The organism is Nocardioides sp. J9 (assembly GCF_007829375.1).
Taxonomy (GTDB): Bacteria; Actinomycetota; Actinomycetes; order Propionibacteriales; family Nocardioidaceae; genus Nocardioides.
In genome coordinates, this window is sequence record NZ_VLJQ01000055.1 from 57,672 (window position 1) to 114,093 (window position 56,422).

Genomic DNA, 56,422 nt, shown 5'->3' on the forward strand with positions numbered 1-56,422 from the left:
TCGCCGCCGACGTCTCCACCCTGGCCACCATGCTGCGCGAGGACGTGCGCTGCTCGATGCCACCCACGCCGGGCCTGTACGTCGGGCGCGACGCCGTGGTGCGCAACTGGGTCGAGGACGGCTTCGAGTCGATGACCGGGCTGCGGGCCGTCCCGACGGCCGCCAACCGCCAGCCCGCGATCGCCTTCTACGAGTGGCAGGAGGACGAGGGCGCCTGGCTGCCGCTCACCATCGACACGCTGCGCATCAGCGGCGGGATGGTCACGGAGATCTTCACCTTCCACGCCGACCAGTTCCCGCGGCTCGGGCTCCCCGAGCGGCTGACGGCAGACGACACCGAGGGGCGGTGACGACGATGGTCCCCACGACCGCCTCCACGGGCACCCCTGCCCCCACGACCGGGCGCCGCGACGCCCCCGGACCCCGCGGCCTGCGCCGGGTCCTCGGCACCGCCGCCCTCGCCGTGCCGGCCGCGACGGCGGCCACCACCCTGGCCGGCGCCGCCGCCCGGGCCCTCGGCGTCGAGCTCGAGGTGCCGGACGACGGCGAGCGGGTCCCGCTCGGCGGCATCGCCGTGCTGACCGGCTTCTTCTCCACCGTCGGGCTCGTCATCGCCGTCGTCCTGCACCGCTGGAGCACCCGGCCGGCCGCGCGGTTCGTGCAGGTGAGCGTCGCGCTGACCGCCGCGTCGCTGGCGCCGCCCTTCCTCGTCGGCGCCAGCATCCCGACCGCCTGCACCCTCGCCGTGCTCCACCTCGTGGCCGCCGCGATCGTCGTACCGGCCCTGGCCCGCGCGCTGCGGCCCGCGACTCGCCGGCAGCAGTAGGTGCGAGGAGAGTCGCCGGGCGTACCGCTGGACGGAACTCGGCCTTCAGCACCACGCCCGGCACCCGGAGGGTGGAGCCCATGAGCGACACCCTCCTCGAGTCCGACACCGCCGTGGCCCAGGCCGCGGAGCGCCTGCGCTCCGCGGCTGCCAGCGGTGTCGCCTGCGCTCCGGTCCGTGACCTGATCGGCGCCGCCGACATCGCCCGTGCCTACGCGGTCCAGCAGCAGGTCAACGGCGCCCGGGTCGCGGCCGGGGCCCGGGTGGTCGGCCGCAAGATCGGCCTGACCTCCTCGGCGGTGCAGCAGCAGCTGGGCGTCGACCGTCCGGACCTGGGCGTGCTCTTCACCGACATGGAGCACGACGCGGCCAGACCGGTGCCCGTGGACCGCTACCTCCAGCCGAAGGTGGAGGCCGAGATCGCCTTCGTCCTGGGCACCGACCTCGTCGACGGCGAGCTCGACCTGGACCAGGTGCGCGACGCCGTGCACCACGCCGTGGCCGCGATCGAGATCTGCGACAGCCGCGTCGCCGGGTGGGACATCACGTTCGGCGACACGGTCGCGGACAACGCATCCGCCGGCGGCTTCGTGCTCGGGACCGTGCCGCGGGCGCTGGCTGACTTCTCGCCCGTCGACGCGGTGATGTCGATGACGGTGACCGGTCAGGAGGACTCGACCGGCACCGGCGCCGACTGCCTCGGCGACCCCCTGCTCGCGCTGCAGTGGCTGGCCCGGACGGCCCGCGACCTCGGCGACCCGCTGCGGGCCGGCCAGGTCGTCCTCTCCGGTGCGCTCGGCCCGATGCGCCCCGCCACCCCTGGCGCCCAGGTGGAGGTGTCGATCAGCGGCCTGGGCTCGCTGTCCATCACCTTCGCAGAGGAGGCGTGATGTCGGACCGCACGAAGGTCGCGATCATCGGGTCGGGCAACATCGGCACGGACCTGATGATCAAGGTCATGACGACCGCGAAGCACCTCGAGATGGGTGCGATGGTCGGCATCGATCCCGCCTCCGACGGCCTGGCCAGGGCCCGCGACCTGGGGGTCGCGACCACGCACGAGGGCGTCGAGGGCCTGGTCGCCCTGCCCGGCTTCGACGACATCGACATCGTCTTCGACGCCACGTCGGCGAAGGCACACGTGCACAACGACGCGCTGCTGCGCCCCCTCGGCAAGCGCCTGATCGACCTGACCCCGGCCGCTGTCGGCCCGTACGTCATCCCGGCGGTCAACATCGACGAGCACCTCGACGCACCGAACGTGAACATGGTGACCTGCGGTGGACAGGCCACCATCCCCGTGGTCGCCGCGATCTCACGCGTCGTGCCGGTCGAGTACGCCGAGATCGTCGCCTCGATCGCGTCGAGGTCCGCCGGTCCGGGCACCCGCGCCAACATCGACGAGTTCACCGAGACCACCTCCGCCGCCATCACCGCGGTCGGCGGGGCGCGGCGGGGCAAGGCGATCATCATCCTCAACCCCGCCGAGCCGCCGCTGATGATGCGCGGCACCGTCCTGGCCCTGGTCCACGCGCCCGATCCGGCCACCCACGACGAGGTCCGCGCCAGCATAGAGAAGATGGTCGCCGACGTCGCGGCCTACGTCCCCGGCTACCGGCTCGTGCAGGACGTCCAGGTCACCCCGGTCCCCGAGGACCAGCCGGTGCACACCCTGCTCGCGGAGGACGCCGACAGCAGCACGCGGCCGACCCACCAGGTCTCGGTGTTCCTGGAGGTCACCGGCGCGGGGCACTACCTGCCGGCGTACGCCGGCAACCTCGACATCATGACGTCGGCCGGCCTGCAGGTCGCCGAGCGGATCGCGGCGGCAGGGACAAGCGCATGAGCACCCCCATCTTCGTCCAGGACGTGACCCTGCGCGACGGCATGCACGCCGTGCGGCACCGGATCGACACCGAGGACGTCAAGCGGATCGTCGTCGCCCTCGACGAGGCGGGCGTCGACGCCATCGAGGTCGCCCACGGCGACGGGCTGGCCGGCGGGTCGCTCAACTACGGGCCCGGCTCGCACACCGACTGGGCATGGATCGAGGCTGCCGCCTCGGTCCTGGAGCGCGCCCGGTTGACGACCCTGCTGCTGCCCGGCGTCGGCACCGTGCACGAGCTGAAGCACGCCTACGACCTCGGGGTCCGCTCGGTGCGGGTCGCGACCCACTGCACCGAGGCCGACGTCGCGGCCCAGCACATCGAGGCGGCGCGCGAGCTCGGCATGGACGTGTCGGGCTTCCTCATGCTGTCCCACATGGCCTCGCCGGAGGACCTGGCGCAGCAAGCGAGGCTGATGGAGTCCTACGGCGCACACTGCGTCTACGTCACCGACTCCGGCGGCCGGCTGACCATGGACGACGTCGCCGCCCGGGTCCGTGCCTACCGCGACGTCCTCGATCCCGCCACGGAGATCGGCATCCACGCCCACGAGAACCTCTCGCTGTCCGTGGCGAACTCCGTGGTCGCGGTCCAGAACGGCGTGCGCCGCGTCGACGCCTCGCTTGCCGGGCACGGCGCTGGCGCCGGGAACTGTCCGCTCGAGGCGTTCGTCGCCGTGGCCGACCTCTCCGGGTTCGAGCACCGCTGCGACCTGTTCAAGCTGCAGGACGCGGCCGACGACATCGTCCGCCCCCTGCAGGACCGCCCGGTCCGGGTCGACCGTGAGACCCTCACCCTCGGCTACGCCGGCGTCTACTCCTCCTTCCTCCGCCACGCCGAGCGCGCAGCCGAGCAGTACGACGTCGACGTCCGCGACATCCTCATGGAGTGCGGCCGCCGCGGCCTCGTCGGCGGCCAGGAGGACATGATCGTCGACATCGCCCTCACCATCGTCTCGGCGCGGACGACCGTCCCCGCCTGAGGTGCCCACCGTCCCGGGCCGCGGCAGCGTCGCAGCCACGACCAGAGCCGCGGTCCGGGACGACCGGGGGTGGTGGCCGGTGGCCCCTGCCCTCTTCGCCCTGGCGTGGGGCGGCAACCAGTTCACGCCCCTCCTGGCGATGTACCGCGACCTCGAGGGGTACGGCGCGGCGACGGTCAACCTCCTGCTGGCGATGTACGTCGTCGGGCTGGTTCCGGGCTTCCAGCTCGTCGGGCCGTTGTGTGACCGGTTCGGCCGGTCCACCTGCGTCCGGGCAGGCCTCGTCGTCTCGGCCCTGTCCAGCGTGCTGCTGGCACTCGCCCCCGGGCAGCCTGCCGTCCTGGCGCTGGGACGGCTGCTGGCCGGGTTCGCCGTGGCTGTCGCCATGGTGGTCGGCACGACCTGGGTGGACGAGCTCACCGACGACGCCGCTCCCACCGGCACCGCGGCCCGGCGGGCCCGGCATCGGGGCGGGCGTCGCCGGCTGCCTCTCCCAGTGGGCACCGTGGCCGCGCGTGCTGCCGTACCTCGGGCACGTGCTGCTCGTCGTGGCGGCCGCCGTCGTGCTGCGGGGTGCGCGGGAGACGGCGCCGCCCGGCCCGGGGCCGGGCAGGTGGGTCGACCTGCGCCTGCCGCGGTGCCACCGGCGCCGGTTCCTGTGGCTTGTGCTGCCGACGGCACCGTGGGTGTTCGCGTCGGCGGGCCTCGCCTACGCGATCGTCCCCGAGCTGGTGCGCGAGGAGACGGGCGGGCTGCGCGTCGCGTTCGCGACCCTGCTCACCGTGCTCACCCTGGGCTCGGGTGCAGTGGTCCAGCGCTGGGTGCCTGCACTCGGCCGGGTGACCGGGCACCGGGAGGCCCTGGTCGGGATCAGCACGATGGCGGTCGGTGTCGTCCTCGTGGCCGTCGAGGTGCACGTCCGCTCCGTGCCGCTCGCGGTCGTCGCGGCCCTCGTCCTCGGCAGTGCCTACGGCATCACGATCGTCGCCGGCCTGGTCGAGGTGCGCCGGATCGCCGCCGAGGAGGAGCTCCCGGGCCTGACCGGTGTCTTCTACGCGCTGACCTACGTCGGCTTCGCGCTCCCGGCCGTGCTCGCGGCGCTGCTCCCCCTCGTCGGCTACGGCACCTCGACCGCCGTGCTGGCAGCCTGCTGCGTGGCGAGCGCGCTGGCCACCGCCCGCGGCCTGGCCGCGGGCGGTGGTGTCAGCTCGCGCGCGACTCGCCCTTGAGCGACGGGAAGTCGTCGTCGCGGTACTCCCCCGCCGGCCGCTGTCCCTCCACCTCGACCTCACGGTGGCGCAGCTCGACCCGACGGATCTTCCCGGAGATCGTCTTCGGCAGCTCGAAGAACTCCAGCCGACGCACCCGCAGGTACGGCGCCAGGTGCTCCCGCGCGTAGCGCAGGATCGACTCCGCCGTCTCCGGACCCGGCTCGTGCCCGTCCACCAGCGCGACGTACGCCTTCGGCACCGCCAGCCGCACCGGGTCCGGCGCCGGCACCACCGCGGCCTCCGCCACCGCCGGGTGCTCGATCAGCACCGACTCCAGCTCGAACGGGCTCACCTTGTAGTCCGACGCCTTGAACACGTCGTCGGTGCGCCCCACGTAGGTGATGTAGCCGTCCTCGTCGCGTGCCGCCACGTCGCCGGTGTGGTAATAGCCGCCCGCCATCGCATCCGCGTTCTTCTCCGGGTCACCCTGGTAGCCGGTCATCAGCGCGACCGGGGACGCCGAGAGGTCCAGGCAGATCTCGCCCTCGCCCACGCCGTGGACCATCTCGCCGCTGACCGGGTCGACCAGCACGCTCGGGACCCCCGGCAGCGGACGGCCCATCGAGCCGGGCTTCACCGGGGACCCGGGCGTGTTGCCGATCTGCGCCGTGGTCTCGGTCTGGCCGAACCCGTCGCGAATGGTCAGGCCCCAGTGCTGCTCGACCTGGCTGATCACCTCGGGGTTCAGCGGCTCGCCGGCGCCGACGAGCTCGCGCAGCGGCGCGGGCTTGGTCCCGAGGTCGGCGTTGATGAGCATCCGCCACACCGTCGGCGGCGCGCAGAACGAGGTGACCCGCTCGGTGTGCAGCCGGTCGAGCAGCGTGGAGGCCTCGAAGCGCTGGTAGTCGTGGACGAGGATCGTCGCCTCGGCGTTCCACGGCGCGAACAGCGACGACCACGCGTGCTTCGCCCAGCCGGGGCTGGAGATGTTGAGGTGCACGTCGCCGGGACGCAGGCCGATCCAGTACATCGTCGACAGGTGGCCGACGGGGTAGGACGCCTGGGTGTGCTGCACGAGCTTCGGCCGCGACGTCGTGCCGCTCGTGAAGTACAGCAGCAGCGGGTCCTCCGGACGCGTCCCCGGGTGCGGGAGGTCGACACCGGCGTGCTGGGCGGTGTCGGCGAGCGGGGTCCAGCCGGCACGGTGGCCGACGACGACGCGGAGGTAGTCACCGGGCACCTCGTCGAACTTGCCTGCGTCGCCCTTGCCGCACACCACCGCCCGGGCGGAGGTGCGCTCCAGCCGGTCACGCAGGTCGGCGGGGCCGGCGGCCTGCGCAGTCGGCACGATGACCGCACCGAGCTTCATCACGCCGAGGACGACCTCCCAGAGCTCGACCTGGTTGCCGAGCATCACCACGACGGGGTCGCCCCTGCCGACGCCGAGATTTGCGAGCAGGTGGGCGACCCGGTTGGAGCGCACGACCATCTCGTCGAAGGTCACCGCGGTGCGCGAGCCGTCCTCGGAGAGGACGACCAGCGCCTCCCGCTGGTCGTCCAGCGCGAAGGCGTCGAACCAGTCGTGCGCCCAGCACCACCTGTCCCCCACGTCGGGGAAGGAGAAGCCCGCGACAGCGGCCTCGTGGTCGCCACGCCAGGCGAGCAGCTGGTCGCGCGCCGCACGGAAGGAGGTGGTCGCGTCGGTCACCGGACTCACCCCGCCAGGCCCAGGTACTGGACGATCACGTCGTTGAAGTCGCCCGCGCGCTCGATCTGCGTCCAGTGGCCGCAGCCGGCGAACACGTGGAGGTCGGCGTTCGGGAGCAGGCGCAGCATGGTCAGCGCGACGTCGACGGGGACGATGTTGTCCTCGCGACCGTGGACCAGCAGCGTCGGGCGGGTCACGGCGCGCACCTGCTCCTCGGTGATCGCGAGCTGCCCTCCGGCATGGTCGGGGTGGAAGAACATCAGGCGGTAGGCCTCGTGGGCTCCGGGAGCCGCACTCGCCTCGTACCGGATCTGCACCAGCTCGTCGGTGATCAGGTCCGGGTCGACCGCGAAGTGCCCGCGCAGCAGGTCCCGCATCGCCTCCGGCGACGGCTCGTAGGCCCGCAGCGCCTCGAGGCCCTTGGTCATCGTCATGCCCACCCCCGGGGCACCCATCAGCACCAGCCGGTCGAGGCGGTCCTGGTCGTCCTCCGCCATCTGCAGCGCGATCCGGCCGCCGAGCGAGTTGCCGACGATGGACACCTTCTCCAGGCCGAGGGCGTCCAGGAAGCCCCACACGTGGTCGGTCCAGGTGCGCAGGCTGTAGCGCACGTCAGCAGGACGCTCGGTGTGCCCGAAGCCTACGATGTCCAGGGCGAGCGCCCGGGCGTGCCTGGCCACGGCGGGTAGGGCGTGCTGCCAGTTGGCGTAGGCGGAGACGCCGGGTCCGGAGCCGTGCAGGAACAGCACCGGCGTGCCGGAGCCGACGTCGTGGTAGTGCGTGGACGTGCCGCGGACGTCGATGAAGGCGCCGTCGACGAGGTCCGTCGGCGAGTGGGAGGCAGTTGAGGTGGTCACACCGCGACGCTAGGAACCGCCGATGCCCCGGACAACGCGTGGTTCCAGCCGTTAGAAAGCGCTGGGGGGCGGCCCTCAGAGGGGCGGCAGGGACGAGCGGTCCCCGGCCACGGCGTCGTGCTCCGCCCGCAGCAGCTCGCGGCGCAGCTGTGGGTCGGCCGAGGCCCGGCGGAACGCGTCGAGCTCGACGGCGAGGCGCTCCGGGTCGTCGATCTGGGCGATCAGGTTGCGCCGGGCCAGGCTCATCGGCGCGGCCTCGTCCAGGAACACCCGGCGTCGGCCGTCCGCCCAGGCGGTCACGCGATCGTCGACGCCGTCGCGCAGTGCGTCGTGGAGCACGGGGACCAGGGTCGCGCCGTCGTGCCAGCCCGTCAGCGAGGTGTGCCCGGCCAGGGGGTGGGTGACGTGCGCTGCGGCGGCGACGAGCACGACCCGCCCCGACCGGTACGACGTGGCGCTGCGCTGGTGCATCCGCGCTGTCGCGAGGCCGAGCACCTCGGGGTCACCGCCAGTCACCCGGCGCAGGACTCGGCGCAGCCTGGGGGCGACGCTGGCCTCGTCGAGGGCGAGCGACTCCTGGCACACGTATCGCCACGTCGACGGCCCGACCCGCTCGACGACCGCACCGGCGCGGCCGTCGACCTGGAGGGTGGTGTCGGCGTAGCCCTGGCGGGCGAAGTCGTGGCCCACCACCGCGACCACCCCGCGCTCGGTCCAGGTCGTCCCCTCGAACCCGAGGCCCGTGGCCCGGCGGACGCCGCTCGCAGGGCCGTCAGCGCCGACCACCCAGTCCGCGGCGATCCCCCGCCCGTCGGGGAGGGTCAGCACCGCTCCGTCCACGTACTGCCGCAGGCCGCTGACGCCGGGCGCGTCGACGACCGAGACCCGGTGGTCGAGCAGTGCGTCACGCAGGATCGTCCGCAGCCGCGCCGGCTCCAGCCGGAGGTTGAACGGGTACGGCGCATCCGGGCCCAGCTCGCGCAGGTCGAAGGCGAGCCGCTCACCCGTGGCCAGCACCGAGATGCCCCACGACGCGGTCGCCTCACCGGCGACGAGCGCGGCGTCGAGCACGCCGAGCCGGTCCAGGATCGGCAGCACGGACCAGTGGTGGACGCCCGACCAGGTGGGCCCCGGTCGCGTGGACGAGCCCGTGGAGGTGTCGACCAGGGTGACCGCGACCCCTCTTCGGGCGAGCCCCAGCGCAGTCGCGAGCCCGGCCGTGCCGGCACCCACGACCGCGACGTCCGTCACCCGCGCGGTCACGAGGGCACCCGGCTGCCCAGCAGCTGGAGGCCGTTGTCGCGGAACACTTGCTGCGCCCCGCCGGGGGGCAGGGCACCGCGCGCCTCGGCGTCGACGAGGAACGACCGGACGTCACCGGTGAGGTCGGGGAAGAAGGGGTGGTCGGTGCCAACCACGACGCGGTCCGCACCGAACCTGTGCACCAGCAGCCGCAGGTGCTCCGGGTCGAGCACCAGGGTGTCGACGTACAGGGACCGGACGCGCTCGTCGATGGCCTCGACGGGTGCGCCGTCGAACAAACCCGCCCCGAGCCGGAGCCGCGGGTAGGACCAGGCGAAGCCACCGCAGCCGTGGGCCAGCACGACGCGCAGGCAGGGGAAGCGCTCCAGGACGCCGCCGAAGACGAGCGCGCCGGCGGCCAGGGCGGTGTCGGCGTGCATGCCGAGCCCGAAGTCGTAGGGCTGCCCCGAACGGCGCACCGTCCCGGAACCGCCGTCGGCGGGGTGGACGAAGACGAGGGCGCCCAACGCCTCGGCCGCCTCGAAGAACGGCTGCAGCGCGGGCGAGTCGAGCTCGTGGCCCCCGGGGCGGGCGCCGATCTCGACGCCCAGGAGGGGCGTCGTCCCGCCCATCAGCTCGCGGAGCACCTCGGTCGAGTCCGCGGCGTGTGGCAGCGGGACGGTGCCCAGGCCGTGCAGCCGGCCGTCGCCCCGGCTCACCGCCGCGGCGATCGACCGGTTCATGGCCACCGCGTACGCCCGTGCCGCCCCCCGGTCCCCGGTGTAGGGGAAGGTCACCGGGACCGGCGAGAGCACCTGCTGCTCGATGCCGGCGGCGTCGAGGTCGCGCAGGCGCGCTCCGACGTCCCACAGCGGAGCGCGCACCTCGCGGAAGACCTGCCCGGCGCGCACGACCTGTCCCCGCTCCTCGTCGAGCACGACGAGGTGCGGCAGGTCGGCGGGGAGGACGCCGTCGGTGAAGACGTCGGTGCCCAGCCAGTGCGCGTGCAGGTCCACCCCGCCGCGCAGATCAGGGACCGTCATCGGCTGGATCTCCTCCACGGTGCGCTCCGGCGGCTGGTGCAGGCCGCCACGGTGCCGGAGCACCCCGGGTCCCCGCACCGGGGCATTCCGGCCGCCGGAACGGGGGACTTTCGCGCACGCCGCCCTCGACGTACAGTGACGGGCATCACGCAAATGGTCAGACCAAGGAGTCGCGATGAGCGTCACCCAGGAGCCGCCCACGCGCTCGCGGACCCCCGACACGGAGCCGCCGAGCATCCTCACCAAGGCCTTCGACCTGCTCCGGGCGTTCAACCCGCACCAGCGGGTGATGACCCTCAGCGAGCTGGCTCGCGCCTCGGGGCTCCCGAAGTCGACCGTGCACCGGCTGCTCGCCCGGCTGGTCGAGCTCGGCGCGGTCGAGCACCATCGCTCGGGCTACAAGATCGGCCTCGGCCTGCTGCAGCTCGGCGCCGGCACGCCGGCGGGCTACATGCGCGACCTGGGCATGCCCCACCTCAGCCAGCTGCACCGGTGGAGCGGCGCGACGGTGCACTTCGCGGTGCTGCGGCAGTTCGACGTGGTCTACCTCGAGAAGCTCAATGCTCCCGGCTCCCCCGCCGGCATCACGAGCGTCGGCGGGCGCCTTCCCGCGAATTGCACCGCGATCGGCAAGGCGCTGCTCGCGCACGAGAATTTCGACGACCTGGGGGCGTTCCTGCCGCAGCCGCTGCCCCGGATGACCGCCCGGTCCGTGACCGACGTGGACGAGCTCATCGACGAGCTGCGTCGCGTGCGCGTCACGGGGATCGCTCGTGAGGAGGGCGAGGCCCAGCCCGGCCTGTCCTGCGTCGCGGCGCCCGTCGTCCTCAACGGCTTCGCCATCGGAGCGGTGTCGTTGGGCTTCCCCACTGGTAGCGAGCTGCCGGCCCGCGCCGAGCAGGCGCTGTCGATCACCGCCCGGCGCATCGCCGAGGACGTGGACACCGGCCTGGCCGGCCGGGAGCACTGGTTCCCCCGCGAGGTCTGACGCGCGGGCCCTGGGACCGGGGGCGGTGGGACGCGCATCCCGCTGCCCCCGTTGGCCGTCCGCCGGACGGCGCCGCCGGGTGACGGCCGTCGTGGCCGTCACCCGGTCCGTCGTCACCGGAAGATCGCGAAGGCCTTGTTGGAGTTGAAGATCTCGGTGACCACCCAGTCGGACCACTCGAGCTCCATGTCTAGCTCTGACATCGCGCCGAGCAGGCAGAACCAGTTCAGCATCTCGTGCTGGCCCGAGTCGACGATCTCCCTGCTGGTTCGGGCGTTCCAGGTGTCGTAGTCGCCGGCGAGCATCGCGTCGTAGAGGCGCTGGTCGGACTCCGTGTCAGGCCGCATGTGCCACCCGGCGTCGTACAGGAAGGCGTGCGACCAGCTCGAGGAGGCGACGAGCGCGACCCGCTTGCCGCTCCGGGCGACGGAGCGCGCCACGGCGCGTCCGAACTCGAAGCAGCGCCGGGGGCTGGGGCCGGGCGGGTCGAGGTCCTCGCCGGCCCTGATGTCGGCGAACCGCGCGATCCCGCCCTGGCGGGCGATCACGTGCTCGCCGTAGCAGTTCACGGCGAGCGGGACGATCGGGTACGGGAACTCCTGCCCGACATTGTCGTAGTCGAGGAAGAGCTGTGTGTTGCCGAAGGCGTGGGGGAAGTAGATCCCCTCGCGCGGTTCGTACGAGTAGGCCACGTCGACGCCCTCGTTGAGGACGTCGCTCGTGAGCTGCTTGGCGAACTGCGGGTCACCCTTCATGGTGAAGGTGGTGTCGCTGGGAAGCCCCCAGACGTTCGGGACCTTCAGCTTCTGGGTGAGCACGCCGAAGGGCTCGACGACGGTGTCGTCGTAGGCGAGCACGCAGAACGACGGGATGACCTCCTCGCGGAAGTTCTCGTACTGGTCGTCGCCCCACACCAGGAGCACGTCCGGTTGGAACTCGTCGATCGCCTCGCGGCAGCGGCGCATGTCGTCGAGGAGCCGGCGGCGGTGCGCGGCAGCAGCGGTGGTGCCGCCGTCCTCGCCCCACTCCTGCCGGGCGAGGTCGCTCCAGCTCCCCGGGTCCTTGACCTCGTCCGGGATGTCCGGGTCCTTCATGGCGCTCTTGAGCAGGTTCGCCATGTGCTCGTCCGATCCGGCGAGCGGCGGGTAGTGGGTGAGCCCCACGCCGAGTACGTCGGTCACGGTGTCCTCCTGGGGTGACGGGGTCGGTTCGGGTTCAGGTCCTGACGGTCAGGACGCCGGGGTCAGCAGGGCGCGCTCCACCTCTCCGGCGGGTGTGCCCGCGGTCGCGGCCTTGCGCAGCCGCATGAGCAGGCGCGGGKCGKCGACGACCACGGCGCCGACGAGACGTCCGTCCGGGCCGGCGTACAGGGCGGCGAGGTCGCCGCCGGCGACGCTGCCGTGCACCGCGACCGCGACGCCGTCCGCCGGGCGGCCGACGATCTGGATCCGGTGGCCGTACTGGTCCGACCACACGTACGGCAGGGGGACGTTCGGGCGGTCACGGCCGACGACGTGCGCCGCCACGACCTCGGCCTGGTCCCCGGCGTTGGTCCAGTGCTCGATGCGTAGCGGACGCCCGTAGGCGGGGTGGGGCCAGCGGGCGACGTCGCCCACGGCGTAGATGCCGGGGTGGCCGACGACCTGGAGGTCGACGTCGCACTCGACTCCGTCGTCGACCGGGAGGCCCGACCCGACGAGCCAGTCGGTCGCCGGGGTCGCGCCGATGCCCACCACGACCAGGTCCGCCGGCAGCTCCGTGCCGTCGTCGAGCCGCACCGCACGGACCTGGCCCTGGTCGGTGACGACCTCAGCCACCGAGCGGCCCGCCATCAGGCGGGCGCCCTGCGCCTCGTGGACGGAGGCCACCTCCGCGGCGACCTCCCGGCCCAGGACGTGGGCGAGCGGGACCTCCTGGGTCTCGACGAGGGTGACCTCGACCCCGCGTGCACGGGCGACGCTGGCGAACTCGGCACCGATGAAACCGGCTCCGACGACCACGGCGCGACGTCCCTCGCCGAGCCGGTCCCGGACGGCACGGGCGTCCTCGAGGGTGCGGATCACGTGCACGCCGTCGATGTGGTCGGTCCCCGGCAGGCGGCGGGGCTGCGCACCGGTCGCGACCACGAGGCCGTCGTAGACGATGGCGGACGGCCCCTCGTCGTCGACCACGTGCAGCGTCCGGTTCGCCGGCTCCAGGCCGACCGCGCGGGTTCCGAGCCGGACGTCGAGGTCCAGGCGCTCGACGTCCTCGGCAGTGAGCAGGGGCACCGGCGAGCCGTCCGACTCGGGGGCCAGCAGGTCCTTCGACAGCGGCGGTCGGTCGTACGGCAGGTGGGCCTCGTCTGACACGAGGACCAGCTCTCCGTCGTACCCGGCACGGCGCAGGGCCTGGACGGAGCGGACGGCCCCGGTCGATCCTCCGACGACGACGATGCGGTTCATCGGAGCACGTAGACCTTCCCGTCCTCACAGACGACGTCGAAGGTCTGGAGCGCGATCGTCGCAGGGAAGCAGAGTGCCTCGCCCGAGCGGATGTCGAAGCGGGCCATGTGCAGCGGGCAGACGACCTCGTTGCCCTCCAGGTCGCTGTCCTCGCCCAGGGACCAGTCCTCATGGGTGCAGGTGTCAGCGGTCGCGAAGTACTCACCGTCGTCGTTGCGGTAGAGCGCGACGGCGATGTCCTCGCCGTCGGCGGGAACGGTCATCGACTCGCCGGGGGCGAGGTCGCCCTCGTTGCAGGCGAAGCGCCGGCCGATCGTCTGCGCAGTCTCCATGGGCGTTCCTTTCTCTGCGATGTCGTCACTGTTCGTCATCGCGGGATCCCGTCACCACGGGACGTTCCGACGTCCGGAACCACGTCGTGCCGCGGCACGGCGGGTGCTGCACGGTGATCTGGACGTGATCGTGCCGTCCCACCTCCCTGGCCCCAGGGCGGCTGGCCGGCCCCTGAGAGACAAGGAGTCGTGCGTGTCCGCCTACGTGAACGACGACCGAGAGACGCCGCGCTTCCAGGTGAACCGCGCAGCGATGGTCGACCCCGAGGTCTTCGCCCTCGAGCGCGACCGGATCTTCAACCACTCGTGGCTGTACATCGGCCACGAGACGGAGCTGAAGAAGAAGAACGACTTCAAGACGCGCTCGGTGGCCGGCCGACCGCTGATCTTCGCCCGCGACGCGAAGGGTGAGATCAAGGTCTGGATCAACTCCTGCCCGCACCGCGGCGCCATGCTGTGCCGGGAGGACAAGGGCAACGCCCGCTTCCTCACCTGCTTCTACCACGGGTGGAGCTTCAGCACGGCCGGCGAGATGGTGTCGATGCCGGGCGACGAGTCGTACGGCCCGGACTTCCCCCGGCCCGGTCTGGCCGCGCCGGCGAAGGTCGACTCCTACCGCGGCTTCGTCTTCGTCAGCTTCGACCCTGACATCGTCGACCTGAAGACCTACCTCGCCGGTGCGACCGAGTACATCGACCTGGTCTGCGACCAGTCCGAGGTCGGCATGGAGGTGCTCGAGGGAACCCACGAGTACTCGATCAAGGCCAACTGGAAGCTGCTCGTCGAGAACAGCTTCGACGGCTACCACGCGGTGTCCACGCACCAGCGCTACTTCGAGATGGTGCTCGCCGCACGCGGCAAGCTCGACCCGAGCGCGCTCGGTGACTCGCGCGGCATCGACCTCGGCAACGGCCACGCCGTCGTCGCGGGGGCGCCGGCGACCGAGGGCCTGTTCGGGCGCCCGCTGTCCGAGGCCGGCGCTGCCGAGCGGGAGGCGCGCTTCGAGCGCTTCCGTGAGCGGTACGGCGCGGGCTGGGTCGACCGCATGCAGGGCAACCGCAACCTCGTGATCTTCCCGAACCTGGTCATCATCGACCTGGTCATGGGCGTGGTCATCCGCAAGATCGACCCGGTCTCGCCGGACTACATGGAGGTCACCGCCTGGGAGCTCGCCCCGCCGGAGGAGGGCGAGGAGCTGCGCAAGCAGCGCCTGGACAACTTCCTCACGTTCTGGGGGCCCGGCGGCCTCGCCTCGCCCGACGACGTCGAGGCCCTCGAGACCTGCCAGGTCGGCTACGGCGCTGCGCGCGAGCTGGAGTGGTCGGACATCTCCCGCGGCATGAACAAGAGCGTCAACAACACGACCGACGAGCTGCAGATGCGCACCTGGTGGCGCCGCTGGAACGAGCTGGTCACCGGCGAGGTGCTCCCGCCGGAGCCGAAGGACCCGCTCGGCGACGTCTTCGTCGCCCCGCGGGAGGACCGCGGAGCCGTCCCGACGGCCTGACGCCCGCCCTCCTGCACGAGGCCCGTCCACGCGTCGCGTGGACGGGCCTCGTCGTCTGCTCGCAGGTGGTGGCTGGGACGACCCGACAGCCGGACGCAGAGGACCCGCCCACGCGGTGCGTGGGCGGGTCCTCGTCGTCGCCGTCGGATGGTCGGGTCGTCTCGCGCCTGTCGGTCCGGCCGGGAAGGTCAGCTGGCCTGGCGCTCCCGCCAGGCGAGGGCCAGTGGCGTCAGCCGCGGTGCCACCCGGGCGAGCAGCCACTCGACGGTGCGCTGCCAGCCGTCGTACGACGCCGCGAAGCTGACGCCGTCCTCGGAGCGGCGGTGGAAGTCCGCGCCCACCCCGGGGTAGACGACGACCTGGCTGTGCACGTCGGATCCCCTGTCCAGGGCCCGCCGCAGGCGGGACACCTCGGCAGCGGACAGGTCCGCGGCGTCCTCACCGAGCAGGCCGAGCCACGGCGTCAGGAGCGCCGGGTCGGCCTCGACCGCCGCCACGTCCGGGGCCGGGGAGATGCCCACGACGGCACCGAGTCGCCGCCGCTGCGCCATTTCGAGGGCAGCGGTGGCCCCCTCACCGATGCCGACGACACCGACCTGGTCGCCGTACCAGTCGCGGACCGCGGCGCGCGCCTCCACGAGGTCCGCGACGCCGGGACCCGCCGGGACGGCGAGCGTCTCGAGCCCCTCGACGGCGAGGTTGTTCATCACCTCGACGACCTCGCCGTCGGCGACCGTCGCATCGGTCAGCAGGACCACGAGCCCGCGCGGTGTCCCGCCGAGCTGGATCTCCCTGGCGACCACACCGTTGCCGAGCTCCTGCGTGCGGGGCTCGATCATGATCACGTCGGACATCGGACGTCCTCCTTGCCGTCAGGCCTCGGGGTGCGGGGTCCAGGGCCAGTACTTCGCCGTCGCCCCCGCGTCGACGGTGATGTTGGTTCCGGTGACCATCGCCGACTCGTCCGACGCCAGGAAGACGACGGCGCCGACATAGTCGTCCGGCGTGGGCAGCCGGCCCAGCGGCAGCTGGGCCGCGAAGTCGTTGCGGTAGGTGGAGGGTCGCGCGAGCAGGTCCTCCATGGCGCGCCGCGCCTCGGGGTCGGTCGGCGCCGTCGCCGTCGGCGTGAACCCGTTGACGCGGATTCCGTGGCGAGCGAGCTCCATCGCGACCGACCGGGTGAAGTTGATCAGCCCGCTCTTCCCGGTGGAGTAGCCGACGTTGCCCGGCTGCCCCTGCCAGGCCGCGGTGGAGAGCACGTTGATGATGCTGCCCTCGCGGCCCCGCTCGATCATCGACCGGGCCACGGCTCGGGTGAAGAGGAAGGATCCACCCAGGATGACCTCGAGCTGGCGGCGGTAGTCGTCGTACGGCATGTCCAGCACGCCCTGCTGCTGGAAGAACACGGCGTTGTTGACGAGGACGTCGATGCCGCCCCACGCGTCGACGGCCATGGCGACCGCCTCGTCGGCGTGGGCGGGGTCGGTGACGTCGCCCGCCAGCGCGAGGGCGTAGCCGCCCCGGTCGCGGATGCGGGCGGCCGCGGCCTCGGCGACGTCCTTGGAGAGGTCGGTGCACAGCACCCGCGCCCCCTCGGCGGCGAGCCCTGCCGCCAGGGTCCCGCCGATGTTCGGGCTCGCGCCGGTGACGATCGCGACCTTGTCACGCAGCCGGTTCACAGGATGATGCTGACCTTGCCGTGGGGACGCAGCGCAGCCAGGTCCAGGACCGAACGGCGCGTGAGGAAGCGCAGTGCGCCGCTCTCGTCTCGCTCGAGGACGTGGCGGTAGGTGCCGACGTAGGTGTCGAACGCCGTGCCACGCATCCGGAAGACGGCGAAGTTGGCGGTCACCCGCAGCCGACCGTCCTTGTCCTGTCCGGCGAGCACGTTGGTGACCATGCGGCGGGTGCGGGAGTGCGGGTACTCGGCGTGGGCCGAGCGCTTCATCAGCGACCCGATGCGCTGTTCGAGCAGGAAGCGGTCGTCCTGCACGAGGAAGAGGTCGCGGCCGGGGTCACCCTCCGGCAGGTCCGTCGAGGGGACCAGGTACTGGCCCTCGGGCAGGAAGAGGTCGAGCCACTCGGGCAGTCGCCACTCGTCGAGCAGGTTCGCCTCCTCGTAGAGGAAGCGCTCTGCCTCCGCAGAGAGGGCCACGTCGTGCTCGGTGCGGAAGGGGGCGGTCGTCACGTCGGTCTCCTCGGTCGTTCGGGCCCGGGTGCGCCGGGCGACGACCTCAGGTTGCCGCCTGTCCCGACAACGGAGAACCGGCGGTTCCGGACCCCGGAACCGCCGGTGCGTGGCGGGTGTCAGGCGCCGTCAACGCCGCCGTCGCCGGACGTCACCAGTCCCCGACCACGAGCTCGAGACAGGCCTCGCAGGTGTGCACCGCGGAGCCGGCGAAGCGCGGCGGCGGGAAGGGGACGTCGAGCATCCGCTGCCAGGAGTAGGCCCACTGCCCGCAGGCGGTGGACATGCCACCCATCTCCTTGGCGTGTGCCACCGACGCCGGCCGGGTGACGAGCTCGCCGTCGATGTAGAAGTGCCGCACGTGGGTCGCCGTGACGTACCAGCGACGGCCGGTTGCAGCCGTGCCGCTACGCCCTCCGCCGGTCACTGCGGTGGTCATCGCATCCTCCAGATCGGGTCGCGCTTCTCGCGGAAGGCGGCGACGCCCTCCTTGATGTCCTCGGTGGTGAACGCCAACGCCAGCTGCGACTGAAGGGACGAGAGGGCGTCGGGCAGCGCCATGTCGCGGGTGGCGTCGATGGCGTCCTTGCCGAGGCGCATCAGCAGTGGCGACTTGCGGGCGATCCGCCCGGCCCAGTCACGGACGGTGGCGTCGAACTCGTCGGCGGGTACGACGGCGTTGACGATGTCGAGGCGCTCGGCCTCCGCGGCGTCGATCGGCTCGCCGAGCATCATCAGCTGGTTGGCGCGCATCCGCGGCACGTTGCGGTAGATGAGCGCCGAGATCATGAACGGGAAGACGCCTACGTTGATCTCGGGGCAGCCGAAGCGCACGCCCTCACGCGCGACGACCAGGTCGCAGGCCAGCGCGACCCCGAACGAACCGGCGAGGACGTCTCCGCCGGCGGCACAGATGACCGGCTTGCCGAGGCTGCCGATGAGTCGGTAGAGCCGCGGGAAGCGGTCCAGCCCGGCGTACTTGTCGATCGTCGGCGCGTCGCTGGCGAAGGCCTTGAGGTCGCCACCGGCCGAGAAGACCCGGTCGTGCGAGGACCCGAGGACGACGACGCGGACGTCCGGGTCGCAGCCGGCGTCCTCGAGGGCGGCGATCAGCTCATCGAGCAGGGCGTCGCTGAGGGCGTTGCGGGTGTCGGGCGAGTCGAGGGTCACGAAGGCGACGCCGTCGCCCTCGACCTCGTAGCGGACCAGGCTCATGTGGTTCCTCCGGTCAGGCCTCGAGGACGACCTTGCCGAAGCCGGCGCCGGTCTCGAGGTGGGTGTGGGCTGCGGCAGCGTCGGCCAGGGAGAAGGTCCGGTCGACGACGGGCGGTCGGACCCGGTGCTCGGTCATCAGGTCGAGCAGTCCCGCGAAGTCGCGCGGGCTGCCCATCGTCGTGCCGAGCAGCGTGTATTGGCCGAAGTAGAAGGGCCGGACGTCGATCGTGGCCTGCTCCGCGCGGTTCGCGCCGAGCACGACGAGGCGGCCCCCGGGGCGGAGCGCACGGATCGCCTCGCGCCAGCTCCCGACGGCGTCGAGCACGACGTCGAAGCCGCCGCCGACCAGCTTCCCCGCTTCCTCGGGCCAGGTCTCGGCGCCGGCACCGTCGTACCGGACACCGCCAGCGGCACCGAGCTCGACGGCCTGCGCGATCTTGTGGTCCGCCGACGAGGTCACCACGACCCGGGCACCGACCGCCGAGGCGAGCGTGACCGCAGCCGTGGCAACACCACCGCCCGCGCCGAGCACGAGGAGGCTCTCGCCGGCGGACAGCTGGGCCCGCGAGAAGAGCGCACGGTAGGTGGTCAGCCCGACGAGGGGAAGGGCTGCTGCCTCCGCCCAGCTGAGGCCGGCCGGCTTCGGCGCGACGCACTCGACGGGAACCGCGACGCGCTCGGCGTAGGTGCCGGGACGGTGGTCGCCGAGGATCTCCCACTGCGTGCCTGGGGCGGACTCGTCCGACCCCCACCCCAGCGACGGGAGGACGACGACCTCCTCGCCGGTGGCGAGGTCGACCCCGGCGCCGTCGGCGCCGGGCGTGTGCGGGAGCGGCGAGCCGTACTTGCCCTGGCGCACCAGGACGTCGTGCCAGTTGAGGGCGGCGGCCCGCAGCTCGACGACGGTCCAGCCCGGTCGTTCCGCAGGGTCGGGCCGGTCCCCCAGCCGCAGGACCTCCGGACCGCCGTAGGCCTCCTGGACGACGGCCTTCACGGCACCGGGGTGAGGGACCGCAGCCGCGTGCGGACCTCACCGGAGAGCTCGATCGCCTCCTCCGCCGACGCGGCGACGGGGATCAGGGTGATCGTGCGGGCTCCCCCCTCGACGTAGCCTGCGACGAAGTCGGCGACGTCGTCGGGCGTTCCAGCAGCGCTGATGTGCTGGAACTTCTCAGGCGGCAGGTTGTAGAGCGTGGACATCCGCTCCCCCAGCGCAGCGCGCGCCCGGTCGGCGTCGGCGCCCAGGCCGGCCCACACGTTGAGCCCGGCGAAGGTCGGCCCCTCCCGACCGCTCGCCGCGAAGCCGTCGAGTATCTGCTGGTGGGTGGCGGCGTACCGTCGCGCCGAGCACCACATGCCGAGCCACCCGTCGCCGTGGGCGACCGTACGGCGGACGGCGACGTCGCCACCTCCACCGATGACGATCGGCACGCGCGGGTCGGGCGCGGGCCGGATGCTGGCCCCCCGGAAGCTGTAGAACTCGCCGTCGTGGTCGACCTCGTCACCCGACGCCAGCTGCCGCAGCAGGCCGAGGGTCTCGTCGACGCGGCGACCGCGGGTCGCCGGGTCGATGCCCATGTTGGCGACCTCGGAACGGTCCTCGCCGCCCACGCCCACGCCCAGGGTGAGCCGCCCCGGGGCGACCTGGCTCAGCGTGGCGAGCTGCCGGGCGGTCGCCAGCGGGTGGCGCAGGCCCGCGAGGTAGACGCCCATCAGCACCTTCAGCGAGTCGCTCGTCGCCAGGGCGGTGGTCGCGGCGACGAAGCCGTCGAAGCCCTGGCCGCCGTGGAAGCTGATGTGGTCGCCGACCGTGAGGTGGTCGAGGCCGGCAGCCTCCATGCCGTGCAGCAGGGCGCGGCGGCGCGCGGGCGGGGCCTCGAGGAAGTCGTCGTTGAGCGCGACGCCCAACTGGATGTCCGTGTTCATGTCGCGATGGTCGGCCATCACGCTGCTCCTTCTCAACTAAAGGTCAGACCAGAAAGTGGAGTTCCCTCCAGCCGTCCCGTGCCACGGCCCCATGGCGCGGTACGGCAACGGCCGCGGGCGGGCGACCTCGTCGTCGCCCACCCACGGCCGGGGAGGAGGGATGTCAGGCGTCGGCGGTCGCCGCGACCTTGGCCGCGATCTCCGCACGCAGGACGTGCTTCTGGACCTTGCCGGTCGCCGTCATCGGCAGCGCGGAGGTCATCTCCAGGCGCTCCGGGAGCTTCTGGGTCGCCACGTTGTGCTCGCGGAGGAACGTGGTCACGTCGTCCAGCGTCAGCTGCGTGTCGGGCTCCGCCGGGACGACGTAGACGCAGACCTTCTCGCCCAGACGCTCGTCGGGCATGCCGACCACGGCGACGTTGGCGATGGCCGGATGGGTGAGCAGGTGCTCCTCGAGCTCACGGGCGCTGATGTTCATGCCGCCGCGGATGACGATGTCCTTGAGCCGCCCGGTGACCCGCACGAAGCCGTCCGCGTCCATCCGGCCGAGGTCGCCGGAGCGCGAGAACCCGTCCGGGGTGAACAATGCCGCCGTCTCCTCGTCGTTGCGGAAGTACTCGATCATGTGGCTCGGCCCGCGGTAGGCGATGTCGCCCTCCTCCCCCGCTGGCACCTGCGCTCCCCTGGAGTCGACGACGTGGACCTCCGCACCGAGGAGCGCCCGGCCGTCGGACGTCGCGGACCGCGACGCGTCGTCCTCGACGGTGCACATCGTGGTCAGGAAGTTCTCCGAGCGCCCGTAGAGCGACAGGGTCTGGCACCCGGCGAAGAGCTCGCGGGACTTCTCGACCACCGAGCCGGGGATCGGGGACCCCGCGCACACCCACAGTCGCAGGCTCGACGCGTCGTGCTTGGCCGGGTCGTAGGCGCCCATGAGCATCTGCAGGAAGGGCGTGGCGGTGACGGACGCCGTGCAGCCGTGCTCCTCGATGAGCCGCAGGCCCTCGGCCGGGTCCCAGGCCTCCATCAGGTAGGACTTGGCGCCGTAGAGCAGCGGGAGCAGGACGCTGGTGACCAGGCCGGTGCTGTGCGTGATCGGCGACGGGCCGAACTGCACGTCCTTCGCGCTGTACTGGAGGCTCTTGCCGATCGCGGCCGCACTGGAGCGGACCGTGTTGAACGTGTGGAAGCAGCCCTTCGGGCGCGAGGTCGTGCCCGAGGTGTAGACGATCAGGAAGCCGTCGTCGGGCGAGGAGTCGGGGCCGAGCTCGGCCTCCAGGGCCTCCGCGTCACCCTCGACGTACAGGCCCTCGAGCGAGGTGCCCGCACTCGGCGCAGCAGAACGCGCCACGTAGACCTCCCGCAGTGCGGGCGTCCCCGAGCGCAGCTCGCCGAACATCGCGGCGTGGTCGTACCCGCGGAACTCTCCGCAGGTCACGGCGAGCGCGGCACCGGAGTGCTGCAGCACGTAGCCGACCTCGTCGCCGCGGTAGATCGGCATGATCGGGACGAGGATGGCGCCGATGCGCGACGCCGCGGCGGCGACGACGGGGAACTCGACCCAGTTCGGCAGCTGCGCAGCGATCCGCTCGCCACGCTGCAGTCCGGCTCGCTTCAGGCCCACGGCCAGTCGGCGCACGCGGTCGGCGAACTGCGCGAACGTGAGCGTCGTCGAGGCATCGACCAGGAACGGGGCGTCCGGCGTCGCGGCCGCCTGCCCCACCACCAGGTCGTAGAAGCTCGACTCCTGCCAGTAGCCGTTCTCGTAGAACGACGCGATGTCGGCCTCGGAGTACCGATCGCGGACGGTCTTCAACTGCTCCACCATTGCTGTCCCTCTTCCCGGGTGTGCGACGTGCATCACAGGCTTAGTCGCAGAATATAATGGTCAGGCCATTAATGCAATGGGTGTGACCCCATTGCCAGCGCCCCACGCGCTAGGCGGCCGGACTGGCGGCGCGGAACGCCTCGAAGGACGTCCGGGCGAGGCCGACCGCCACCCCCACCAGCACCGCGGTGAGCGTGGTGAGGAGGAGCTGCATGACCGGCAGCTCGCCGGAGCCGGCGCGCACGAGCGGCAGGATCAGGACGTAGCTCCCGACGGCCGCGACCGGCGCCTGCCGCCAGGCCGAGACCGGCGTCCCCGCCGGGGTGGCGGCCACCGCCGCCACCCCGAAGGCGAGCACCGCGACCAGCGGCAGCCAGGCGTAGCCGAGCGGCTCGACCACCTGGGCCACGGCGGGGTGCACCAGTCCCCCGACCAGGAGAACCCCGAAGCCACGGAACGCACCACGGATGACCGCGGCGTACCCGAGTGCGCGAGTGCTCATGCGACGAACCTAGGGATCGCCGGCGGCGACGGCATCGCTCCTGGGGCAGAGGCCGCTCCCCCGAACGGACCGTGACCCACGCCACGTGGCCGTCCGGGCACTCCCCGCGCCTCAGAGCACGGCGAGAACCGCAGCGCCGACGAGCACCGCGGCGGCGAGGTAGCAGGCCGTGGCTCCCCGGCGCAGGGTCCGGACACGGCGCTCGCGGTCGAAGACCTCCAGGTGCGCGGGGACCAGCGTCACCGCCTGGCTGCGACCCCAGTACCCCACCGCGCCGACGAGGATGGCGACGACGACCAGGACGGACGCGTGGACCAGCTGCTCGACCACGGGCTCACCGTCCGTCCGTCACGTCGGCCTGGTCGATGTCCGGCACGGCGTCGGGGTCGGCCGGTCGGTAGGCGTCCGCGTAGGTCACGTCGTGCCCGGCGATGACGTCCCCGAGCCAGGCGCGCCACTTCCCGAGGGAGCGCTCGGCCAGGACCGTCCGGCGCAGCTCCTCGCGGAGCTCGGAGTAGACGGCAGCACGGGCCGGGAGTTGGCGCACGACCTCGCCGACGTTCCAGCCGGACTCGGTGCGCACCGGGCCGAAGAAGCTGCCGACCCGGGCACCGAACGCGGCCTTGGCATACGCCTTCTCGAGGTCGTCGCGCGCGACGGCGCCCAGCGCACCACCCGCGTCACGGGTCGCCGAGTCGAGGCTCGCGCTACGGGCGACCGCGGCGAAGGCGCTGCCGGCGCGCAGCTGCCGCAGCACGGCCTGCGCGGACCGCCTGTCGGCCACCACGATGTTGCGCAGCTCGCGGCGCACCGGCGTGCCGAGCTCCGCGCGCCGCTGGGCGAAGGCTTCCTTCAGCTCTGCCTCGGTCACGTCGACGTCGCCCGCCACCGCGTCGAAGAGACGCGAGACCAGGATCTGGTCGCGGATCTCCTGGCGCACCTGCTCCTCGGTCGCGCCGAGCTCGCCGAGGGCCGCGACGAACGCCGAGCGGCCGCCGTCGGGGTAGCGCTGCGTGATGATGCCCTGCAGCGTGCTGTCCACGTCCTTGGCGGCGACCACGATGCCCCGCTCCTCCGCCTCCTGCTGGAGCATGCGCTGCACGGCCATCGACTTGGCGGCATCGCGGAGGAAGTCCTCACGTTCCGAGCCCCCCGCGGGCACCTCGACGCCGTAGAGGGCCTCCAGGCCGTCGACGCGGCGCTCCACCTGCTTCGCGGTGACCACCTCGTCGCCGATCCGGAACGCAGCGCCGTCGGGGAGGGCGTCGCGCTGGACGAGCCACCAGGTCAGCGCCGCAGCAAGCACCGCCAGCACCACGACGACCACGCCCGACCGGCGCCGGCCAGCGGCGTCGAGGCGGAACCGGTGCCGCCACCCCGGCCCCTCGTCGACGACGCGCACCGACGGTTCCCCCGCAGCGTCTGCGGGTTCCGTGGTGGTGCTGTCCTCGGGCGTCGCAGTCTCCGTAGTGCTCATGCTGTGCCTCCGGTGAGCTCGAGCGAGTGGGTCTTGTCGCGGGGACCGGCGTGGTCACGGGCGTGGTCACCGGCGTGGTCACCGGCGTCGGCGTCGTCTGCGGCACACTCCCGGCCCGGCCGGGTCGGGGTCAGCGTCGCCAGTGCGAGCGCCACGACGACAGAGAGGGCGACCGAGCCGGACAGCGCGAGGCCGAGCTCGCGCAGGACCGGCAGGGACGAGGTCAGCAGCACGCCGTACCCACCGAGGGAGAGCAGCACCGCCAGCATGACCGAGCGGCGCATGCCTGCGTCGGCGGAGCGACGTGCGGCGAGGAGGAGGACGGTCAGCTCCGACCCGACGGCTGCGGTGAGTGCGCCGAGGGCGAGGGTGAGCGGATTGAGCGCGCCGATGACCACGACGAGCAGCGCGATCGAGAGCCCGGTCGCGAGGACCGCGGCGATCCCCGCCAGCACGGCATCCCTCCGGTGCGGCAGCAGGACGAGCAGCGCGGCTGCTGCAGCGACGAGGGCGACGACGCTGGACCGGTACCGCTCGCCGTCGACCAGGTCGTAGCCCCGCTCGGCGGCAGCGGGCAGGCCCGAGACCCGGACCTCGTACCCGGCGGGGGGCGGCGGCAGCACGTCCTCGAGCTGCTCGACCAGGTCGCGGTCGTCGGCGAGGTCGGTCCAGGCGACGCCGTAGCTGGCCAGCGCCTCGCGCCCGTCGGCGGAGATGACCGCCGACGTGATGTACGACGGCAGGGCGGCGACCCCGGCCAGCACCTGGTCGGCCGTCGGCTCCTCGCCGAGGAAGGAGAGCAGCCCGCTGACGGTGACGACGGGCTGGACGCGGTCCCCGAACCGGGTCACCACCTGCTCCTCGGCGGTGCGCGCCCAGGCCAGTGCCTCGGGCCGCAGGACGTCGTCGCCGACGAGCCGGATGTCGACCTCGGCGCTGAAGCCCAACGCCTCCTCGACCTCGACTGCATCCTCCAGGGCGGGCAGGCCTGCCAGCAGCTGCTGGGGGTCGGTCTTCAGGTCCGCGACCGAGAGCACGCTCCAGCCCACCCCGGAACCGACGACGCCCAGCAGGACGATGCCGCCGGCGAGGCTGCGGGACATCGACCAGGTCGCGACCGAGGGCTCCGTGCCCGTCTGGTCGGTCGGCGGACGCACCCAGGCTGCCAGCAGGCTGAGACCGACGACAAGGGCGAGGCCGACCGGCACGGCGAGACCGAGCTCGGAGACGAACGGGAGCGGCGACAGCAGCAGCCCGGCGAAGGCCAGGGCCGACGAGGTCGCCACGGCGAGCACCACCCGGCGGTGGCCCACGCGCGAGAGGTAGACCGGGTAGTAGCTGCCCAGCCCGAGGATGATCGGGAGGAAGGTGGCCGCGCCCAGCGAGAGTGGCTCGTCGCGCCAGCCGAAGGTCGCGAGCGTGCCGACCGGCAGCTCGCCGCGCAGGCGTTCGGCCAGCGCCACGCTGACCACCGGCGCCCCGGTCACGGTCGCCCGGGCACCGTCGGGCACGGCGCCGTCGCGGGCGAGCACCTCGCGCACGTCGTCGGCCAGCGCGGCGGACGCCTTCTCGTCGAGGTCCTCGCGCGGGCGGAGGAAGATCGCGACCGTCTCCTCGCCGGGCAGGTACTGCCGCCACTGCGGGCGAACGCGACCGGTGCCGGGGTCTGCGACGACCGATGCGACGAAGTCCTTGTTGCTGAGCGTCGGAAGGCCGGCCGGCAGGGCCTGGACCAAGAGCGCGCCGTACCGTCGCTCGAACGTGCGCAGCTCCCACTTCTTCCCGGCCTGCCGCAACGCGTCCCGCTGCCCGCTGAGGTCGGCCAGCATCTGCTTGACCCGCAACGCGATCTGGTTCAGCGTCGTCGCCGGTCCGTACGTCGCCACGACGTCGTCGACCTCGGCGAGCTCGCCCTCGAGCTGCAGCAGGCGAGGGAGTCGGTCTGCCGCGAGCGGGTCGCCCCCACCCTCGACGAGGACCACGACGGGATCTCCACCGAACTGGCGCGCCATGCCGTCCAGCGCCTCCACCGCAGGGTCGTCGGCAGGGAGCAGCGACTCCAGGTCACTGTCGACCTCGAGCCGTCCCAGTCCGACGACCGCCCAGGCGCTCGCCGCCGCCAGCAGGGCGGCGGCGAGCAGGAGGCGCAGGCGCGTGCTCACTCCGGGTCACGCTCCACCCGCGGGTAGGTCCCCTCGAACGGGCCGGGGTTCAAGGACCCGCCGGGCTCCGGGTAGGCGTTCGACTTGTCGAGGAGCCCGTAGTTGAGCGGCAACGGGTTGCCCTTGATCGACTGCTCGTTCAGCACCGGGAAGATCCGGAGGTAGTGCCCGTTCACGTCCGACTTCGCCAACATGGCCGACCAGTTCGCGATGAAGGCCGTCAGGTCCCTGGCGTAGGGCTTGATGAACGCGAGCATCGGGTTGACGTCCGCGAGGGTGGCCCGGGTCGTCGGGATGACCCGCACGACCTCCTTCGCCACGTCCGGGACGCGGTCCAGCGTGGCGGGCGCCTTGTCGAGGGTGGCGTCCAGCGACGGCAGCAGCCCGCGCAGGTCCCGCGTCGTCGCGGGGAGGTGCGCCAGGCCGCGGGTGAGGGCCGGGGCGGCGGCCTCGACGCCCTCCGTCACCGGTCGCAGGTCGACGGCGAGCGCCGAGAGGTCGCCCGTGGCCTCGCGGGCCGTGCGAAGCACGCCGGGCAGCTGCCGGAGCGTGGCCTCGATGTCGGCCTTCTGCGAGGCGGTGCTGGAGGTCAGCAGCTGCGCGTTCTCGACCAGGCTCACGATGCGGCCCTGTCCGACGTCCAGCGACTCCATCACCCGGCCCGACGTGGAGACCAGGCGCTGCAGGTCCTCGGACTGCGCCTCGAGGGCGTCGAGCACGTCGTACCCCTCGCGACCGAGGTTGCCCAGGCCGGTCAGGGTCTGGGCGATCTCGTCGCCGGTCTGGTCCGTGGACTTCCCGAGCGCGCGAAGGGCGGCGCCCAGGTCGTCGCGGGTCCCCTTGTCCAGGCTGGCGAGCACGTCGTCGAGCTGGACGCTGGGCACGAGTGCGTCGGCCGGGAGCTCGGCGCCGTCGTCGAGCTCGGGGCCGGACCCATCGACGATCTCGACGTAGGTCTCCTCGATCAGCGACTTGGAGCGCAGCCGCAGCTGCACGCCCTCGTGCAGCGGGGTGACGGCGTCGTCGTCGATCTGGACGACCACGCGGGCGGTGCCACCCTCGACGTCGAGCTGGCGCACCTTCCCGACCCGGACACCGGCGACCATGACGTCGGAGTCGTAGACCAGGTTGTCGACGTCCTTCGACTCCACCGTGACCCGGTAGCCGTCGCCGGAGACGAGCGGCAGGCGGCCACCCATGTTCACCCAGAGGTATCCGAACAGCGTCGCGCAGACGGCGACGAACGCCATCACGGTCAGTCCGCGGAGCCGCGGCACGGCGGCGTAAGGAATGCGCATCATCGGTCCTTGTTGATCGGGATCGGGAGCGTCGAGGTGTTCACCTGTGCCTGGCCGCGCAGGATGCCGCCGTTGGCGTCCTGCAGGCTCACGACGGATGCCGTGTTGTAGACGAACGCCTGCAGGTCGGTGAACCGCTCGGTGAGGATGCGGGTACCACGGTCCAGCCGGGACGCGATCGGCACGACGTCGTCGAGCGCGGGCTGCAGCGCACGGACGAAGGGGCGCAGGTCGGCCACGACGGGGCGCAGCTCGGCCACGACCGGACGGGCACGCTGGGCAGTGTCCTCGACCTCCTTCGCGACCTTCCCGACGGCGGCGAGCGCGGACGGCAGCTCGCCGGACGCCTTGCGGAGGTTCACCAGCGCCGGGTCGAGCTCCGTGCTGAGCTCGGTGACGGCGGAGGTGGCCTCGCGGAGCTGGTCGGTCGCCCCCGGCAGCGCCTTGAGCGCGGCGCGGACGTCGCCGTCGTGGGCGGCCAGGGTCTCGACCGTCGTGGCGAGCGACGTGACCAGCCGCTGCAGCCGGGCGTCGTCGGCACCGGCGGCGGTCGCGATGGTCCGTAGCGACGTCACCAGCGATGCGATCGACTCGCGCCGCTGGGCCATCGCCTTCACCACCGGCCGGAGCGTGCCGAGCGTCTCGTCGGCCGCGTCGAGGCCGGCCGGCAACGCCTTGGCAGCGCTCGCCAGCGCGACGTCGGACTCCCCGAGCAGGGTGGTGAGGGCCGCACGGGTGCTGTCGTCGAGGTGGCTCAGCACCTCGTCGACCTGGACGGGGTTGGAGGTCTGCTCGACGGGGATCACCGCGCCGTCCTCGAGCTCGCCGGCGGCCTCGGTGCCCTGGCTCATCTCGACGTACATGTCGTTGAGGGGCGTCTTCGGCCGCAGCACGAGGTGGGTGTCCTTGTAGACCGGGTTGCCCGGCTCGATCGACAGGGTCAGCCGGGCCCGCCCGTCGTCCGTCACGTCGGCCTCGGTGATCCGGCCGACGGTGACACCAGCGATGCGGACCTCCTGGCCGTTGCCGGGACTGATCGCCGGCACGCTGCGGAAGTCGGCCTGGAGGACGACCTCGTCCTGCCACGGCCAGTGGACCCGCTGCTTGGCGAGGATCACGCCGGCGACCAGCAGGCCGGCGAGGACCAGCGCGAGGATCGCCGCGACGTCACGGCCGAGGCCGGGGACGGTGCGCGCGCGCTCCCAGGCACGGGTGAGACGGTTCCTGGTCACGGTGCCCCCTGGGGGTAGGCGAGCTGCATCATCAGCTGCTCGAGGCTGATCGGCAGGTTCGAGACAGACCCCAGCCCGAAGCCGGGCTGGAAGTGGATGGTGGAGCCGTTGCGGTCGGTCATCCGGCCGGCGTTGTTCATGCCGGCGATGAGGTCGCCGAGCTCCTTGTAGAACACGGTGTCGTTGCCGCCCTTGGCGTACTCACCGGTCCCGTGCCAGTCGCTGTTGACCTTCTCGACGATGGGGCCCTTGATGCGGTCGAGCGTGGGCCCGTCGACGTCGTTCAGCACGCGGGTCGCGTCGACCGCCGAGGGGACGAGGTCGTCGACGACCGGACGCAGGTCGGCGAGCGCGGGGCGCAGGTCGCGCAGGACCGGGCGCAGCTCCCGCAGCGCCGGGTCGAGGGCGCGCAGCGTCGTGCTGAGCCGCTCGGCGGTCGGGACCGCGTCGTCGGACACGTCGCGCAGCTCTCCGAGGCTGTGGTCCAGGGCCCCGAGGCCGGCACGGGTCGCGCGCAGGGTCTGCGGCAGGTCGTCGACCGCTGCCGCGACGTCGGGGGCAGAGGCGGCCAGCGTGCTGCTGACGTCCGACAGGCCCGCCAGCGCGGCGTCGAGGCTGTCCCGGTTGTCGTTGAGGGTGCGGGCGGTGTCGTCGAGCGACGACACCAGCTTGCGCAGGTCCCCCTTCGACTTCCCGCGCAGGGCCTTCAGCGTGGTGCCGAGCGGGCGCAGCGTGGCCGGCGCGTCGTCGACGAGCCCGTGGATCGCGTCGCGTCCCGGTTCGTCGAGGAGCGCGTCGAGGCGGCGGACCGTGCGCTGCGTACTGGTGCGCGCCTCCGGCTTGAGCACCTCGAGGACGCGGTCCAGCTCGACGGGCGTGGTGGTCCGGTCGACGCCGATGGCGTCGACCTCGCCCGGGTCGCCGCCGGGCGAGAGCTCGACGTAGTAGTTCCCGCCGAGCAGCGTCGTCGGGCGGATGACGGCACCCGGGTCGGAGCGCAGCTTGTCCTTGACGCCCTTCTCCAGGTGCAGGGTCGCCACGGCGGTGCCGTCCTTGCGGTGCTCCACGTCGGTGACGATGCCGACCGGCACCCCGGCGACCTTGACCTTGGTGACGTGGCTGCGCAGCTGGTAGTCCCGGTCGAAGGCGACGGTCATGTCGTCACCCGGGCTGAGGAACGTCGTGATCTGGGTCTTCTGGAACAGCGTGACGCCGAAGAGCACCAGCAGGGTGATGGCGACGACCCCGACCCTGGGCGCGGAGAACCGCTCGAATCGGTGCAGAGCCTTGAGCAACATCAGCGCCTCCCGAGGAGCGAGGTGGCGCGGTCCAGGTCGGCCTGGCCCGGCGCCGGGTAGGGGTTGCGATGGACCAGGGGGTCTCGCACCGGGAGCACCCCCGTGATGCTCTCCGGCCGGACGACCAGGTCGATGCGCAGGTAGTTGCCCGACTTGTCGCCGTACTGGTTGGCGCTGACCCAGCGCTCGAAGAAGCGGATCAGCTCCGGCGTGTAGGGCGCGAGGACCGCCGTCGTCCCCGCCGCGCCGACCAGCGTCTTCTCCAGCCGCTGTGCGAGCGGCCGGGCGTCCTTCAGTGCCCCGGAGAGGGAGCTCACGGCCGGGACGGCGTCCTCGGCGACGCCCGGCACCTTGTCGAGCACCGGGACACCCTCACGCAGCGCGGCACGGAGCGTCGGTGTCGAGCTGCCGAGCGACCTGGCGCCGGGACGCAGCGCGCGCATGCCGGAGTCCAGCTCGTCGAGCGGGGCCCGCAGGTCCGTCAGCGCCTTCGTTGCCGAGGTGAGCGCCGGCGCGGCCTCCTCGACCGTGTCCTCCAGCGCGGCCCCGTCGTCGCCGGAGAGCGCGTCGAGGGTCGTCGAGAGGTCCTCGACGAGCTGGCCGACCTTCTCCGTGCGACCGTCGAAGCGCCTGGCCAGGGTGGCCGAGGACTCCAGGAACTCGTCGAGCTCGGTGCCCGGCTCGGCCAGCGTGCGGGCGACGACCCGCAGGTCGTCGAGCAGCTCCGGCGCCCGGTTGAGCACGTCCGCGACGTCCGGGGCGTGCCCGGCCGCGCCGGTGCCGGCCTCGTAGACGAGGGACGCTGTCGCCTTCCGGGTGCGGGCGTCGAGCACGGAGAGCACCTGGTCGAGGTTCACCGGGGCGGTGACGCGCGAGTCGTCGAGGCGTCCGTCCTGCGGCATCTCGCCGGACTCGGGCTTGCCGGGGTCGATCATGACGAAGTTCTGGCCGAGCGCCGACCGCGCCACGATGACGGCCGAGGCATCGCGGTAGACGTCGTGGTCGGGGTCGAGCTGCATGTCGACCACGGCCTTGTCGTCCTGGTAGGTGATGTCGCGGACCTGGCCGATCCGGACGCTGGCGGTGCGGACGTCGTCACCGACCCGGAGGCCGCCGATGTCGTCGAAGGCCGCGTTCGCCGTGCGGAACGACTGGCCGGGCAGGCCGGTGCTGGCGGTGAGGGCCAGGTAGAGGGCCAGCACGAGCCCGAGGACGACCGCGAGACCGACGGCCCGGATCACGTTGGGAGCTGCGAGGCGCATGGCTCAGCGGCCTCCGATCAGGTACGAGAGGAGGTTCTTCTCCTGGGACGTGGACAGGCCGGTCGCGCTGCCGCCGTCAGCCGCCCGGGTGCTGGTCTTCCCGCCTCCGAGCAACCCGCCCAGCGGGCCCACCAGGTCCTCGAGGCCGTCCAGCAGGCCGCCCAGAGGCGGCTTGGCACCGGACTGCCCGCCGTCACCGCCGGAGCCCTTGGTGCCGGGCTTGCCGGCGGACCCCGACGGAGCGGGCTTCAGCGCGTCCTCGCCACCGGGGAGGAGTCCCGTCAGCACCTCGGTCGTGACGACCACGTGCGCACGGAAGTAGTGCGCCAGCCCGTCCTGGCCGTTGGTCGTGAGCGCCCAGGACCGGATGAAGTCCATGACCGTCGTCAGGTTGTCGAGGGCCTGCGTGGCGATCTCCCGACCGTGGTGTGCGGTGGTCCGGAGGTCCGGCGAGAGGTCCTGCAGCGACCGGGCGACGGGGCGGGCCCGCTCGAGCAGCACCTCGGCCTTGTCCAGCACCGGGTCGAGCCCGTTGAGGGCCGGCTCGGCACTCTTCGAGAACGACTCGAGCTCCTTGCTGATCCGCACCAGGTCCTGGGTGACCGGGCGGAGCGCGGCCAGGACAGGGGCGGTCGAACCAGCGGCTCCGGCGAGTGCGGCCAGCGTCGTGCGCGCCTCCCGCAGGGCCGCGGGCAACCGCTCGAGGGTGGCCGACAGGGCGCGGTCGCTCCGCGCGGTCGCGGTCAACGTCTTGTCGGCCGCACCGACGAGACGGTCGAGTGCGACGCCCTTGTCCGTCGCGAGCTGCTCGGCGACGGGCGTGACCTCGTCGACGAGCTGCTTCAGCACGCCGTTCTGGTCATTGAGGATCCGGGCGAGGCGGTCAGTGTCCTGCAGCGCGGGAGCCAGCGCCTTGATCGCGCGGTCGGCCTTCTCCCCCTTGCCCAGAATGCCCTGGCCGAGCGTCGTCACCAGCATGGACAGCGCCGTCCCGGTGGGGGCGTCGACCATGTCCAGCACCTCGTCGAGGTCGGTCGCCCGGCTCGACTGCTCGACCGGCAGCGAGGCACCCTCGGCGAGGACCTCCGCCTCGGGTGAGCCGCGGTCGAGCTCGACGAACCGCTCGCCGAGGAGGCCGACCGGCCGCACGCGGGCGGTGGCGTCGGAGTGGATCGGCAGGACCTCGTCGTCGAGGACGAGGCCGACCTTGGCGATCCCGTCCTCGACCTCGATCGAGCCGATCGTGCCGACCTTCACGCCGGCCGACTTCACGTCGTTGCCCTTGATCAGCGGGCTGGCGTCGGAGAAGTAGACGTAGACGTCCGGGTCCTCGTCGGACATCATGCTGGCGGTGGTGCCGATCGTGATCGACAGGCCGAGTGCCGTCGCGACCGCGACCGCCACCATGCGGACCTGGGTGGCGCTCATCACTGCATCTCGCTTCCGTGGGCGTCGGTCCAGGGCTGTCCCTCGGACTCACCGGGGAGCCGGGTGAGCTTCCGGGTGATGCCCGGGGGCACGATGCCGGGGTTGTGGTTCAGGCTCGTCGTCCCCTCCGTGATGAAGGCGCGGAGGTAGTGCCCGTTGGAGTCGTAGTTGGCCGCGGCGGAACCCCAGTTCGCCAGCCAGCCCACGAGCTCCGGGGTGTAGGGACGGAGATAGGTCACGGCAGGTCCGAGGTCCGCGAGGACCTGGTTCGCCTGCGGGAGCACGCTGTCCGCGCCGTCCAGCAGTGCCGGCGTGAGCTCGAGGAGCGAGCGGGCAGAAGCGAGCGTCGGGCGCAGCTGGGCGATCGTCGGACGCAGGTCGCGCAGCACCGGCTCGAGCTGCTTCGCCACGCCCGGCAGCTGCTCCATCCCGGGCGCGAGCGCCTCGAGCAGGGGCGTCGCCTCGTCCACCGTGGCCGGCACGTCGTCGAGCGTCGACTTCGCGACCGCCAGGGTCTCCGGGAGGTCAGCGAGGGCCTTCGACAGCTGCGAACGGTTGGCGGCGATCGTGCCGGTGGCGCGACTCAGATCGCTGACCGTGGAGGCCAGTTCACCGTCGCGCTCGTCGAGCGTCGACATCAAGGTGGAGAGCCGGGTCACCAGCTTGCGGATGGCCGGTCCGTCCTTGCCGACGGCCTCGAGGACCTGGCCGAGCGCCTCGACCGCGGGACCGAGCGACTCCAGTGTCGACCGGACGTCCCTCTCCTTGCCGTCGAGGGTGGTCTCGAGGCGGTCCAGCAGGCTCTTGAGCCTCGTCCGGGTGGGCTTGTCGAGGGCAGCCAGCACCTGGTCCAGCTCGACCCGGTCGACCGAGCCCTCGACGAGGGCGCCGTCCGGCAGCTCGGGCGCTGCGTCCTTCCCCGGGAACAGCTCGAGGATGCGCTCACCCAGGAGGGCCTTGTAGGAGACGCGCGCCGTCGTACCGTCGTGCAGCGGGGCGTGGTCGTCCTCGAGTGCGACCGTGACGACGGCCTTGCCGTCGCGGGTCTGGAGCTCCTTCACCCGACCGGCGGTCGCGCCGTCGATCTCCACCTCCGAACCGGCGACCAGGTTGGTCGCGGCGGGCAGCACCACGTCGAGGGTGTAGTCGTCGTCCGCCGCCGTGACCACGCCGGCGGTCGCCACGAGCAGGGCACCGGCGCCGAGGGCTGCGATGAGTGGTCGGGGCATCTCAGTCCATCCCCAGCGGGCCTGCGGACTCGCCGGCGAGGAACTGGCGAACGAACGGGTCCTCGCTGGCAAACGCCTCGTCGCAGTCGCCGTAGTGCACGAGCTTGCCCTGCCAGATCATGCCCACGTAGTCGCTGACCGAGCGGGCGGCCGAGATGTTGTGCGTGACGAGGAGGTAGGTGCCGCCGTGCTCCTCGTGCATCTGCTGGATCAGGTCGCACAGCAGGCTGGTGCGCACCGGGTCGAGGCCCGAGTCCGGCTCGTCGAACAAGACGATGTCGGGGTTCATGATCAGCCCGCGCGCGAAGCCCGCGCGCTTGCGCATGCCGCCGGACACCTCGGTCGGGAGCTTGTGCGCGGACCGTTCGAGGCCGACCTCCTGGAGGCGGCTCATCACGAGGTCACCGATCTCCGACTCCGCCATGTCGGTGTGCTTGCGCAGGGGGAAGGCGACGTTGTCGAAGATGTTCATCGACCCGAACAGGGCCCCGTCCTGGAAGAGGACTCCGAAGCGCTTGCGCAGCTCGTAGCGCTCGTCCTCGCTCGCCTTCCAGATGTCCTTGCCGAAGACGATCACCTCGCCCTGGTCGGGCTCGAGGAGGCCGACCAGGTGCTTGAGGAGCACGCTCTTGCCCGTGCCGGACGGGCCGAGCACGGTGGTGATCGCGTCGTCGACGAACTCGATGTCGAGGCCCTGGAGGACCTTGAAGTCACCGAACTTCTTGTGGACGTTGCGCACCTGCATGGTGGCGGTGCGGTCCGCGTGGTGCGCTTGGAACGCGGAGCCCGAGGACGGCGCCATTGCGGTGTCGACGAGAGCTGTGTTCATGACTGACTCCAGGGGTCGGACGTCGGAGGGAGCGGAGGACGTGGGACGCGGGGCGGCCGGGAGACCCGGCCGCTAATTCGCAATCGGTGCGTTGGGTGAGAGGCCCCAGAAGAGCTGGGTGCAGAGGAGCCCGATCACGTGGATCAGGACCATGTTGACCATCATCGACTTGGCCGTGTTCACGCCGACGCCCACCGGCCCGCCCTTGGCGGTGTAGCCGTAGTAGCAGCCGACGATCACGATGACCGTGCCCATCAACATCACCTTGATGAGCGAGAACATGAAGTCGAGGGGGTTCTGGAAGAGCCAGAAGATCAGCGAGTAGCCGCCCGGGGACACGCTGCCGTACTGGAAGACGACGACCAGCCACTGCGAGAGGTACATGAAGCCGAGGCCCACGAAGTAGAGGAAGGGCATCGCGATCCAGGCGGCGACGAGGCGGGTGCCGATGAGGTAGCTGCGCGACTTGATGCCCATGACCTCCATCGCGTCGATCTCCTCGGCGATGCGCATCGAGCCGATCTCGGCGACCAGCCCGCAGCCGACCTTCGCGGCCAGGATGTAGCCCCACATGTACGGCGCCATCTCGCGGAGGCTGCAGTAGGCGGTGAAGACGCCGGAGTAGAGCGGCGCCCCGATGGCGCGGAGGGTGTAGTTCGCCTCGGTCCCGCAGACCGTGCCGATGACGAACTCCATCATCCAGATGATCAGGCCGCTGGCGAGGATGAGGATGCCGCACTGGCGGAAGATCTCTGCCGTGTACATCCGCACCCGCGGCAGCTCGCGGAAGGTCTGTGCGGCGAACTGCGCGATCTCGCCCGCGGTGGCGAACGCTGCCTTCGTGCTGGCCATCACCGAGCTGGCGCTGACCTCGACGTCCTCCTTCTCCGGAGGCGGCGGCGGGGCGGCGCGGTGGCCGTTCATCTCGATGGTCACGGGCGTGGCCTCACTTGTAGACCTGCATGTCGGGGTTGAGCCCGAGCAGGATCGACGTGAACAGGGAGTTGATGATGAAGATCGCGGCGAAGGAGATCACCACGGCCTGGTTGACCGCGCGCCCCACACCGATCGGGCCGCCCTTCACGGTCAGGCCCTTGTAGCAGCAGACCACCGCGATCACGAGGCCGAAGATCGTCGTCTTCAGGACGCTCCCCCACAGGTCGGTCACCGTCGCATTGGCGAAGAAGCTGGAGAAGAACGCGCCCGAGGAGGCGCCGAGGATCGGAACGGCCGCGATGTAGCCGCCGACGACGCCGAAGGTCAGGGCGACCAGGTCGAGCAGGCCGGTCATCAGCGTCACGGCGATCACCCGCGGCACGATGAGGTCGCGGATCGGGTCGATGCCCAGGACCTCCATCGCGTCGATCTCCTCGCGGATCTTCCGGGCGCCCAGGTCGGCGGTCATCGCGGCGCCGACGACGCCGGCGACGACCATCGCGTTGATCCACGGGGCGAACTCGCGGACGCTGGCCATGATGAAGAAGGAGCCGAGCCGCTCGGGGATGCCGAAGAGGTTGTAGATGTTGCCGCCCTGCAGGCCCGGGGCACCGAACCCGAAGGTGACCGTGGAGATGGCCATCGGGATCCAGCACAGCTTGAGCATGCTGAACATCTGGTCGCGGACCTCGCCCCAGTAGCCACGCGGGTGCCGCACGGCACTCCAGACGACCGTCCCCAGGAGGACGCCCATCTCACCGGCGGGGACGAGCACGGTCTCCAGGGGCTTCAGGCCGCTGCGCCGCTTCGGGGGTGCTGCCTCCGGTTCGGTACCGGCGGCCCCCGGCGGGGACATCGTCGCGGTCATGACTCTCCTTCGAGGCGGATCGGCGGCGGTGTGGTCGCCGTCACCAATCTCTTGTAGGCGGTGGGCGGGGGCATCCCCCCTCAGGCAGAGGTGGCTCATCCGTGCGGTTCACCGCCCCACTGAGCGCCACTCGGGGGTCAGGCCAGCAGCTCCTTCAGCGGCACCGAGGGGTCGGCGAGCCGGGCGGCGTCCACGTGGGCGGAGGAGGCGATCAGCTTCTTCGCGACCATGAAGTCCGGGGCGCTGTTGACCGTCTCCACCGCCACGACGGCGTCGCCGGAGAGGTGGAAGACCGCGAAGCGGCCGGAGCCGACGTCGCCGCGGACGACCGAACGGTCCGCGAACCCGACGAGACCGGCGATCTTGACCTTCAGGTCGTACTGGTCGGACCAGAACCACGGCACCTCGTGCGGTCGGGCCGGCTGGCCCAGCACGTGGGCGACCGTCTGCTTGGCCTGCTCGACCGCACTGGGGATGCTCTCCAGGCGGTGCCGGCCCGGGAAGTGGTCAAGGGGACGCCGGGTGACGTCACCGACGGCGTACACGCCGTCGACGGAGGTGCGGCCGTGGTCGTCGACCAGGACTCCCCCGTCACAGGCGACCCCGGCTTGCTCGGCGAGAGCCGTCCGCGGGATCGCCCCCACCCCGACGACGACGGTGTCGCACTCGACGCGCGAACCATCGCCGAGGACGACGGCGGTGACCCGGCCGTCGTCGCCGTCGAGGCGGACGACGTCGGCGCTGGTGCGGATCTCGGTGCCGCGCGCGGCGTGCTGCTCGACCAGGAACGCGGCGAGGTCGGCCCCGGCCACGCGCGCCAGGGCACGGGCCTCGCGCTCGAGCACGACGGCGGAGGCACCGAGGTGGCGGGCCGACGCGGCGACCTCCAGGCCGACGTACCCACCGCCGACGATGGCGAGCCGGGCGGCCGGGACGACGTCAGCACCAAGGCGGAGGGCGTCGTCGTGGTTGCGGAGGTAGTGGACCCCGTCGAGGTCGGCACCGTCGACCGGGAGCTGGCGCGGGGCGGCACCGGTGGCGAGGACGAGCGTGTCGTACGAGATCGACTCCCCACCGCCGAGCGTGACGGTGCGTGCCTCGGTGTCGATCGCCTCGACTGCGTTCCCGAAACGCACGTCGATGCGCTGGTCGGCGTAGAAGTCCTTGGGCTTGATGAGCAGGTCGTCGTCGCTCATCGCACCCTTGAGGTAGTCCTTGGACAGCGGCGGGCGCTGGTAGGGCCACATGGGCTCGTCCCCGACGAGGACGACGGCCCCCTCGAACCCCTGCTGGCGCAGCAGCGCGGCGACGTTCGCGCCGCCGTGGCCGGCGCCGACGATGACGATGGTGTCGGAGCGGGGGTTCGTCATGGCAGTACTCCTGGGAGGTCGCTCGTCGCGCGTTCCTTGACGGCCACGAGCTGGCGGTAGAAGGGGTAGGCCTGCTCGAGGACAGGCAGCACCTTGAGCGCCTTGCTCACCTGTCCCCGCGCGTGGATCACGCCGCGGGCCAGGGCGTCGACGACGTCGACCTCACCGCGGAGCACGCCGTCCAGCACGTCGGATTCGCAATGGAGCTCGACGTCGGCGGCCACCCCGATCCCGTTCCAGACGACCGCGACCGGGTCGCGGAGGTCGAGCACCAGGTGCGCGGGCAGGTCCGTGCAGGACAGTCGCAAGGTCATCGCGGCGCGGGCGAGCTGCGGCCCGAGGACGGGGTCGGTCGCGGCGAGCCTGAGCACGCCGCCCACGTAGCAGTCCACGTCGGCAGCACTGGCGAAGAAGGGCATGGCGGCGATCCGGTCTCGTCGGTGCGTCCCGCGAGGGGTTCCCCGACGGGAGTGCCGTCCCGGTGGGGCAGCACGTCCCGCACGCTAGGCGGGTGGAGGGTGCCGCCGAATCGCCCGTGGGGCGGAAAGGCGTATGTCGATCGGCGTCGCGGGCGCGGCGGACGTCCGCGCCGGGGCCGGCGTCAGGACCGCGCTGCGGACGGCATGGTCACCCGTTTCTCGACCACCCAGGCGGCGACCTGGGAGCGCGAGTGGAAGCCCAGCTTGGCGAGGATGTTCTCGACGTGTCCCTCGGCCGTGCGGGGCGAGATCACGAGCCGCTCGGAGATGGCCCGGTTGGAGAGGCCCTCGGCGACGAGGTCGGCGATCTGCTGCTCCCGGCGGGTGAGCTTGACGACGGTGGGGTCTGCCAGCGCCGTCGGCGAGGGCACCTGAACGCGCCCCAGGGCGGTCGCGATCGCGTCCGCGTGGCTCATCTCCCGCCCGGCGCGGAACGCGGTCTCGAACACGCGGTCACCGAGCTCGCGTCGGCAGGCCTGCTCGGCGTCACGCATCTTGCTGAGCCAGTCGGGCGACCCGAAGAGCCGGATCCCGAAGCTGGTCCACAGGCTCTCCGCAGCTCCCAGCAGGCAGGCGGCGTCCTGGTGCCGGCCGGCATCGGCCTGCGCCCAGGCCAGCAGGTCCATCGTGGTCGCCAGACCACACAGGTCGCGGAAGAACCACTTGATGTCCAGCGCCTGTCGGGCGAGCTCGACGGCACGCTCCGCGTCCCCCCGCATCTTCTCGACGAACCCGAGGCCGTAGAGCGCGTAGGAGAACAGCCAGCGCTCACCGGTCAGGGTGCACAGCTCCCGGCATGCATCGAAGTGCTCCTGCGCCGCGTCGACCTCACCGCAGTAGATGTGGGCCAGGGCCAGCTGGACCCGGACGGCGGTCAGGTGGTCGTCGAGCGCGTCGTGCCCGTCGTACAGGCCGAGTGCACGGGTCAGCAGCTCCTTGGAGCGCTGGGGATCGTGGAAGAGCGCGGACAACCCGGCGACGTGGGTGGCGTAGGCCTCGACCCGGCTGTCGCCGAGCGCGACGGCGATGCCCCGGGCCTCGTCGGCGGCTTCGGCGGCGCGGGCCTGGTCGCCCTGCAGACCGGCGACGTAGCCCAGCGTGCCCAGGGCGACCGCGCGGTCGGTGGTCGACGCGGGGCAGGTCGCCACGGCCCGCTCGAGCCACTGCCGGCCCTCGTCGAGGAAGAGCGCGATCCAGAGGAACCATGGCGTACCCACCAGGGGCAGGGACCGCTCGTGGCACGGCTCGTGGGTCAGGCAGTGCTCGGCCGCGGCGCGCAGGTTCGCCTGCTCCAGGCGCAGCGTCGTGCACCACGCCTCCTGGAGCGGCCCGAACCACTGCAGGCAGGCCTCACCGACGAGGCCCTCGACCCACTCGAGGTGGCGGTGGACCAGGTCGTCGTGCTCACCGAGGACGCGGAGTCGGTGCTGGCCGTGCTCCCGCAGCGGCTCGAGCATCCGGAAGCGCACCTGTCCGTGGCTCTCGACGCGGCTCAGGACGGACTTCTCGAGCAGGCCCTCGAGCACGTCGAGGACGGCCTCCTCCGGCAGGGTCCCACCGGCGCACACCGCCTCGGCAGCCTCCACACCGAACCCGCCCGTGAACACCGAGGCCCGGGCCCACAGGGTGCGCTCGTCATCCGTGCAGAGGTCGTAGGACCAGTCGATCGTGGCCTCGATCGTCCGGTGCCGCGACGGACCGGTGCGCGCGGAGTGGCGCAGGACGTCGAGGCGTGCGTCCAGGCGACGCACCAGCTCGTCGAGGCCCAGGACGCGCAGCTTGACGGCAGCGAGCTCGATGGCGAGCGGGATGCCCTCGAGCTTGCGGACCAGCTCGACGGCCGCGACCTGGTTGGCCGGCGTGAGCTCGAAACCCGGCACGACGGAGGCGGCCCGCTCGCGGAAAAGTGCGAGCGACGGGAACAGCGAGGCGACGCCCGGTTCCGCGGCCTTCTCCGGAGGTGGCACCGGCAGCGGTGCGACGCTGAACACCGTCTCGCCGGGCACTCCGAGGGTCTGACGGCTCGTGGCGAGGACCCTCAGGCCCGGGCTGTGCCGCAACAGCTCGTCGACGATCTCCGCGACCGGCTCGAGCACGTGCTCGCAGTTGTCGAGCACCAACAGGATCCGGCGCTCCGCCACGTGCTGGAGGGCCACGCTCCAGGTGTCCCGGCCGGGGAGGTCAGGGAGGTCGAGCGCCTCGACCACGGCCTGGCGGAGCAGGCACGGGTCACGGACGTCGGCGAGCTCGACCCACGTGACGCCGTCGGGGTGACTGCGGACGAGCTCCCGGGCGGCCCGGAGCGCCAGCCGGGTCTTCCCGACGCCTCCGAAGCCGGCAAGCGTCAACAGCCTGGTCTCGCCCAGCAGCCGCTTGACCTGGTTGAGGTCGGTGCGGCGCCCCTCGAAGGACGTGAGGTCCGCGGGCAGGCGTCCCCCGGGGGCGGTGTCGTCGACCGAGGACCCGGCGCGAGCTCGGCTGGGCATCGTCGTCACCCCCATGTCGACTCGTGTGCGGGACGTCACAGAGCACAAGTGTGGCCGAAATGGTCCGACCAAACAAGGGTGTCATGCCCGAGACGCCCGACCCACTCGGAACTACCCGGAAATCCTACTCGGGTAGTGATCCGGGGGTGGCCCCCGGTCCACCCCACCGCCACCGCGAGGGATGGTGACGGTCATCACACCCATCTGGTCCGACCATTCAAGGAGGAATCGTGACCGCGCTCCCCGAGTCCGCTTCCCAGCACTTCCTCGCGCCTGCCGAACGAGACCTTCCGAAGACGTCCATGGTGCGGCGGGTCGGCAGGGCCCTGGACGACCTCCGCGCGCTCACCACCGTGCAGCAGCTGGTCCAGCGCGCGCCGGCGGCGCTGTGCCGGGTCGGCTTCGACCGGGCGATGATCTCGCGCGTCGCCGACTCCGAGTGGGTCGTCGAGCGCTTCCACAGCGAGCTCGACCCCGAGCAGGCCGCTCGCATCACGGAGATGGCCAAGGCCAACAACCAGCGCCTCGGCCCCAACGTCATCGAGCTCGAGATGGTCCGGCGCCGGGTGCCGCTGCTCGTGCTCGACGTGCAGCGCGACCCGCGGGTGCACCCCCAGCTGGCCCGGATGACCGGCTCGAGCTCCTACGTCGCCGCGCCGGTCGCCCCCGAGAACGAGGTCGTGGGCTTCATCCACGCCGACCGGGTCGGCGGCGTCGTCACGGAGTTCGACCGCGAGATCGTGGCGCTCTTCGCCCAGGAGCTCGGCACCCTCGTCGCGGCGGCCAACATGCGCGAGCGGCTCGAGCAGCTGCGCGTCACCGTCGACAACCTCCGCTCCTCCCTCGGCGGGATGGTCAACGGTTGCCTCTCCGGGCCCGTGGGGCTCGAGCCGGTGGCGACCGTGACACCCATCGGCGTCGCCGCCGGCGCCCCGGTGCAGATGCAGCAGCAGACGTTCGCGAGCTCGCCCGAGATCGACCGCCTGCTGTCCGAGCGTGAGCGCGAGGTGCTGCGGTTGATGGCGCTGGGCGAGACCAACGGCCGCATCGCCAGCCGCCTGGTCATCACCGAGGGCACCGTGAAGTCCCACGTGCGCCACATCCTGCGCAAGCTGAACGCAGCCAACCGGGCCGAGGCCGTCTGCCGCTGGCTGCAGCGCCCCGGCGCCCCCGTCTGACCAGTCCACCGCCGAACGCCGAAGGCCCGGGACCTCGCGGTCCCGGGCCTCTTCGCGTGCCCTGGCGGGATCCCTGCCGGAGCCGGTGGATGACCGCTGCGGCGGCGGCACCTGTGGGGATCGCCGTTCCTCCCGCACCCGTCCTCGGCGGCGCAGCGGCCGGGCGCGGTCCGTGCTGGCCCCATGCCCTGCCGCGACACGTACGAGGACCTCGGCGCACACGGCACGGGGCCGGGCAGGTCGTTGCCCTCCCCCGAGCGGGCCCGGACCTCGTCGTACGCGTTGCCCCTCCGCGAGAGCCGGGAAGGCGGCAAGGAGCGTGACAAAAGACGAGCGGCCCCGGGAACCGGTCAGGGTTCCCGGGGCCGGTGACGCCGTTCGAGGGCGCGAACGGCATCTCCCCCGCGGCCAGCGGTGGTACGGGGGCGCTGGGGTCAGTCGGTCGGCACCACGACGCGCGCACCGTGGGTCTGCTCGCTGACGATGAGCTGACACGACAGGCGCGAGCTGGGCCGCACCCCGTCGGCGAACTCGAGGAGCTCGCGCTCCTCGTCGGTCACCTCGTCGAAGAGGTCCTGCCACCCCTCGTCCACGTAGACATGGCAGGTCGCGCAGGAGCAGCTCCCCCCGCACTCGGCGACGATGCCCGGCAGGTTGTTGCGCACGGACCCGTCCATGACGCTCTGCCCCACGGGCACGTCGATGGACAGCTCCCTCCCGTCCGCGAGCACGTAGACGACCTCAGGCATGACGTCCCTCCAGGATCTTCTCGAGCCGCAGCGCGCCCGTGGGGCACGCGTTGACGGCCTCCGTCACCCGCTCCAGGTCGTCACCGTCGATGTCGGCGCGGGCCACCTGCAGCAGCCCGTCGTCGTCGACGACGAAGTAGTCCGGAGCGATCGCGAGGCACTCCTCGACGCCGCCACAGGTGCCCTGTGTGTGTACGACCTTCATCTCGCTGGCCTCCTCCGGCTGCTCAGTCAGTGAGTTCCACGCGGACAGGGAGCCGCTTGATGCCACCGACGAAGTTGGTCTGGGTCAGCTTGCGGCCCTCGAGCAGCTCGATCGACTTGATGCGCGGCAGGAGCTCCTCGAACATGATGCGCAGCTCCTGCTTGGCCAGGTGCTGCCCGATGCACATGTGCGGGCCGTAGCCGAAGGCGATGTGCTTGTTCGGCTTGCGCTCCAGGTCGAAGGTGGTCGGGGCGTCGAAGACGTCCGTGTCCCGGTTGGCCGACTGGTAGAGCGGCATGACCCGGTCCCCGGCCTTGATCTGGGCTCCACCCAGCTCGGTGTCGACCCGCGCCCTCCGCATGAAGTGCTTGACGGGCGAGACCCACCGCAGCGCCTCGTTGACCAGGTCCGGGATCAGCTCCGGGTTCGCCTGGACCTTTGCCAGCTGCTCCGGGTTCTGCGCGAGTGCCTCGATGCAGCCCGTGATGGTGGCCGACGTGGTGTCGTGGCCCGCCGTCGAGATCGCCATGAACCAGCCGTAGGCGTAGGAGTCCGGGTAGAACTCTCCGTCGGGCCGGCGCGCGTTGGCGATGAGCGAGGAGAGGTCGTCGCGAGGGTTCGCGCGACGGTCCGCGACGAGCCCGGCGAAGTAGCCGCAGAAGTCCTGGAAGGACGCCGCGAACTGCTGGGCCATCGCCTCCGGGGTGGCGGCCTCGACGTCCTCACGCTGGAGGTCAGGGTCCGCGACGCCGAAGAACTCCTGCGTCAGCTTCATCATCCGCGGCTCCTCCTCCTCGGGGACGCCGAAGAGGGTCATGATGACGTGGAGCGGGAAGTAGAGCGCGAAGTCCTCGATGAAGTCGATCTCGTTGACGCCGGGCTTGAGGTACTTCGCCATGGCCTCGCGGGCGAGGTCACGGATCTGGTCCTCCCACTGCTTGAGGTTCGCCGGGCGGAACCACGCCCCGGCGATGTCCTTGACCTCGGTGTGCTCCGGCGGGTCGAGGTAGGGCAGGGCGTCCATGATCCGGAGGCTGCCGCCGGTGAGGCTCTTGGTGAACGCGTCACCGGCCTGGTTGCTCAGGATCGGGTTGTGGCTGCCCGGATCCTCGTGGCCACCCGCGGTGAACACGTCGGTGTTGCGCTCGACCTCCATGATGTCGGCGTGCTTCGAGACCAGCCACAGCGGGTCGAAGCCGTCGACGACGGCCTTGCCCACGGGCATGTTCTCCCGCAGCCACTCGTAGGCGGCGAACAGCTTGTCGTGGTCGACGTGCCCCTCGGGGAGCACGATCTGCTGCGCGATGTCGTCGGGGACGACGCGGGTCGTGGTCTTCTCGTCGATGACGGTCATTGTGTCTCCTCGACTTCAGTTGGCCGCGGCCGGCGGCAGGTAGATGGTCTTGAGGTTCTGGAAGGCGACGAGGCCCTCGGGACCCAGCTCGCGGCCCATGCCGCTCGACTTGATGCCTCCGAACGGCGCGGTCGGGTCGTTGACGTAGTGGTTGAGGCCGATGGTCCCGGTGCGCACCTTGCGGGCGAACGCCTCGCCACGCTCCGGGTCGGCGGTCCAGACCGAGCCCCCGAGGCCGTAGTCGGTGTCGTTGGCGATCCGGACGGCCTCCTCCTCGTCGCGGTAGGGGATCACCGCGAGGACGGGACCGAAGATCTCCTCCTGCGCGATGGTGTGGTTCGGGTCCACGTCCGCGAAGACGGTGGGCTGCACGAACCAGCCACGGTCGCGGTCGGCCGGACGGCCACCGCCGGCAGTGAGCCGGCCGCCGTCGGAGCTGCCCTTGGCGATGTAGGACTCGACACGCTCACGCTGGCGCTGCGAGACGAGCGGGCCGATCTGCGTGGTGCGCTCGAGCGGGTCGCCGATGACCAGGTTCGAGGCCAGGCCGGAGATGGTGTCGACCACCTCGTCGTACCGGCTCTGCGGCGCGAGCACCCGGGTGCCGAGCCAGCAGATCTGGCCGTTGTTCAGCAGCGTGGAGGCGAAGAAGCTCTCGATGTTGCCGAGCAGGTCGGCGTCGTCGAGGACGATCGCGGCGGACTTGCCGCCGAGCTCCAGGGTCACCGGGCGCAGCAGGCGGCCGCAGGTCTCGGCGATGGCGCGTCCGGCCGCGGTCGAGCCGGTGAAGCTGACCTTGTCGACGCCGGGGTGCTCGACGAGGTACGCGCCGAGCTCGCGTCCGCCGGGGACCACGTTGAGCACGCCCTCGGGCAGACCCGCGGCGAGCGCAGCCTCGGCCATGAGGAAGGCGTCGAGCACCGTCTCCGGCGCCGGCTTGAGGACGACGGTGCAGCCCGAGGCGAGCGCCGGTGCGAGCTTCAGGAAGGTGATCCCCTGCGGGACGTTCCACGGCACGATCGCGCCGACGACGCCGATCGGCTCGCGTCGGATGACCGACGACCCGCCGAGCATCCCGGGACGGCGCTCCTCGCCCTGGTCCACCACCAGCTGGCTGTAGTAGCGCAGGAGCAGCGGCGGGAAGGCCGACTCGAACTGCTCGGCGACGACGATCGGCATGCCGTTCTGCTGGGCCACACGAGCGGCGGTCTCGCCGGCGCGCTTCTCCAGCTCGTCAGCGAAGCGGTGCAGCGCCTCCTGGCGCCGGGCGGGCTCCCAGCTGCCCCAGGCGTCCGGGCCGTCGAAGGCCCGGCGAGCGGCGTCGACGGCGGCGTCGATGTCGCCCTCGGCCCCCTCCGGGACGGAGCCGATGATCTCCTCGGTGGCAGCGGCGCGGACGTCGATCCGGGCGCTGCCGGCCGGCGCTCGCCMCYCGCCGCCGATGTAGAGCTTGTCGTAGTCAATGGTGCTCATCTGGTGACCTCGTGTCTCGTGGGTGGGGGTCAGTTGTGGGTGAGGACGACCTTGACCGCCTCGCCCGCCGCCTGGGCCGCGATGGCCTGGTTGAGCTCGCTGAAGGGACGGGTGCTGATCAGGCGGTCGTAGGGGAACTTGCCGGCGGCGTGCAGCGCCTGCAGCTCACCGATGAACTCGTCGAGGTTCGAGTCGCCCTCGACGATGCCGATCACCCGCGCACCGAGGACCTGGGCCGGGATCATGGGGACCGCCATGACGGACTCCGGGTCGGCCGGGACGCCGACCAGCCCGATGGTGCCGCGGTAACCGAGGGAGGCGAAGGCCTCGCCCAGGACGGCGGCGTTGGCGGTGGTGTCCAGGACGTAGTCGACGCCCGCGGGGATGATCGCCCGCACCTGCTCCGAGACGGGACCGGCCGCAGGGTCGATCGCGTGGGTGGCGCCGAGCTCGATGGCGAGCTCGCGCCGCGCGGTGACGGGCTCGACGACGATGATCGTGCCCAGGTTGCGGGCGGCCGCGGCGAGCACACCGGAGAGGCCGACCGATCCGCCGCCCATGACCAGCAGCGCCTCACCGGCCTGCGCGTCGAAGCTGTTCATCACCGCTCCGGCGCCGGTCTGGATGCCGCAGCCGAGCGGAGCCGACAGGGCGAGGTCGGCGTCGTCCGGAAGCTTCACGACGTTGCGCTGGTTGGCCATCGCAGCCGTCGCGAAGGACGACTGGCCGAAGAAGTTGGCGCCGAGCTGGGTGCCGCCCTGGGACAGCGCCGAGCTGCCGTCCGGGCGGACGCCGCCGAAGTTGAGGGCCATGAAGTTGACGCAGTACGCCGGCTCACCCTTCTTGCACGAAGGGCACTCGCCGCAGGTGTTGAACGTGAGCGCGACCTTGTCCCCGACCGCGACCTTGGTGACGCCCTCGCCGACGGCCTTCACGACGCCCGCGCCCTCATGCCCCACGACACCGGGCATCGGGAAGGGCAGGTGTCCGTGCTGCGCGGCCAGGTCGGTGTGGCAGAGGCCGACCGCCGCGATCTCGACGAGGACCTCCCCGGACTGCGGGTCGCCGAGCTCGACGTCCTCGATGGTGAAGTCGCCCCCGACCTCGTGTACGACGGCTGCCTTGATCTGCATGGCGGAATCCCTTCAGGAAGCGCGAGAGTGAGTGGTCCGGTCGGCCCACCGCCGTACCTGGACGATCTCGAGTGTTTCCTCGGTCACACTCGACGGGCATCCCCCTTGGGACAGATCGACATGTGCCGTTGGGCCCGTCCGCGCAGGCGGTGGGGAGACCTCCAGTCGCGACGCACGGCCGGCGTTGCGGGGTCCCCGCGGGTCGGCGACAGTGGCCCGGTGACGACACGAGGCATCACCGTGCTGGCCGGCGGGCTGGCGGAGACGGTGGAGATCACCACGGCAGCCGACCGCGCCGGCTTCGACGGCGCCTGGTCGGGCGAGTTCCTCAACCGCTCGGCGGTCGTCTCCGTCGCCGCGATGGCCGCTGCCACCGAGCGGATCGGCGTCGGCACGGCGATCGCGTACGCCGTCGGACGCTCTCCCCTGGTCCTGGCCAACGACGCCCGCTTCCTCGACGAGATGAGCGGCGGACGGCTCACCCTCGGCCTCGGCACCGGCACCCGGGGCATGATGGTGGGCTGGCACGGCGTCACCGACCCGGACGGTCCGGCCAGCCGCATGGAGGAGCTGATCCCGTTGCTGCGGCGCCTGTGGCGGTTGCACGAGGAGCCGGTCAAGCACGAGGGTCGCTTCTACAGCTGCGACATCACGCCGACGGCCGACATCCAGCCGCCCCTGCGCCCGGAGGTCCCGATCTTCACGGCCGGCGTGAACGCCCGGATGATCGAGGTGGCGGGCCGCGTCTCGGACGGCCTCATCTGCCACCCGACGCTGACCGACCGCTACCTCGAGGAGGTGGCGCGCCCGGCGATCGAGAAGGGCGCTGCCCGCACGGGGCGCGACCCCGAGCAGGTCCAGCTCAAGGGCGTCATCATCACCTCGATCCACGACGACCCCGCTGTCGCCCGGCGGGAGGCCGCCGCACAGATCGCGTTCTACGTCGCCCCGAAGGCGTACGGCCCGGTCATGGAGACGTCGGGGTTCGGCGACGAGGCGGCGGCGATCCAGGCGGCCTTCCGGGCCAAGGACCACGACGCGATGGTGGCGGCGGTCTCGGACCGGATGCTCGACGAGATGGCGGCGGCAGGCACCCTCGAGGAGGTCCGTGACCGGGTCGCGGTGCTCGAGAAGCGCTACGACCACGCCGCGCTGTACTCCCCCAGCTTCACGATGGCCGCTGAGCGCGTCCGCGAGAACACCTTCGCGATCATCGAGGCGTTCAGCCGGTAGCCCGCTCGAGCGCGGACCAGGCGATCGCCAGATCGTCCGTCCCGTGGCCGGTGCGGCGTTCACCGCAGCGGCCGGGCACCCACCCGCTCGCCTTCTCCGTCCACCTCCTGACGCGCGAGCGCCACCTGGCGCGGGTCGCCGCCTCGGCGCCCACCCCGACGGCGGACGCCGAGGACGCTCAGCCCCGGGGGAAGGTGAGGTAGATCGACTCGCCGACCATCGCGGGGCGGTCCTGCCCCCTGACCTCGACCCGGAGCGCCACCCGGTACTGGACGCCGCCGTCCTCGCGCCGGGTGGACTCGGGGATCGAGGCCGCGAGGCGGATCTCGGCGCCGACCGGGACCGGCGCGGTGAAGCGCACCTTGTCGAGCCCGTAGTTGATGCCGCGGCCGTGGTCGGTGATCACCATCAGCTTCTTCAGCATCGACGGCACCAGCGCCAGGGTGAGGTAGCCATGGGCGATCGTGCGCCCGAACGGGCCGTCCGCCGCTCGCTCCGCGTCGACGTGGATCCACTGGTGGTCGTCGGTGGCGTCGGCGAAGGTGTCGATGCGGCCCTGCTCGACGCGCTGCCAGGGCGAGGCACCGAGGTCGAGGTCGGTGGCCTCGGCCAGCTCGGCGACAGTGATCTCCAGGGTCATCGACACTCCTCGTCTCGGTTGGACGCCCACCGTCGACCACGCGGCGGGACGCGGTCAACGCGACCGGGCCCTGCCTGCTGTCGCAGCCCACAGTGGGCGGGACCACACCGGACGCGGACCACGGCACCGATCCGCCAGTCTGGCGCCATGAGCAACGCCGACCTGCCGTCGTACCCCCAGGTCCTCGACCTGCCCGTCCTGCACGAGGGCGAGGTGACGCCGGACTTCATCGACGCCAACGGCCACATGAACATCCGCCACTACCTCGACGCGGGCGCGTTCGCCGCCGACGTGCTGCTGCGCCGGATCGGCGTGGACGACGCCTACCGCGCCAACCGGCGGCGCGGGGTCTTCACCGCCGAGCACCACATCCGCTACTTCACCGAGATGCACGCGGGCGGCCGGTTCAGTGCCCACACGGCGTTCGTCGCACGGTCGGCGAAGGCCGGGCACCTGCTGTCCTTCATCCTGGACCTCGACCACGAGCGGCTCGCCYGCACGGTCGAGATCATCGTGGTGGCGGTCGACCTGGAGACCCGGCGACCGGCGGACTTCCCCGACGACATCGCCGGCCGGATCGACGAGCACGTGGCCGAGGCGGCTGCGCTGGACTGGCCCCTGCCGCTGTCGGGTGCGATGGGTATCCGCAGCCGCGCCTGACCAACGACTACGGCTGGGCCGTCACGGTGGCGACCGTGCAGGTCCGCCCGTCGACGGTGCCGACCACGTCGGTGACCCACAGGGTCCGGCCGGAGTGGCGGGTCGTCGCCCGCAGCTCGAGGTTCGCCCCCGCAGCGACCCCGCGCGTGTGGACGATGTGGATCGAGGTCGTGGCGAGCGAGCTCCCGGCCTCGATGCGCGACCGGGTCGCGACGACGTCGGACGCCGCGAGGGACACGCCTCCGTGCAGCATCCCTCGCGGGTTGAGCAGCGAGGGATGCGCCGGCAGCACTGCGTCCCCGGTGCCGCCGTGCAGGCCCAGGAGCGACGCGAGGTCTGCGGCCCCCGACGCACCGACCACCGGCACCGACGACGGGTCGAGGCCGTCAGGTCGAGGAACCGCGCGTCCGCGATGACGGCACTCGGCCACCACCGCCCCCGACGCGTCGCGGATGCGGCCGAGCGCGAAGGAACCCTCCTGCACCGGACGGGCACACGCCTCGAGGTCAGCGCCGCGACGGAGCTCGCCGACCATGTCGATCCAGATCTCCGTGCTGATGGACCAGGCGCCCTCGGGCAGCGACGCCATGAGCGCATAACCCGTCACCTCGTCGGCCAGCACGCCCAGCGCACCGGGTGCGGTACGGCCGTCAGGGCCGGTAGCCCACGCGCCGAGCGAGCTCCGGCAGGTCACCCCGCCGGGCACCTGCTGCAGGCCGTGGACGTCGAAGAGCCGCTCCGGCTCACTGGGGATGAAGGTCAGCTCTTGCACGAACCCACCCTAGGGTCTTGTGAACGATCGTTTACATCCGTATTGTACAAATGGTCAGGCCAAACGTCGCGCGACGTGGCTCCCACGCCCCTTACGAGAAGGACATGTCGACCATGGACAACTTCACCGACATCACCTACGAGGTCGAGAACGGCCTTGCCTGGATCACGATCAACCGGCCGGACCGGTTCAACGCCTTCCGCGCGCAGACCGTCGACGAGCTGGTCCTCGCGTTCAAGCGGGCGTGGGCGAGCCCCGACGTCGGCACCATCTGCCTCACCGGCGCGGGCGACAAGGCCTTCTGCGCCGGCGGTGACCAGAAGCAGCGGATGGAGACCGGCGACTACGGTCCGTCGCAGTCCGGCCTGTTCGAGGTCGAGGCCCTGCACCGGGTGATGCGCGACGTCCCGAAGCCCGTCATCGCCGCCGTCAACGGCCTGGCCATCGGTGGCGGCCACGTCCTGCACGTGCTCGCGGACCTCACGATCGCCGCCGACACCGCCAGCTTCGGCCAGAACGGCCCCCGGGTGGGCAGCTTCGACGCCGGCCTCGGCTCCGGCTACCTCGCCCGGGTCGTCGGCGAGAAGCGCGCCCGCGAGATCTGGTTCATGCTGCGCCGCCTGAGCGCCGAGGAGGCGCTGGACTGGGGCCTGGTGAACAAGGTCGTCCCGGCTGCCGAGCTCAAGGACGAGGTGCGTCGCTGGGCCGAGACGATGAACGCCTACTCCCCCACCGCGCTCAAGGTGCTCAAGCAGTCGTTCAACAGCGACACCGAGCACTTCGTCGCGGTCGGCAACATGGCCATCACCACCCTCAAGCTGTTCGGCGAGACGCCCGAGGCGCAGGAGGGCATCACCGCGTTCAACGAGAAGCGGCAGCCCGACTTCTCGAAGTACCGCGGGAACTGAGGCCGACGATGCAGCTGGACGCCGAGCGCCTCGAGTTCGCGAAGGCGATCGAGGACTTCTGTGCGCGTGAGTGCGGGACCCTCGCGCAGCGCGACGAGCTGACCGACAACGAGACCGTCGCCACCAGCTTCGAGCTCCTCCGGAAGATGTCGGACCTGGGCTGGCTCGGCGTCTCGCTGCCGGAGGAGTACGGCGGGGGCGGGGCCGGGTTCGTCGACGAGTGCGTGTTCATCGAGGAGGCCCACCGCGGGCTGGCCCCCGGCCTGCTCGCCTACACCACCGGGCTCACCGCTGCCCAGACCTACCTCAAGTGGGGCAACGACGAGCAGAAGAAGACGATCGTCTCCAACCTGGCGGCGGGCCGGATCGAGGCGATCGCCCTGTCCGAGCCCGGCACCGGGTCCGACCTGGGGGCCGTGCGCACGAAGGCGGTGCGCGACGGAGACGAGTACGTCATCGACGGGCAGAAGACCTGGATCTCGACGGCGCACGTGGCGCAGCACATGCTCACCCTCGTCCGCGAGGACGCCTCCGGCCCCAAGCACGCCGGGCTCACCCTCCTCATGGTGCCGTGCGACACCCCGGGCATCGAGATGCGCGAGGTCAAGACGATGGAGGCGCGCACCTGCAACGACGTCTTCTTCACCCAGGCGCGCGTCCCGGTGTCGGCCGTCGTCGGGGAGCCCGGGCAGGGCTGGAAGCAGCTGATGCGCGGGCTCAGCGTGGAGCGGATGATCATCGCGGCGTTCAGCATCGGCGCGGCGCGGCGCTCCCTCGAGGACGCCGTCGCCTACATGAAGCAGCGCGACGCGTTCGGGCAGTCGATCAGCGAGTTCCAGGCGCTCCGGCACCGGGTCGCCGACATCGCGACCGACATCGCGACCACGCGGGCCTTCATCTACGACGTCGCCCAGGCGATCGACGACGGGCGCGAGGACGACCTGGCGCGGGAGTCGGCGATGGCGAAGATGCGCGCGACCGAGGTGGCGAAGCGGGCCGCACTCGAGGGCATGCAGCTCATGGGCGGCGCAGGCTACGCGCGGGAGTACGGCATGGAGTTCCAGGTCCGCCGCGCGCTCGCGCCGCCGATCTTCGGTGGCACCAACGAGATCCAGCGGGAGATCATCGCGAAGTCGATCTTCTAGCCGGACCGCGTCGCGCGCGGACGCACGACCCAGGCCCCGGACGGCCCCGCCGTCCGGGGCCTCGCCGTTTCCTCGACCGGCCTGCACGACGGGCCCCGCTCGCCGCCGACGGCGTGCTCTCCGACTCACGGAGGTCCGGACGACCCGTCGTGGCTGGGTCGCGCGACCGACGCCTGGCTCGCCGCGCTCGGCATCATGATGATCGGCCGGTTCCTGATCGGCTGAGGCCGGTCACGACGCAAGGACCGCCGGACCCGCGAGCGCGGGTCCGGCGGTCCTGTGCTTACCACCCCCGGTGGCGTCAGGTCAGCGTCGGCCGATAGGCGTACGACGGCGAGCGGGTCAGCGCGAACTCGAAGATCCCCGAGCCCGGCCGTCCCTGCCAGTCGAAGGAGCACAGGCGGTCGGTGAGGGAAGAGTCCAGGGTCCGCTGGGTGACCGAGCCGTCGAGCGGGTAGACGTCGCTCTCGAGGTGGTCGCGGCCGAACGCCTTGCCGTGGTGCCCGCCGTACCCACCGCCGGCCATGTAGCCACCACCGGCGGACGCGTCGGTGTCGACCGGGTAGACCGCGCCGGAGGCCGTGGTCACCTGCACCCGTCCGGCCTTGAGGTCCAGCTGGTCGTCGAAGACCAGGTCGTGGCGCACGTCGACGACTTCGTCGAGGGTGCCGTCGGTGTGCATCACCGCGCCCTCGAGGAGGATCCGGCCACCGTCGCGGGTCTCGACGAGGAGGAACCCGATGGACCGGTCATCGAACTGTGCCTGGTACCAGATGTGCAGCCCCTGGCCGCCCGCCATCGTGCGGACACCACGAGAGCGGTCGCGCTGGCTGTACCACCGCTCCACCTGCTGCTCGGCGCCGTCGATACTGATGCTCCCGCGGACGAAGCCGGACTGGAACAGGTGCGAGAACGACGTCAACTCGCCCGAGTTGTTCGTGACGTCGATGTCGCCCCACCACGCGGGGGTCCGCGCCTCCCACCGCAGGTCGAACGCCAGCCCGGTCGGGTTGTCGGTGAGCGAGAGGTGCCAGGACTGGTTCGGCTCGACGACCTGGTAGGCGAACGGGCCGCAGGTGCCCGGATCGGTCGCCGACAGCTCGGTGGCGAAGCGGACGTTGCGCTGCTCGGTGCGGGTGGTGAGGATCGCGAACCCGTCGACCGTGTCCTGGACCGGGTGCAGGCCCAGACCGACGAGGATCGACGGCGCCGTCGCGTCCGTGGGGTGGACGTTGAAGACGAACCGGTCGAAGAAGCGCTCCGGGAGGCCGGTCGCCTCCTCACGCCGGATCAGCTCGTCGTGGAACTTCTCCCATGACCTGTTGCTCATGCGCGGGCCTCCTGCGGGACGTCGGTGAGTGCTGGCAGGCCGGCGGCGCGGTGCGCGTCGGCGAGGAAGGACGGCACGAGCGTCGGGTCGGCGTAGTACGGGTCCCCCACGCCTCGCACGGCGCGGCGTCGCCCGTACTCGTAGAGGACCGCCAGCTTCCACAGCGCGAGCGTGGTGTACCAGGCCAGGTTCGACAGGTCGGCCCCCGTGCGCGCGGCGTACCGCTCGGCGAGCTCGGCGCGGGTCGGGTAGCCGTCCTCGAGCATGGCGAGGGAGAGCTGCTGGGTGGCGTTGTACGGCGGGGCGTCGTCAGGGACGGAGGCGAGGAAGTAGCCGAGGTCGAAGAGCGGGTCCCCGAGCGTGGCGAGCTCCCAGTCGAGGACTGCCTCCACGGCACCGGGGTCGTCCTCGGAGAGGATGACGTTGCCGATCCGGTAGTCGTTGTGGACGATCGTGGCTCCCGACTCGGGCGGCACGTTCTCCTGCAGCCACGCGTCCACCGCTGCGAAGGCCGCGGGCGGGTCGCCGTCCTCGTCGGCGACGAGGCGTGCCATGCGCGACCGGTGGCGGGCGTTGAACCCCTCCGGCCTCCCGAGGTCGGCGAGGCCAGCCGCCCTCCAGTCCACGGCATGGAGGTCGGCAAGGGTGTCCACCAGCGACTCGCCGATCCTGCGGCGTGTCGCAGGGTCGGCGAGCGTGGGCGGCGTCGACGTCGTGACGACCGGCCCTGCTGCGAAGCCCATCACGTAGAGGTGGACGTCGATGACCTCTCCGGCCTCCGCGGTCGCGAGCAGCTCGGCGACGGGCACCGCGGTGCTGCCCAGGGCCCCGACCAGCCTCGCCTCACGCAGCATGTCGTGGGCGCCCGGAGGCGTCGGGGGCGGCGGAGGCCGTCGCACGACCGCTCGCCGGCCGTGGACGTCGGTCACCAGGTAGGTCAGGTTCGAGTGCCCGTCGCCGATCGGCTTCGTGGTGACCTCACCGGAGGTGATGCCGTGCTGCTCGAGGAACTCCCCGAGCCGGGCTCGCTCCTCGGCGCTCCAGTCCCAGGCGCTCATGGGCAGTCGTCACTCCCCCGTGAAGCGGGGGTCCCGCTTCTCCACGAACGCCGCGAGCGCCTCCGGCATGTCACGGGTCCGCGTCATCAGCGCCTGCCCGCGGTTCTCCAGCTCCAGTGCGGCGGCGTACGACGTCACCTCGAGGTTGCGCTGGATGGCGCGCTTCGACATCCGCACCCCGGCAGGCGAGTTGCGGGCGATCTGCCCGGCGAGCTCGACTGCGGCGCCGAAGAGCTCGTCGGTCGGGACGACCCGGTTGACGAGCCCGATCCGCTCCGCCTCGTCGGCTCCGACGATGCGGGCGCTGAACGCGATCTCCGCGGCGCGTGCGGGGCCGACCAACCGGGTGAGGTGGTACGACGTGCCCAGCTCGCCGACGGACAGGCCGACCTTGACGAAGGCGGCGCTGAACTTGGCGACCGGGTCGCAGAGCCGGATGTCAGCCGCGAGGGCGAGCGCCAGGCCGCCCCCGGTGGCCGGGCCGTGCACGGCGGCGATCACCGGGAAGGGCAGGAAGTGCAGCGCCTGGATGCCGCCCGTGGCGGTCTCCTGGAACTTGAGGAACTCGCGCACGCCCATCTCGCTGATCCGGCCGACCTCGTCGAGGTCGAAACCGGCGCAGAAGGACCGCGTTCCGGTGCCGGTGACGATGAGGGCGCGCAGGGGCGCGTCGCGCAGCGCGAAGGCGGCCTCGCCGTACTCCCTGAACATGCGGAAGGTCTGGCTGTTCATCCGGTCCGGCCGGTTGATCCGCAGCACGCCGATGTCGCCGGGGAGGACCTCGAAGGTCAGCTCCTCGAGCTCGGGGAATTCGATGTCCACGGTGGTGTTCTCCTCGGTCACGGTCATGTCGTCACTCCCCCGAGAAGACGGGGCGGCGCTTCTCCTTGAAGGCAGCGAGTGCCTCGGGCATGTCGGCGCTGCGCGTCAGCAGGGCCTGTCCACGGTTCTCCAGCTCGATGGCCGCGGCGTAGGAGCCGATCTCCATGTTCGCGTGGAGGGCGCGCTTGGAGAGCTGGATGCCACCGGGGCTGTTGGCGACGATGCGGTCGGCGAGGCCGAGGGCGTCGTCCAGGAGCTTGTCGGGCTCGCTGACGCTGTTGACCAGCCCGATCCGGACAGCCTCCTCGGCGTGCACCATCCGGCCGGTGAAGCAGATCTCGCTCGCGACAGCGGGGCCGACGAGCCGGGTCAGCAGCCAGGAGGTGCCGAGGTCGCCCGCGCTGAGGCCGATCTTGACGAACGCGGCGTTGAACTTCGCCTCCGGCGACGCCAGCCGGATGTCGGCCTGCAGCGCCAGCGCCAGCCCACCGCCGGCGGCAGGACCGTTGACGGCGGCCACGACCGGGACCCGGAGGGCCCGCACGGCCAGCAGTGCCCGGGCGCCGCGCTCCTGCTGGTCGAGCATCCCGATGGCACCGAGGTCGGCGAGCCGGKCGGCGBCYKCGMKSBMGAAGCCGGCGCAGAACGCACGACCGGCGCCGGTGAGCACGACCACCCGCAGGTCGTCGACCTGGTCGAGGTCCAGCGCGACGCGCTCGAGCT

General features: G+C 71.9%; 54 protein-coding genes and 2 pseudogenes (2 of these 56 only partly in view). 14 read left to right on the forward strand and 42 right to left on the reverse strand.

Translation table 11 applies throughout. The annotated features are described in order from the left end of the window. The 7 genes and pseudogenes from L615_RS05850 to L615_RS05880 form a co-directional block, all read left to right on the forward strand. On the forward strand, nt 1-350 hold the 3' end of the coding sequence (locus L615_RS05850) for an RNA polymerase subunit sigma-70 (protein ID WP_145724433.1). The gene continues 655 nt to the left of window position 1, outside the view; only the last 350 of its 1,005 coding nucleotides appear in the window; the start codon falls outside the window, past its left edge; it ends in the stop codon at nt 348-350. A gap of 5 nt (nt 351-355) precedes the next feature. Beyond that, nucleotides 356-826 carry a DUF6069 family protein gene (locus tag L615_RS05855; RefSeq protein WP_222430459.1) on the forward strand — a complete coding sequence of 157 codons (471 nt, stop codon included), beginning with the start codon at nt 356-358 and terminating at the stop codon, nt 824-826. An 80-nt stretch (nt 827-906) separates the two neighbouring features. Then, the gene (locus tag L615_RS05860; protein WP_145724434.1) at nt 907-1,716 is read left to right on the forward strand and encodes a 2-keto-4-pentenoate hydratase; all 810 of its coding nucleotides are present in this window, start codon (nt 907-909) and stop codon (nt 1,714-1,716) included. Continuing rightward, the gene (locus tag L615_RS05865; protein WP_145724435.1) at nt 1,716-2,672 is read left to right on the forward strand and encodes an acetaldehyde dehydrogenase (acetylating); all 957 of its coding nucleotides are present in this window, start codon (nt 1,716-1,718) and stop codon (nt 2,670-2,672) included. Before L615_RS05860 ends, L615_RS05865 begins: the two co-directional genes overlap by 1 nt. Then, on the forward strand, nt 2,669-3,694 hold the full coding sequence (dmpG, locus tag L615_RS05870; RefSeq protein WP_028654436.1) for a 4-hydroxy-2-oxovalerate aldolase: 1,026 nt from the start codon (nt 2,669-2,671) through the stop codon (nt 3,692-3,694). The genes L615_RS05865 and dmpG overlap by 4 nt, the downstream gene beginning before the upstream one ends. Nucleotides 3,695-3,773: 79 nt before the next feature. Next, nucleotides 3,774-4,109, forward strand: a pseudogene (locus L615_RS24705) (MFS transporter); the annotation flags it as partial. Nucleotides 4,110-4,209: 100 nt separating this feature from the next. Beyond that, nucleotides 4,210-4,923 carry a hypothetical protein gene (locus L615_RS05880; protein WP_145724436.1) on the forward strand — a complete coding sequence of 238 codons (714 nt, stop codon included), beginning with the start codon at nt 4,210-4,212 and terminating at the stop codon, nt 4,921-4,923. On the opposite strand, the gene L615_RS05885 is transcribed toward L615_RS05880, so the two are convergent. From L615_RS05885 to L615_RS05900, 4 genes are all read right to left on the reverse strand, one after another. Beyond that, nucleotides 4,898-6,613, reverse strand: coding sequence for an AMP-binding protein (locus tag L615_RS05885; RefSeq protein WP_145724437.1), 1,716 nt, complete (start codon nt 6,611-6,613; stop codon nt 4,898-4,900). The two genes, L615_RS05880 and L615_RS05885, sit on opposite strands and share 26 nt — an antisense overlap. A gap of 5 nt (nt 6,614-6,618) precedes the next feature. Next, nucleotides 6,619-7,470 (reverse strand): alpha/beta fold hydrolase, encoded by an 852-nt coding sequence (locus L615_RS05890; protein WP_186449751.1) that lies wholly within the window; start codon nt 7,468-7,470, stop codon nt 6,619-6,621. 75 nt (nt 7,471-7,545) lie between these two features. After that, the gene (locus tag L615_RS05895; protein ID WP_145724438.1) at nt 7,546-8,733 is read right to left on the reverse strand and encodes an NAD(P)/FAD-dependent oxidoreductase; all 1,188 of its coding nucleotides are present in this window, start codon (nt 8,731-8,733) and stop codon (nt 7,546-7,548) included. Then, on the reverse strand, nt 8,730-9,833 hold the full coding sequence (locus L615_RS05900) for an amidohydrolase family protein (protein WP_222430460.1): 1,104 nt from the start codon (nt 9,831-9,833) through the stop codon (nt 8,730-8,732). Before L615_RS05900 ends, L615_RS05895 begins: the two co-directional genes overlap by 4 nt. Before the next feature lie 97 nt (nt 9,834-9,930). Here L615_RS05900 and L615_RS05905 point away from each other — a divergent pair, with 97 nt between their 5' ends. Further along, nucleotides 9,931-10,743, forward strand: a complete 813-nt coding sequence (locus L615_RS05905) for an IclR family transcriptional regulator (RefSeq protein WP_145724440.1) — start codon at nt 9,931-9,933, stop codon at nt 10,741-10,743. 113 nt (nt 10,744-10,856) lie between these two features. Here L615_RS05905 and L615_RS05910 read toward each other — a convergent pair whose 3' ends face one another. The 3 genes from L615_RS05910 to L615_RS05920 are packed head-to-tail and all read right to left on the reverse strand — an operon-like array spanning nt 10,857 to nt 13,519. After that, nucleotides 10,857-11,924 carry an extradiol ring-cleavage dioxygenase gene (locus L615_RS05910; protein ID WP_028654441.1) on the reverse strand — a complete coding sequence of 356 codons (1,068 nt, stop codon included), beginning with the start codon at nt 11,922-11,924 and terminating at the stop codon, nt 10,857-10,859. A gap of 48 nt (nt 11,925-11,972) precedes the next feature. After that, nucleotides 11,973-13,187, reverse strand: coding sequence for an NAD(P)/FAD-dependent oxidoreductase (locus L615_RS05915; RefSeq protein WP_145724441.1), 1,215 nt, complete (start codon nt 13,185-13,187; stop codon nt 11,973-11,975). Then, a complete protein-coding gene (locus tag L615_RS05920) occupies nt 13,184-13,519 on the reverse strand; it encodes a non-heme iron oxygenase ferredoxin subunit (RefSeq protein ID WP_028654443.1) in 336 nt (111 codons plus the stop codon). Before L615_RS05920 ends, L615_RS05915 begins: the two co-directional genes overlap by 4 nt. 193 nt (nt 13,520-13,712) lie before the next feature. Here L615_RS05920 and L615_RS05925 point away from each other — a divergent pair, with 193 nt between their 5' ends. After that, a complete protein-coding gene (locus tag L615_RS05925) occupies nt 13,713-15,026 on the forward strand; it encodes an SRPBCC family protein (RefSeq protein ID WP_028654444.1) in 1,314 nt (437 codons plus the stop codon). A 188-nt stretch (nt 15,027-15,214) separates the two neighbouring features. Here the strand turns inward: L615_RS05925 and L615_RS05930 are convergent, their stop codons facing one another. From L615_RS05930 to L615_RS06045, 24 genes are all read right to left on the reverse strand, one after another. After that, nucleotides 15,215-15,880: a dienelactone hydrolase family protein gene (locus tag L615_RS05930; RefSeq protein ID WP_028654445.1), complete on the reverse strand. Its 666-nt coding sequence runs from the start codon at nt 15,878-15,880 to the stop codon at nt 15,215-15,217. A gap of 18 nt (nt 15,881-15,898) precedes the next feature. Then, complete coding sequence (locus L615_RS05935) at nt 15,899-16,705, reverse strand: SDR family NAD(P)-dependent oxidoreductase (RefSeq protein WP_145724442.1); 807 nt, start codon at nt 16,703-16,705, stop codon at nt 15,899-15,901. Beyond that, entirely contained in the window at nt 16,702-17,214 is a 513-nt protein-coding gene (locus tag L615_RS05940; RefSeq protein ID WP_051485453.1) for an aromatic-ring-hydroxylating dioxygenase subunit beta, read from the reverse strand. Before L615_RS05940 ends, L615_RS05935 begins: the two co-directional genes overlap by 4 nt. Nucleotides 17,215-17,365: 151 nt before the next feature. Next, nucleotides 17,366-17,653 carry a hypothetical protein gene (locus L615_RS05945; protein ID WP_145724443.1) on the reverse strand — a complete coding sequence of 96 codons (288 nt, stop codon included), beginning with the start codon at nt 17,651-17,653 and terminating at the stop codon, nt 17,366-17,368. Beyond that, nucleotides 17,650-18,429 carry an enoyl-CoA hydratase/isomerase family protein gene (locus L615_RS05950; protein ID WP_028654449.1) on the reverse strand — a complete coding sequence of 260 codons (780 nt, stop codon included), beginning with the start codon at nt 18,427-18,429 and terminating at the stop codon, nt 17,650-17,652. The genes L615_RS05945 and L615_RS05950 overlap by 4 nt, the downstream gene beginning before the upstream one ends. 13 nt (nt 18,430-18,442) lie before the next feature. Next, on the reverse strand, nt 18,443-19,423 hold the full coding sequence (locus L615_RS05955; protein WP_145724444.1) for a zinc-binding dehydrogenase: 981 nt from the start codon (nt 19,421-19,423) through the stop codon (nt 18,443-18,445). After that, nucleotides 19,420-20,373, reverse strand: coding sequence for an LLM class flavin-dependent oxidoreductase (locus tag L615_RS05960; RefSeq protein ID WP_222430461.1), 954 nt, complete (start codon nt 20,371-20,373; stop codon nt 19,420-19,422). Before L615_RS05960 ends, L615_RS05955 begins: the two co-directional genes overlap by 4 nt. A gap of 145 nt (nt 20,374-20,518) precedes the next feature. Continuing rightward, on the reverse strand, nt 20,519-22,183 hold the full coding sequence (locus tag L615_RS05965) for an AMP-binding protein (RefSeq protein ID WP_145724445.1): 1,665 nt from the start codon (nt 22,181-22,183) through the stop codon (nt 20,519-20,521). Between the two features lie 109 nt (nt 22,184-22,292). Further along, on the reverse strand, nt 22,293-22,685 hold the full coding sequence (locus L615_RS05970; protein ID WP_145724446.1) for a hypothetical protein: 393 nt from the start codon (nt 22,683-22,685) through the stop codon (nt 22,293-22,295). A 111-nt stretch (nt 22,686-22,796) separates the two neighbouring features. Then, nucleotides 22,797-23,015 carry a hypothetical protein gene (locus tag L615_RS05975; protein ID WP_145724447.1) on the reverse strand — a complete coding sequence of 73 codons (219 nt, stop codon included), beginning with the start codon at nt 23,013-23,015 and terminating at the stop codon, nt 22,797-22,799. Nucleotides 23,016-23,019: 4 nt separating this feature from the next. Beyond that, nucleotides 23,020-24,162 carry a SurA N-terminal domain-containing protein gene (locus L615_RS05980; protein ID WP_145724448.1) on the reverse strand — a complete coding sequence of 381 codons (1,143 nt, stop codon included), beginning with the start codon at nt 24,160-24,162 and terminating at the stop codon, nt 23,020-23,022. After that, nucleotides 24,159-26,324 (reverse strand): RND transporter, encoded by a 2,166-nt coding sequence (locus tag L615_RS23145; protein ID WP_186449753.1) that lies wholly within the window; start codon nt 26,322-26,324, stop codon nt 24,159-24,161. The genes L615_RS05980 and L615_RS23145 overlap by 4 nt, the downstream gene beginning before the upstream one ends. Further along, on the reverse strand, nt 26,321-27,622 hold the full coding sequence (locus tag L615_RS05990) for an MlaD family protein (RefSeq protein WP_145724449.1): 1,302 nt from the start codon (nt 27,620-27,622) through the stop codon (nt 26,321-26,323). Before L615_RS05990 ends, L615_RS23145 begins: the two co-directional genes overlap by 4 nt. Continuing rightward, the gene (locus L615_RS05995; protein ID WP_145724450.1) at nt 27,622-28,854 is read right to left on the reverse strand and encodes an MlaD family protein; all 1,233 of its coding nucleotides are present in this window, start codon (nt 28,852-28,854) and stop codon (nt 27,622-27,624) included. The genes L615_RS05990 and L615_RS05995 overlap by 1 nt, the downstream gene beginning before the upstream one ends. Then, entirely contained in the window at nt 28,851-30,152 is a 1,302-nt protein-coding gene (locus L615_RS06000) for an MlaD family protein (RefSeq protein ID WP_145724451.1), read from the reverse strand. Before L615_RS06000 ends, L615_RS05995 begins: the two co-directional genes overlap by 4 nt. Next, nucleotides 30,152-31,414 (reverse strand): MlaD family protein, encoded by a 1,263-nt coding sequence (locus L615_RS06005; protein ID WP_145724452.1) that lies wholly within the window; start codon nt 31,412-31,414, stop codon nt 30,152-30,154. The genes L615_RS06000 and L615_RS06005 overlap by 1 nt, the downstream gene beginning before the upstream one ends. Before the next feature lie 3 nt (nt 31,415-31,417). Next, nucleotides 31,418-32,842 carry an MlaD family protein gene (locus L615_RS06010; protein WP_028654457.1) on the reverse strand — a complete coding sequence of 475 codons (1,425 nt, stop codon included), beginning with the start codon at nt 32,840-32,842 and terminating at the stop codon, nt 31,418-31,420. Continuing rightward, the gene (locus tag L615_RS06015; protein ID WP_028654458.1) at nt 32,842-34,071 is read right to left on the reverse strand and encodes an MlaD family protein; all 1,230 of its coding nucleotides are present in this window, start codon (nt 34,069-34,071) and stop codon (nt 32,842-32,844) included. The genes L615_RS06010 and L615_RS06015 overlap by 1 nt, the downstream gene beginning before the upstream one ends. A gap of 1 nt (nt 34,072) precedes the next feature. Further along, the gene (locus L615_RS06020) at nt 34,073-34,900 is read right to left on the reverse strand and encodes an ABC transporter ATP-binding protein (protein WP_084254903.1); all 828 of its coding nucleotides are present in this window, start codon (nt 34,898-34,900) and stop codon (nt 34,073-34,075) included. A 72-nt stretch (nt 34,901-34,972) separates the two neighbouring features. Then, the gene (locus L615_RS06025; RefSeq protein ID WP_198020094.1) at nt 34,973-35,836 is read right to left on the reverse strand and encodes an ABC transporter permease; all 864 of its coding nucleotides are present in this window, start codon (nt 35,834-35,836) and stop codon (nt 34,973-34,975) included. 10 nt (nt 35,837-35,846) lie between these two features. Further along, nucleotides 35,847-36,704: an ABC transporter permease gene (locus tag L615_RS06030; RefSeq protein WP_198020095.1), complete on the reverse strand. Its 858-nt coding sequence runs from the start codon at nt 36,702-36,704 to the stop codon at nt 35,847-35,849. 137 nt (nt 36,705-36,841) lie between these two features. Further along, nucleotides 36,842-38,074, reverse strand: coding sequence for an NAD(P)/FAD-dependent oxidoreductase (locus L615_RS06035; protein ID WP_145724453.1), 1,233 nt, complete (start codon nt 38,072-38,074; stop codon nt 36,842-36,844). Next, nucleotides 38,071-38,493 carry an SCP2 sterol-binding domain-containing protein gene (locus L615_RS06040; RefSeq protein WP_145724454.1) on the reverse strand — a complete coding sequence of 141 codons (423 nt, stop codon included), beginning with the start codon at nt 38,491-38,493 and terminating at the stop codon, nt 38,071-38,073. The genes L615_RS06035 and L615_RS06040 overlap by 4 nt, the downstream gene beginning before the upstream one ends. Nucleotides 38,494-38,675: 182 nt before the next feature. Beyond that, entirely contained in the window at nt 38,676-41,039 is a 2,364-nt protein-coding gene (locus L615_RS06045; protein ID WP_186449754.1) for a LuxR C-terminal-related transcriptional regulator, read from the reverse strand. A gap of 230 nt (nt 41,040-41,269) precedes the next feature. On the opposite strand from L615_RS06045, the gene L615_RS06050 reads away from it, so the two are divergent. Then, nucleotides 41,270-42,217, forward strand: a complete 948-nt coding sequence (locus tag L615_RS06050; RefSeq protein ID WP_145724456.1) for a LuxR C-terminal-related transcriptional regulator — start codon at nt 41,270-41,272, stop codon at nt 42,215-42,217. Nucleotides 42,218-42,651: 434 nt separating this feature from the next. Here the strand turns inward: L615_RS06050 and L615_RS06055 are convergent, their stop codons facing one another. The 5 genes from L615_RS06055 to L615_RS06075 are packed head-to-tail and all read right to left on the reverse strand — an operon-like array spanning nt 42,652 to nt 47,131. After that, complete coding sequence (locus L615_RS06055) at nt 42,652-42,966, reverse strand: 2Fe-2S iron-sulfur cluster-binding protein (protein WP_145724457.1); 315 nt, start codon at nt 42,964-42,966, stop codon at nt 42,652-42,654. Then, on the reverse strand, nt 42,959-43,171 hold the full coding sequence (locus L615_RS06060; RefSeq protein ID WP_028654466.1) for a ferredoxin: 213 nt from the start codon (nt 43,169-43,171) through the stop codon (nt 42,959-42,961). Before L615_RS06060 ends, L615_RS06055 begins: the two co-directional genes overlap by 8 nt. Nucleotides 43,172-43,193: 22 nt before the next feature. Next, the gene (locus L615_RS06065) at nt 43,194-44,525 is read right to left on the reverse strand and encodes a cytochrome P450 (protein ID WP_145724458.1); all 1,332 of its coding nucleotides are present in this window, start codon (nt 44,523-44,525) and stop codon (nt 43,194-43,196) included. A 15-nt stretch (nt 44,526-44,540) separates the two neighbouring features. Beyond that, complete coding sequence (locus L615_RS06070; protein ID WP_145724459.1) at nt 44,541-45,998, reverse strand: aldehyde dehydrogenase; 1,458 nt, start codon at nt 45,996-45,998, stop codon at nt 44,541-44,543. A 29-nt stretch (nt 45,999-46,027) separates the two neighbouring features. Beyond that, nucleotides 46,028-47,131 (reverse strand): NAD(P)-dependent alcohol dehydrogenase, encoded by a 1,104-nt coding sequence (locus tag L615_RS06075; RefSeq protein WP_145724460.1) that lies wholly within the window; start codon nt 47,129-47,131, stop codon nt 46,028-46,030. Between the two features lie 219 nt (nt 47,132-47,350). On the opposite strand from L615_RS06075, the gene L615_RS06080 reads away from it, so the two are divergent. After that, nucleotides 47,351-48,364 (forward strand): LLM class flavin-dependent oxidoreductase, encoded by a 1,014-nt coding sequence (locus L615_RS06080; RefSeq protein WP_145724461.1) that lies wholly within the window; start codon nt 47,351-47,353, stop codon nt 48,362-48,364. Between the two features lie 178 nt (nt 48,365-48,542). Here the strand turns inward: L615_RS06080 and L615_RS06085 are convergent, their stop codons facing one another. After that, nucleotides 48,543-49,004, reverse strand: a complete 462-nt coding sequence (locus L615_RS06085) for a MaoC family dehydratase (protein WP_145724462.1) — start codon at nt 49,002-49,004, stop codon at nt 48,543-48,545. A 147-nt stretch (nt 49,005-49,151) separates the two neighbouring features. Here L615_RS06085 and L615_RS06090 point away from each other — a divergent pair, with 147 nt between their 5' ends. Then, nucleotides 49,152-49,664, forward strand: a complete 513-nt coding sequence (locus L615_RS06090; RefSeq protein ID WP_145724463.1) for a thioesterase family protein — start codon at nt 49,152-49,154, stop codon at nt 49,662-49,664. Nucleotides 49,665-49,671: 7 nt separating this feature from the next. Here L615_RS06090 and L615_RS06095 read toward each other — a convergent pair whose 3' ends face one another. After that, nucleotides 49,672-50,436: a PaaI family thioesterase gene (locus tag L615_RS06095; RefSeq protein ID WP_145724464.1), complete on the reverse strand. Its 765-nt coding sequence runs from the start codon at nt 50,434-50,436 to the stop codon at nt 49,672-49,674. A gap of 104 nt (nt 50,437-50,540) precedes the next feature. Between L615_RS06095 and L615_RS06100 the strand changes: the two genes are divergently transcribed. Beyond that, nucleotides 50,541-51,344 carry an enoyl-CoA hydratase-related protein gene (locus tag L615_RS06100; protein ID WP_261376577.1) on the forward strand — a complete coding sequence of 268 codons (804 nt, stop codon included), beginning with the start codon at nt 50,541-50,543 and terminating at the stop codon, nt 51,342-51,344. A gap of 8 nt (nt 51,345-51,352) precedes the next feature. After that, nucleotides 51,353-52,489: an acyl-CoA dehydrogenase family protein gene (locus L615_RS06105; protein WP_145724465.1), complete on the forward strand. Its 1,137-nt coding sequence runs from the start codon at nt 51,353-51,355 to the stop codon at nt 52,487-52,489. A gap of 301 nt (nt 52,490-52,790) precedes the next feature. Here the strand turns inward: L615_RS06105 and L615_RS06110 are convergent, their stop codons facing one another. The 4 genes and pseudogenes from L615_RS06110 to L615_RS06125 form a co-directional block, all read right to left on the reverse strand. Continuing rightward, entirely contained in the window at nt 52,791-53,819 is a 1,029-nt protein-coding gene (locus L615_RS06110; protein ID WP_222430462.1) for a hypothetical protein, read from the reverse strand. Further along, complete coding sequence (locus tag L615_RS06115) at nt 53,816-54,877, reverse strand: phosphotransferase family protein (protein ID WP_145724466.1); 1,062 nt, start codon at nt 54,875-54,877, stop codon at nt 53,816-53,818. The genes L615_RS06110 and L615_RS06115 overlap by 4 nt, the downstream gene beginning before the upstream one ends. Nucleotides 54,878-54,886: 9 nt before the next feature. Continuing rightward, on the reverse strand, nt 54,887-55,726 hold the full coding sequence (locus L615_RS06120) for an enoyl-CoA hydratase/isomerase family protein (RefSeq protein WP_186449755.1): 840 nt from the start codon (nt 55,724-55,726) through the stop codon (nt 54,887-54,889). Between the two features lie 4 nt (nt 55,727-55,730). Next, nucleotides 55,731-56,422: pseudogene (locus L615_RS06125) on the reverse strand (enoyl-CoA hydratase/isomerase family protein) (it continues 121 nt past the right edge of the window).

Bases quoted from the DNA above. Each gene is read 5' to 3' on its own strand.
- L615_RS05855 (WP_222430459.1), top strand. From the start codon at position 356: ATGGTCCCCACGACCGCCTCCACGGGCACCCCTGCCCCCACGACCGGG.
- L615_RS05860 (WP_145724434.1), top strand. From the start codon at position 907: ATGAGCGACACCCTCCTCGAGTCCGACACCGCCGTGGCCCAGGCCGCG.
- L615_RS05865 (WP_145724435.1), top strand. From the start codon at position 1,716: ATGTCGGACCGCACGAAGGTCGCGATCATCGGGTCGGGCAACATCGGC.
- dmpG (WP_028654436.1), top strand. From the start codon at position 2,669: ATGAGCACCCCCATCTTCGTCCAGGACGTGACCCTGCGCGACGGCATG.
- L615_RS05905 (WP_145724440.1), top strand. From the start codon at position 9,931: ATGAGCGTCACCCAGGAGCCGCCCACGCGCTCGCGGACCCCCGACACG.
- L615_RS05920 (WP_028654443.1), bottom strand. From the start codon at position 13,519: ATGGAGACTGCGCAGACGATCGGCCGGCGCTTCGCCTGCAACGAGGGC.
- L615_RS05930 (WP_028654445.1), bottom strand. From the start codon at position 15,880: ATGTCCGACGTGATCATGATCGAGCCCCGCACGCAGGAGCTCGGCAAC.
- L615_RS05945 (WP_145724443.1), bottom strand. From the start codon at position 17,653: ATGACCACCGCAGTGACCGGCGGAGGGCGTAGCGGCACGGCTGCAACC.
- L615_RS05950 (WP_028654449.1), bottom strand. From the start codon at position 18,429: ATGAGCCTGGTCCGCTACGAGGTCGAGGGCGACGGCGTCGCCTTCGTG.
- L615_RS05960 (WP_222430461.1), bottom strand. From the start codon at position 20,373: ATGGCCGACCATCGCGACATGAACACGGACATCCAGTTGGGCGTCGCG.
- L615_RS05965 (WP_145724445.1), bottom strand. From the start codon at position 22,183: ATGGTGGAGCAGTTGAAGACCGTCCGCGATCGGTACTCCGAGGCCGAC.
- L615_RS05970 (WP_145724446.1), bottom strand. From the start codon at position 22,685: ATGAGCACTCGCGCACTCGGGTACGCCGCGGTCATCCGTGGTGCGTTC.
- L615_RS05980 (WP_145724448.1), bottom strand. From the start codon at position 24,162: ATGAGCACTACGGAGACTGCGACGCCCGAGGACAGCACCACCACGGAA.
- L615_RS05990 (WP_145724449.1), bottom strand. From the start codon at position 27,622: ATGCGCATTCCTTACGCCGCCGTGCCGCGGCTCCGCGGACTGACCGTG.
- L615_RS06000 (WP_145724451.1), bottom strand. From the start codon at position 30,152: ATGTTGCTCAAGGCTCTGCACCGATTCGAGCGGTTCTCCGCGCCCAGG.
- L615_RS06005 (WP_145724452.1), bottom strand. From the start codon at position 31,414: ATGCGCCTCGCAGCTCCCAACGTGATCCGGGCCGTCGGTCTCGCGGTC.
- L615_RS06010 (WP_028654457.1), bottom strand. From the start codon at position 32,842: ATGAGCGCCACCCAGGTCCGCATGGTGGCGGTCGCGGTCGCGACGGCA.
- L615_RS06015 (WP_028654458.1), bottom strand. From the start codon at position 34,071: ATGCCCCGACCACTCATCGCAGCCCTCGGCGCCGGTGCCCTGCTCGTG.
- L615_RS06020 (WP_084254903.1), bottom strand. From the start codon at position 34,900: ATGAACACAGCTCTCGTCGACACCGCAATGGCGCCGTCCTCGGGCTCC.
- L615_RS06030 (WP_198020095.1), bottom strand. From the start codon at position 36,704: ATGACCGCGACGATGTCCCCGCCGGGGGCCGCCGGTACCGAACCGGAG.
- L615_RS06035 (WP_145724453.1), bottom strand. From the start codon at position 38,074: ATGACGAACCCCCGCTCCGACACCATCGTCATCGTCGGCGCCGGCCAC.
- L615_RS06040 (WP_145724454.1), bottom strand. From the start codon at position 38,493: ATGCCCTTCTTCGCCAGTGCTGCCGACGTGGACTGCTACGTGGGCGGC.
- L615_RS06045 (WP_186449754.1), bottom strand. From the start codon at position 41,039: ATGCCCAGCCGAGCTCGCGCCGGGTCCTCGGTCGACGACACCGCCCCC.
- L615_RS06055 (WP_145724457.1), bottom strand. From the start codon at position 42,966: ATGCCTGAGGTCGTCTACGTGCTCGCGGACGGGAGGGAGCTGTCCATC.
- L615_RS06060 (WP_028654466.1), bottom strand. From the start codon at position 43,171: ATGAAGGTCGTACACACACAGGGCACCTGTGGCGGCGTCGAGGAGTGC.
- L615_RS06065 (WP_145724458.1), bottom strand. From the start codon at position 44,525: ATGACCGTCATCGACGAGAAGACCACGACCCGCGTCGTCCCCGACGAC.
- L615_RS06075 (WP_145724460.1), bottom strand. From the start codon at position 47,131: ATGCAGATCAAGGCAGCCGTCGTACACGAGGTCGGGGGCGACTTCACC.
- L615_RS06085 (WP_145724462.1), bottom strand. From the start codon at position 49,004: ATGACCCTGGAGATCACTGTCGCCGAGCTGGCCGAGGCCACCGACCTC.
- L615_RS06100 (WP_261376577.1), top strand. From the start codon at position 50,541: ATGTCGACCATGGACAACTTCACCGACATCACCTACGAGGTCGAGAAC.
- L615_RS06105 (WP_145724465.1), top strand. From the start codon at position 51,353: ATGCAGCTGGACGCCGAGCGCCTCGAGTTCGCGAAGGCGATCGAGGAC.
- L615_RS06110 (WP_222430462.1), bottom strand. From the start codon at position 53,819: ATGAGCAACAGGTCATGGGAGAAGTTCCACGACGAGCTGATCCGGCGT.
- L615_RS06115 (WP_145724466.1), bottom strand. From the start codon at position 54,877: ATGAGCGCCTGGGACTGGAGCGCCGAGGAGCGAGCCCGGCTCGGGGAG.
- L615_RS06120 (WP_186449755.1), bottom strand. From the start codon at position 55,726: ATGACCGTGACCGAGGAGAACACCACCGTGGACATCGAATTCCCCGAG.